At 40.1% G+C, this 57,671-nt stretch carries 51 protein-coding genes (1 of these 51 running past the window's edge); 22 read left to right on the forward strand and 29 right to left on the reverse strand.

The genetic code is table 11. The annotated features are described in order from the left end of the window. The first annotated feature begins 153 nt into the window (after positions 1-153). The 4 genes from ACFO6W_RS05670 to ACFO6W_RS05685 all read left to right on the forward strand — a co-directional run bounded on the left by ACFO6W_RS05670 (position 154) and on the right by ACFO6W_RS05685 (position 5,323). Positions 154-912, forward strand: a complete 759-nt coding sequence (locus ACFO6W_RS05670; RefSeq protein WP_379994408.1) for a glycosyltransferase family 2 protein — start codon at positions 154-156, stop codon at positions 910-912. A gap of 895 nt (positions 913-1,807) precedes the next feature. Beyond that, positions 1,808-3,763 carry a DNA topoisomerase (ATP-hydrolyzing) subunit B gene (gene gyrB / locus ACFO6W_RS05675; RefSeq protein ID WP_379994409.1) on the forward strand — a complete coding sequence of 652 codons (1,956 nt, stop codon included), beginning with the start codon at positions 1,808-1,810 and terminating at the stop codon, positions 3,761-3,763. Between the two features lie 136 nt (positions 3,764-3,899). Then, on the forward strand, positions 3,900-4,892 hold the full coding sequence (locus tag ACFO6W_RS05680) for a M28 family peptidase (protein ID WP_379994410.1): 993 nt from the start codon (positions 3,900-3,902) through the stop codon (positions 4,890-4,892). A gap of 2 nt (positions 4,893-4,894) precedes the next feature. After that, the gene (locus ACFO6W_RS05685; RefSeq protein ID WP_379994411.1) at positions 4,895-5,323 is read left to right on the forward strand and encodes a SufE family protein; all 429 of its coding nucleotides are present in this window, start codon (positions 4,895-4,897) and stop codon (positions 5,321-5,323) included. A gap of 9 nt (positions 5,324-5,332) precedes the next feature. Here ACFO6W_RS05685 and ACFO6W_RS05690 read toward each other — a convergent pair whose 3' ends face one another. Next, a complete protein-coding gene (locus ACFO6W_RS05690) occupies positions 5,333-5,974 on the reverse strand; it encodes a thiamine diphosphokinase (protein ID WP_379994412.1) in 642 nt (213 codons plus the stop codon). 33 nt (positions 5,975-6,007) lie between these two features. Continuing rightward, positions 6,008-6,715, reverse strand: a complete 708-nt coding sequence (locus tag ACFO6W_RS05695; RefSeq protein ID WP_379994413.1) for a hypothetical protein — start codon at positions 6,713-6,715, stop codon at positions 6,008-6,010. A gap of 683 nt (positions 6,716-7,398) precedes the next feature. On the opposite strand from ACFO6W_RS05695, the gene ACFO6W_RS05700 reads away from it, so the two are divergent. Continuing rightward, a complete protein-coding gene (locus ACFO6W_RS05700) occupies positions 7,399-9,711 on the forward strand; it encodes a glycoside hydrolase family 95 protein (protein ID WP_379994414.1) in 2,313 nt (770 codons plus the stop codon). Positions 9,712-9,797: 86 nt separating this feature from the next. Here ACFO6W_RS05700 and ACFO6W_RS05705 read toward each other — a convergent pair whose 3' ends face one another. Both ACFO6W_RS05705 and xrtK read right to left on the reverse strand, forming a co-directional pair. Beyond that, complete coding sequence (locus ACFO6W_RS05705) at positions 9,798-12,653, reverse strand: MSEP-CTERM sorting domain-containing protein (RefSeq protein WP_379994415.1); 2,856 nt, start codon at positions 12,651-12,653, stop codon at positions 9,798-9,800. After that, positions 12,631-13,164 carry an exosortase K gene (gene xrtK, locus ACFO6W_RS05710; protein WP_379994417.1) on the reverse strand — a complete coding sequence of 178 codons (534 nt, stop codon included), beginning with the start codon at positions 13,162-13,164 and terminating at the stop codon, positions 12,631-12,633. Before xrtK ends, ACFO6W_RS05705 begins: the two co-directional genes overlap by 23 nt. Before the next feature lie 180 nt (positions 13,165-13,344). On the opposite strand from xrtK, the gene nspC reads away from it, so the two are divergent. From nspC to ACFO6W_RS05785, 15 genes are all read left to right on the forward strand, one after another. Continuing rightward, on the forward strand, positions 13,345-14,487 hold the full coding sequence (nspC, locus tag ACFO6W_RS05715; RefSeq protein WP_379994418.1) for a carboxynorspermidine decarboxylase: 1,143 nt from the start codon (positions 13,345-13,347) through the stop codon (positions 14,485-14,487). 416 nt (positions 14,488-14,903) lie between these two features. Beyond that, positions 14,904-15,557, forward strand: coding sequence for a ribulose-phosphate 3-epimerase (gene rpe, locus ACFO6W_RS05720; protein WP_379994419.1), 654 nt, complete (start codon positions 14,904-14,906; stop codon positions 15,555-15,557). 38 nt (positions 15,558-15,595) lie between these two features. Beyond that, complete coding sequence (locus ACFO6W_RS05725; protein ID WP_379994420.1) at positions 15,596-17,176, forward strand: ComEC/Rec2 family competence protein; 1,581 nt, start codon at positions 15,596-15,598, stop codon at positions 17,174-17,176. Between the two features lie 157 nt (positions 17,177-17,333). Continuing rightward, positions 17,334-18,365 (forward strand): DHH family phosphoesterase, encoded by a 1,032-nt coding sequence (locus tag ACFO6W_RS05730; protein WP_379994421.1) that lies wholly within the window; start codon positions 17,334-17,336, stop codon positions 18,363-18,365. A gap of 33 nt (positions 18,366-18,398) precedes the next feature. Continuing rightward, a complete protein-coding gene (locus tag ACFO6W_RS05735; RefSeq protein ID WP_379994422.1) occupies positions 18,399-19,007 on the forward strand; it encodes a DUF4827 family protein in 609 nt (202 codons plus the stop codon). An 8-nt stretch (positions 19,008-19,015) separates the two neighbouring features. Beyond that, positions 19,016-20,401 carry a phosphoglucosamine mutase gene (gene glmM / locus ACFO6W_RS05740; protein WP_379994423.1) on the forward strand — a complete coding sequence of 462 codons (1,386 nt, stop codon included), beginning with the start codon at positions 19,016-19,018 and terminating at the stop codon, positions 20,399-20,401. Between the two features lie 177 nt (positions 20,402-20,578). After that, positions 20,579-21,268, forward strand: coding sequence for a DUF2461 domain-containing protein (locus ACFO6W_RS05745; protein WP_379994424.1), 690 nt, complete (start codon positions 20,579-20,581; stop codon positions 21,266-21,268). A gap of 68 nt (positions 21,269-21,336) precedes the next feature. Beyond that, positions 21,337-22,233 carry a diaminopimelate dehydrogenase gene (locus ACFO6W_RS05750; protein ID WP_379994425.1) on the forward strand — a complete coding sequence of 299 codons (897 nt, stop codon included), beginning with the start codon at positions 21,337-21,339 and terminating at the stop codon, positions 22,231-22,233. A 109-nt stretch (positions 22,234-22,342) separates the two neighbouring features. Then, positions 22,343-23,161, forward strand: a complete 819-nt coding sequence (gene ispE / locus ACFO6W_RS05755) for a 4-(cytidine 5'-diphospho)-2-C-methyl-D-erythritol kinase (protein ID WP_379994426.1) — start codon at positions 22,343-22,345, stop codon at positions 23,159-23,161. A gap of 176 nt (positions 23,162-23,337) precedes the next feature. Next, positions 23,338-24,318, forward strand: coding sequence for a lytic transglycosylase domain-containing protein (locus tag ACFO6W_RS05760; protein WP_379994427.1), 981 nt, complete (start codon positions 23,338-23,340; stop codon positions 24,316-24,318). A 105-nt stretch (positions 24,319-24,423) separates the two neighbouring features. Beyond that, positions 24,424-27,258, forward strand: a complete 2,835-nt coding sequence (gene uvrA / locus ACFO6W_RS05765; RefSeq protein WP_379994428.1) for an excinuclease ABC subunit UvrA — start codon at positions 24,424-24,426, stop codon at positions 27,256-27,258. A gap of 560 nt (positions 27,259-27,818) precedes the next feature. Further along, the gene (gene prfA / locus ACFO6W_RS05770) at positions 27,819-28,904 is read left to right on the forward strand and encodes a peptide chain release factor 1 (RefSeq protein WP_379994429.1); all 1,086 of its coding nucleotides are present in this window, start codon (positions 27,819-27,821) and stop codon (positions 28,902-28,904) included. Next, entirely contained in the window at positions 28,901-29,725 is an 825-nt protein-coding gene (gene pyrF / locus ACFO6W_RS05775) for an orotidine-5'-phosphate decarboxylase (protein ID WP_379994431.1), read from the forward strand. Before prfA ends, pyrF begins: the two co-directional genes overlap by 4 nt. A gap of 177 nt (positions 29,726-29,902) precedes the next feature. Beyond that, positions 29,903-30,241, forward strand: coding sequence for a YegP family protein (locus ACFO6W_RS05780; protein WP_379994432.1), 339 nt, complete (start codon positions 29,903-29,905; stop codon positions 30,239-30,241). A gap of 157 nt (positions 30,242-30,398) precedes the next feature. Continuing rightward, the gene (locus ACFO6W_RS05785; RefSeq protein ID WP_379994433.1) at positions 30,399-30,842 is read left to right on the forward strand and encodes a VOC family protein; all 444 of its coding nucleotides are present in this window, start codon (positions 30,399-30,401) and stop codon (positions 30,840-30,842) included. Between the two features lie 87 nt (positions 30,843-30,929). Here the strand turns inward: ACFO6W_RS05785 and ACFO6W_RS05790 are convergent, their stop codons facing one another. The 6 genes from ACFO6W_RS05790 to ACFO6W_RS05815 form a co-directional block, all read right to left on the reverse strand. Then, positions 30,930-32,348, reverse strand: coding sequence for an ammonium transporter (locus ACFO6W_RS05790; protein WP_379994434.1), 1,419 nt, complete (start codon positions 32,346-32,348; stop codon positions 30,930-30,932). A gap of 43 nt (positions 32,349-32,391) precedes the next feature. Then, the gene (locus tag ACFO6W_RS05795; RefSeq protein WP_291112705.1) at positions 32,392-32,748 is read right to left on the reverse strand and encodes a P-II family nitrogen regulator; all 357 of its coding nucleotides are present in this window, start codon (positions 32,746-32,748) and stop codon (positions 32,392-32,394) included. A 29-nt stretch (positions 32,749-32,777) separates the two neighbouring features. After that, positions 32,778-33,506 (reverse strand): TorF family putative porin, encoded by a 729-nt coding sequence (locus ACFO6W_RS05800; protein WP_379994435.1) that lies wholly within the window; start codon positions 33,504-33,506, stop codon positions 32,778-32,780. A 480-nt stretch (positions 33,507-33,986) separates the two neighbouring features. Next, the gene (locus tag ACFO6W_RS05805; protein WP_379994436.1) at positions 33,987-34,691 is read right to left on the reverse strand and encodes an SAM-dependent methyltransferase; all 705 of its coding nucleotides are present in this window, start codon (positions 34,689-34,691) and stop codon (positions 33,987-33,989) included. Positions 34,692-34,699: 8 nt separating this feature from the next. Further along, on the reverse strand, positions 34,700-36,196 hold the full coding sequence (locus ACFO6W_RS05810) for a phospholipid carrier-dependent glycosyltransferase (RefSeq protein ID WP_379994437.1): 1,497 nt from the start codon (positions 36,194-36,196) through the stop codon (positions 34,700-34,702). Positions 36,197-36,209: 13 nt separating this feature from the next. Further along, positions 36,210-37,724, reverse strand: coding sequence for an ArnT family glycosyltransferase (locus ACFO6W_RS05815; protein WP_379994438.1), 1,515 nt, complete (start codon positions 37,722-37,724; stop codon positions 36,210-36,212). A gap of 260 nt (positions 37,725-37,984) precedes the next feature. Here ACFO6W_RS05815 and ACFO6W_RS05820 point away from each other — a divergent pair, with 260 nt between their 5' ends. Both ACFO6W_RS05820 and ACFO6W_RS05825 read left to right on the forward strand, forming a co-directional pair. Beyond that, complete coding sequence (locus ACFO6W_RS05820; RefSeq protein WP_379994439.1) at positions 37,985-38,695, forward strand: transposase; 711 nt, start codon at positions 37,985-37,987, stop codon at positions 38,693-38,695. 249 nt (positions 38,696-38,944) lie between these two features. Next, entirely contained in the window at positions 38,945-40,318 is a 1,374-nt protein-coding gene (locus ACFO6W_RS05825; RefSeq protein ID WP_379994440.1) for a methyltransferase RsmF C-terminal domain-like protein, read from the forward strand. On the opposite strand, the gene ACFO6W_RS05830 is transcribed toward ACFO6W_RS05825, so the two are convergent. The 19 genes from ACFO6W_RS05830 to ACFO6W_RS05920 form a co-directional block, all read right to left on the reverse strand. Continuing rightward, positions 40,315-41,133, reverse strand: coding sequence for a glycosyltransferase family 2 protein (locus ACFO6W_RS05830; protein WP_379994441.1), 819 nt, complete (start codon positions 41,131-41,133; stop codon positions 40,315-40,317). The genes ACFO6W_RS05825 and ACFO6W_RS05830 overlap by 4 nt on opposite strands. Before the next feature lie 2 nt (positions 41,134-41,135). Further along, a complete protein-coding gene (locus ACFO6W_RS05835; protein ID WP_379994443.1) occupies positions 41,136-42,014 on the reverse strand; it encodes a glycosyltransferase in 879 nt (292 codons plus the stop codon). 212 nt (positions 42,015-42,226) lie between these two features. Continuing rightward, positions 42,227-43,180 carry a hypothetical protein gene (locus tag ACFO6W_RS05840; protein WP_379994444.1) on the reverse strand — a complete coding sequence of 318 codons (954 nt, stop codon included), beginning with the start codon at positions 43,178-43,180 and terminating at the stop codon, positions 42,227-42,229. Positions 43,181-43,189: 9 nt separating this feature from the next. Then, on the reverse strand, positions 43,190-43,408 hold the full coding sequence (locus tag ACFO6W_RS05845; RefSeq protein WP_379994445.1) for a YdeI/OmpD-associated family protein: 219 nt from the start codon (positions 43,406-43,408) through the stop codon (positions 43,190-43,192). A 12-nt stretch (positions 43,409-43,420) separates the two neighbouring features. Further along, complete coding sequence (locus tag ACFO6W_RS05850) at positions 43,421-44,119, reverse strand: WbqC family protein (RefSeq protein WP_379994446.1); 699 nt, start codon at positions 44,117-44,119, stop codon at positions 43,421-43,423. A gap of 42 nt (positions 44,120-44,161) precedes the next feature. Then, entirely contained in the window at positions 44,162-45,280 is a 1,119-nt protein-coding gene (locus tag ACFO6W_RS05855; protein ID WP_379994447.1) for a DegT/DnrJ/EryC1/StrS family aminotransferase, read from the reverse strand. A 90-nt stretch (positions 45,281-45,370) separates the two neighbouring features. Beyond that, positions 45,371-46,219, reverse strand: coding sequence for a glycosyltransferase (locus ACFO6W_RS05860; protein WP_379994448.1), 849 nt, complete (start codon positions 46,217-46,219; stop codon positions 45,371-45,373). A 102-nt stretch (positions 46,220-46,321) separates the two neighbouring features. Next, positions 46,322-47,197 carry a glycosyltransferase family 2 protein gene (locus tag ACFO6W_RS05865; RefSeq protein ID WP_379994449.1) on the reverse strand — a complete coding sequence of 292 codons (876 nt, stop codon included), beginning with the start codon at positions 47,195-47,197 and terminating at the stop codon, positions 46,322-46,324. After that, on the reverse strand, positions 47,182-47,970 hold the full coding sequence (locus ACFO6W_RS05870; RefSeq protein ID WP_379994450.1) for a glycosyltransferase family 2 protein: 789 nt from the start codon (positions 47,968-47,970) through the stop codon (positions 47,182-47,184). The genes ACFO6W_RS05865 and ACFO6W_RS05870 overlap by 16 nt, the downstream gene beginning before the upstream one ends. Continuing rightward, positions 47,967-48,983, reverse strand: a complete 1,017-nt coding sequence (locus tag ACFO6W_RS05875) for a glycosyltransferase (protein ID WP_379994452.1) — start codon at positions 48,981-48,983, stop codon at positions 47,967-47,969. The genes ACFO6W_RS05870 and ACFO6W_RS05875 overlap by 4 nt, the downstream gene beginning before the upstream one ends. Continuing rightward, positions 48,950-49,888 (reverse strand): glycosyltransferase family 2 protein, encoded by a 939-nt coding sequence (locus ACFO6W_RS05880; protein ID WP_379994453.1) that lies wholly within the window; start codon positions 49,886-49,888, stop codon positions 48,950-48,952. Before ACFO6W_RS05880 ends, ACFO6W_RS05875 begins: the two co-directional genes overlap by 34 nt. Continuing rightward, on the reverse strand, positions 49,876-50,739 hold the full coding sequence (locus ACFO6W_RS05885) for a glycosyltransferase family 2 protein (RefSeq protein WP_379994454.1): 864 nt from the start codon (positions 50,737-50,739) through the stop codon (positions 49,876-49,878). Before ACFO6W_RS05885 ends, ACFO6W_RS05880 begins: the two co-directional genes overlap by 13 nt. 6 nt (positions 50,740-50,745) lie before the next feature. Beyond that, positions 50,746-51,606, reverse strand: coding sequence for a glycosyltransferase family 2 protein (locus ACFO6W_RS05890; protein ID WP_379994455.1), 861 nt, complete (start codon positions 51,604-51,606; stop codon positions 50,746-50,748). After that, on the reverse strand, positions 51,603-52,733 hold the full coding sequence (locus tag ACFO6W_RS05895; protein WP_379994456.1) for a glycosyltransferase: 1,131 nt from the start codon (positions 52,731-52,733) through the stop codon (positions 51,603-51,605). Before ACFO6W_RS05895 ends, ACFO6W_RS05890 begins: the two co-directional genes overlap by 4 nt. Before the next feature lie 9 nt (positions 52,734-52,742). Further along, the gene (locus ACFO6W_RS05900) at positions 52,743-53,453 is read right to left on the reverse strand and encodes a class I SAM-dependent methyltransferase (protein ID WP_379994457.1); all 711 of its coding nucleotides are present in this window, start codon (positions 53,451-53,453) and stop codon (positions 52,743-52,745) included. Positions 53,454-53,459: 6 nt separating this feature from the next. Beyond that, positions 53,460-54,728, reverse strand: coding sequence for an ABC transporter ATP-binding protein (locus tag ACFO6W_RS05905; protein ID WP_379994458.1), 1,269 nt, complete (start codon positions 54,726-54,728; stop codon positions 53,460-53,462). A 14-nt stretch (positions 54,729-54,742) separates the two neighbouring features. Then, the gene (locus tag ACFO6W_RS05910; protein WP_379994459.1) at positions 54,743-55,606 is read right to left on the reverse strand and encodes an ABC transporter permease; all 864 of its coding nucleotides are present in this window, start codon (positions 55,604-55,606) and stop codon (positions 54,743-54,745) included. 178 nt (positions 55,607-55,784) lie between these two features. Next, entirely contained in the window at positions 55,785-56,012 is a 228-nt protein-coding gene (locus tag ACFO6W_RS05915) for a hypothetical protein (RefSeq protein ID WP_379994460.1), read from the reverse strand. A gap of 174 nt (positions 56,013-56,186) precedes the next feature. Next, positions 56,187-57,671, reverse strand: partial view of an AMP-binding protein gene (locus ACFO6W_RS05920; protein WP_379994461.1) — the 3' portion only. The gene runs 183 nt beyond the window's last position; 1,485 of the gene's 1,668 nt are visible here — the last part of the coding sequence; its start codon lies beyond the right edge, outside the window; it ends in the stop codon at positions 56,187-56,189.

Consider the following 57,671-nt stretch of genomic DNA (forward strand, 5'->3'; position numbering starts at 1 on the left):
GACTTTTTTTTTGTTTGGGATACGGGTTTTCCTATGCATATATGGAAGACTATGAAAGAATCAGAAACTTCTTTAAGTATTATATAGATAAAGATGGTACTGTCTGATAATAAAAAAAGATATTTATCTTTGTGTTTCTTTAAATAAACAAATATGCCAAAGATTTCTATTATAACACCTACTTACAATTCGGAAAATACGATTCATGGAACAATTGACGCCTTACTCAGGCAAACATTTTCTGATTTTGAATACATAATTATAGATGGAGTCTCCAAAGATAATACAGTGGAGAAGATAAAGAGTTATATCCCTGCATTTGAGCAGAAAGGTGTCACTTTGCGAATATTAAGTGAGCCGGATAAGGGTGTCTATGATGCTATGAATAAGGGGATTGCTTTGGCACAAGGTGAGCTTATAGGCATTACGAATTCTGATGACTGGTATGAAGATAACGCTTTGGAAGCGATGTGGGGAAAATTTACTGATGGTAAAGTGAATAAGTCAAACAGCATGATATATGGTATCGAACGGGTTTGGAAGGATGATAAGATATTTAATGTTCAACGACGTGGAGCTTCTTTCATCTCTGAGAGCGTACTGCCGCATTCTACGTTCTTTGTGTCAAAAACCGTCTATGACAAATTCGGGGCTTTCGACTTATCTGTAAAAGTCTTGGCTGACTATGATTTTATTTGCAGATGCGTCAGTCAAGGTGTGGACCTCGAAGAAGTCGATATTGTAATCTCTAATTTCAGATTGGGGGGTATATCCTCTTCATACTTCGATTTTTACTCCGACTATTATAGGATAAAGCATAAGTATGGATTTATTGATGATAAGAAGTATAAAGAATTGAATTTTGTCCTAAATGTAAAAAGTCTGATCAATAGGGTGGTAAAGAGATGGTGATATCTGTATGCCGCTGATGTTTAGTTGTATATAAAATGTGGTCAGGAGGTATCGGCCTGCGATATCTTCCATTTTTTTGCGTTGATTGTCAGTATAAAGAGTGACTTTTTGAAAAATACTTTATCTATACCATAAGCTGATAGTTATTGGCTTATAGTTCTTTGAAGTATTGAAGGAGCCCCCTAAATTGGCTCCGCCGAACGTTGTTTCCCCAAGGGGGACTTACAGAGAGGGAAAAAAGTACAGATAAAAAATAGTGGAAAAAGTGTAACTTTTGTAACTTTTTTGATATAGTTACGAGTTACTTCGCCCTACGGGCAGTTACAAGTTACGAGTAGACAAGATACGAGAAACAAGATACGGGTTGTTAACTGCTGACTGTTTACTGTTAACTGAAATAAGTGTTACCTTTGTTACCTTTTAATAGTTACAAGTTACTGCGCCCTCCGGGCAGTTACGGGTTACAAGTTTTGTCGCTTCGCGCCATTGCCTCGCCTTCGCTTCGGCGATTGTTAATTGGCTCATCGGCATATCAGGCAATTGGTACATTAGTATATCTGTTACCTTTGTTACCTTTTAACGATATGTTGTGAATGTAAGTTAATTTTACCTTTTTTTAATGGTTGCATTGTTAAAAAGTAGGGAATGCCGAATATAAGGATTTTGTTTTTCATAAGGTTGGATCTATAAGGTTCATTTATCCTTTACAAAGAAGGTAAGAAAATCGGAGAATCAAATATTTCCTTATGTCTGATTGATATTTTATACTGTATTTTGAATAATAAAAGGGCTGATGCTTTACTTGTTTTTCCCGATAAAAATTCGTATATTTGTTAGATTTTTGAACGCAAAACAACAGGTGGAAATTCATCTAAAAAAATAGCAAGATATAGATATGACAGAGAAACAAAAAATGGCAGGCGAGTCTTACTCGGCGCAGAATATTCAGGTGCTTGAGGGTCTGGAGGCTGTAAGAAAAAGACCTGCGATGTACATCGGGGATATCAGCGAGAAAGGTTTGCATCATCTGGTGTACGAAGTTGTTGACAACTCTATTGACGAAGCCTTAGCCGGTTATTGTGACGATATTAAAGTTACTATCTACGAAGATAATTCTGTTTCGGTAAAGGATAATGGGCGTGGTATCCCCGTGGATATCATGGAAAAAGAGAAGAAATCGGCTCTGGAAGTTGTGCTAACCGTATTGCATGCCGGAGGTAAATTTGATAAAGGAACATATAAAGTATCGGGCGGTCTTCACGGGGTCGGGGTATCTTGTGTAAATGCCCTTTCTACACATTTGCGGGCCGAAATCCATAAGCAGGGTAATATATATATGCAGGAGTATTCTTGTGGGAAACCATTAACTGCTGTTGAAAGAATAGGCGAGACAAAGGATAATGGTACGACCATCACTTTCAAACCGGATGATACAATATTTACAGTTACCGAATATAAATATGATACACTGGCGTCACGTCTTCGCGAGCTTGCTTTCCTGAATGCGGGAGTCCGTCTTTCGTTGACAGATTTGCGCCAGAAGAAAGAAGACGGGACTTTCCGCACCGATGTATTCTATTCCGAAAGAGGGCTGGAGGAATTCGTACGCTATATCGATGCTTCGAAAGAGGCTCTTATCGATGATGTTATACACATTGTGACAGAGAAGCAAGGCGTTCCTGTAGAAGTAGCGATGACTTATAATACTTCCTACAATGAAAATGTCTATTCCTATGTGAATAACATCCATACTATCGAAGGAGGTACTCACCTCACAGGTTTCCGCCGTGCATTGTCGCGTACTTTGAAGAAGTATGCCGATGATATGAAGATGCTGGAAAAAGTCAAAATAGAAATCAGTGGAGACGATTTCCGCGAGGGCCTTACAGCTGTAGTTTCTATCAAAGTGGCAGAGCCGCAATTTGAAGGACAGACCAAAACGAAACTCGGAAACAATGAAGTTATCGGAGCTGTAGATCAGGCTGTAGGTGAAGCTTTAGGGCATTTCCTCGAAGAACATCCGAAAGAAGCCAAGATCATAGTTGAAAAGGTCATACTTGCCGCTACGGCTCGTGCTGCTGCACGTAAAGCCCGTGAAATGGTACAACGTAAATCTCCGCTTACAGGTGGAGGTCTTCCCGGTAAACTGGCCGACTGTTCCAGTAAAGATGCTTCCAATTGCGAGATATTCCTTGTCGAAGGGGACTCTGCGGGGGGAACTGCAAAGCAGGGTCGTGATCGTGCATTTCAGGCTATTCTGCCTCTACGCGGTAAGATATTGAACGTTGAGAAAGCTATGCCTCATAAAGTTCTGGAGAGCGACGAGATCAAGAATATATATACGGCGCTGGGCGTTTCTATTGGAACCGAAGAAGATTCGAAGGAATTGAACCTGGAAAAGCTGCGTTACCATAAAGTAGTGATAATGACCGATGCGGATGTGGACGGTAGCCATATTGCTACATTGATCCTTACGTTCTTCTTCCGTCATATGAAAGCTTTACTGGAGAAAGGCTATGTGTACATCGCTACTCCGCCGCTTTACTTATGTAAGAAAGGAAAAGTGGAAGAATACTGCTGGGATGACAGGCAACGCCGTACCTTTATCGATAAATATGGCGATGGCGATGAGAATTCAATTCACACACAGCGTTACAAAGGTCTCGGAGAGATGAATGCTATCCAGCTTTGGGATACGACAATGAATCCGGACCATCGTACTTTGCGCCAGGTAACAATTGAGAATGCAGCCGAAGCAGATCATATTTTCTCCATGCTGATGGGTGAAGATGTAGCCCCTCGCCGCGAGTTTATAGAAGAAAACGCGACTTATGCCAAGATTGATGCCTAAGGGATTTTAACGATAAAAAGGAGCCGCAGTAATGCGGCTCCTTTTGTAAAGACCTTAATCAGATAATATTAAAATGGCTTTAAGGATATCATATCATTTCTTATCTTTGCAACTGTATATTTTAACTGTAAATAAAATGACCTTTAAGAATATTATCGCTGTGTGCCTTATGCTGTCGCTGATAGCCTGTGCATGTAATAATAAGACATCTACATCAAGACCAGTGGAAGCATACCAGAAAGTTTCGCCCGATTTCAATGCTGATAGTGCATATCACTTTGTAGATAAGCAAGTCGCTTTCGGCCCTCGTGTACCCAATACCCCTCAGCATATCGCCTGCGGTGATTATCTTGTAAACGAACTGAAGCGTTTCGGGGCAGATGTACAGGAGCAGAAGATGGTGCTGACTGCATATGATGGAACAAAGCTGAATTGCCGTAATATAATAGGCTCATACAGACTGGATAAGAAGACCAGAGTCTTGCTCTTTGCTCATTGGGATACACGCCCTTATTCAGATCAGGACCCTAATCCCGAAAATTACCACAAACCTGTATTAGGTGCAAACGATGCCGCCAGTGGAGTGGGAGTGTTGCTGGAAATAGCCCGTGTAATACAGTCACGATCGCCGGAGATAGGCGTGGATATTATCTTCTTCGATGCGGAGGATTATGGGATACCTCACTTTGCTGAGAAGTCTGTAATAGATGGTGAAACATGGTGTCTGGGATCTCAATATTGGGCTAAGAATCCACATGTGCCGAATTATAAGGCTAAGTTTGGTATCTTACTCGATATGGTAGGAGCTGACGAGGCTACATTCTACAAAGAAGAAGGTTCCCGGATACATGCAAAGAATATTGTAGAGAAGGTATGGAGTACTGCCGGCCAACTAAACTTCGGAGCGTTTTTTAAAGGTGATACTATAGGAGGTATTACCGATGATCATGTACCTGTGAACGAGGTTCGCCGTATACCGAGCATAGATATTATCGATTACAGACCAAATACGGAACACGGGTTCTTCCATTCGTGGCATACCCAGAAAGACGATATGAGCAACATCAGCAAAAAAACACTCGAAGTTGTCGGACAGACAGTCCTGGAGGTTATCTATAAGGAGAAATAAGAATGGCTACAATAAACGAGATACAAGACGAAATAATAGAAGAGTTTTCCATGTTCGACGATTGGATGGATCGTTACGCGCTGCTCATAGAACTGGGTAACTCCCTTGATAAGCTGGATGATAAATCGAAAACCGAAGACAATCTTATAGTAGGCTGCCAGAGCCGTGTATGGCTGCAAGCCGATTATGTCGATGGCAGGGTTGTATTCAAGGCAGAGAGCGATGCTGTTATCGTGAAAGGGATAATTGCTTTGCTAATTAAGGTTTTATCAAACAGGACTCCCGATGAGATCATCAATGCAGACCTTTACTTTATAGAAAAGATCGGTTTAAAAGAAAATCTGAGCCCCACCCGTTCCAATGGATTGGTTTCGATGATAAAGCAGATCCGTTTCTATGCCATGGCGTACAAGGCAAAGGAAATGGGTTGACGTTTTCTGTCAAAATGCCCGGTATACCACGGTCCTGCCTTTTGTCTCTATCGTAAACTCATTGCCTGTACATTCATTCAGTGTTGCCTGCCACCAATTTGTAAATATGTGATTATTTACCGCATATGCAAGATTGTGTGTGGTAATAGGCGTTTTGTCTATAGAGAAAAGTGAAACCTGTTGCTTCTTTTCGCTTTCAAATACAGAGTCAGAGTCAATAGCGACAAATATCCCGTAATCTGTGACCATTTCCACATCGGCATCTTTCATATATTCGCATAGCAGGCTGATATTTGCTATTGTATGGTCTTCTCTTTTGCCAGTGGCTCCCAGAATAGTAATATTTCGCTTTCCCTGTTTTATACAGAATTGTACCGCTTTTGTCAGGTCGTTTGTTTCCTGTTCGGTGATGCGGTGTATAATATCTGCAAATTTTGATAAGCTATCCTCCGATAGCGAATCGCAGTCGCCAACAATAGCATCCGGTATTAAATTAGTCTTTTCCAGATTATTAATAGCGCCGTCGCAGCAAACAAGATATTTGCTATTATTCAATATTGCCAAAGCAATAGGATGTATAGGGAATTCTCCGTTCGCTAATATTACTGTTTCCGTTTCCCTGTAAGGATAGGGCAAGTTGTATCTTTTCATTCTGAGTGTTCTATAGCCTATAGAACAGCAAAGTTAGCGATTAGTTCGGTTTTTTAATCCATCCGTCTCCTCATTTTGTTCGAATGGGCCGACAGATGTGGCCGTATTGGAATTACCGGACAGGTCAAACTCTTTCACTTCCTCTTGCCCTCTGCTGTCGAAGTTAAACATCTTGTATTGCTGTCCGTTTTTATCAACCCTTACACCCCATGTCTTACTTTCAAGAGTGTGCCAGAAGGTACATTTCCATATATTGCCATCGGTTTTGTTGTAAACGCCCTCAAATTCGAGATATTCTAATACATCGTTATATCCGAAAGTATTTCGTCCGCTTTCGTGGTCTATGATTGAACAGCCGCCCCGGGTATCACATTCAATCCATTTACCTACTTTTACCTGCAGTGGCAATAATACCCCCTTTTGCTTTAAATTCCCATTGGGATAAAATTCTTTATAAATAGTGTGGATAGCAGGGTATGCAGGCCTTTCAAATATTTCGATATTGGAATTGCGCTTATATGCTTTTGCCTGTATCTGTGTCCCGTCAGTTTTAGTTTCCGTGTAATCCAATATAGAACCTTTGAATCTGGAACTGTACTGACTGATATTCAGTTTTTCGCTACTAATTGCCACCTTAGTGTTCGGATAAATTTCGGTGTAAGTGGATTGAGCTATAGTTCTGGTGAAAGCCATTAATACGAGAACAGCTAAAATAGCCGGTTTTAATACAGTTGTTTTCATACTTCAATATGTATGTGTTTGTAGTTTCGTTTGTATGTCAAATATACGAAAAAATGATTTTAACGATTAAAAGAAAAGATAAATACATCTTTTTTATTCACATATTTTAACTATGTATAATTAAAAAGTAACAAAGGTAACAGGGATATCAGTAAACAGTAAACAACTCGTATTTTGTATCTCGTATCTTGTCTACACGTAACTCGTAACTGCCCGAAGGGCGCAGTAACTTGTAACTATTAAAAGGTAACAAAGGTAACACTTATTTCAGTTAACAGTAAACAGTCAGCAGTTAACAACCCGTATCTTGTATCTCGTATCTTGTCTACTCGTAACTTGTAACTGCCCGTAGGGCGAAGTAACTCGTAACTATATCAAAAAAGTTACAAAAGTTACACTTTTCCCACTATTTTTTATCTGTTCCTTTTTTCCCTCTCTGTAAGTCCCCCTTGGGGAAATAACGTTCGGCGGAGCCAATTGAGGGGGCTCCTTCAATACTTCAAAGAACTATAAGCTAACAACTATCAGCTTATAGTATAGATAAAGTGTTTTTCAAAAAGTCACTCTTTATCCTGACAATTCTTTCCAAGCAGTTTTGGATAGTGAAAAAAATATATCTTTGTATGTGTCTGCATCCGAGAGATAATGTAATATGATAAAAGAATCCTAATGTTGATAATTAGATGAAGAAAAATGAACGCTTTAGATTGTTTTCAAATAAAATTGTTGCAATGATAGCTTTGTTGCTTTTGTGTACCTGCGGCAGTCATATAAAGGCTGACTCGATTTCCCCCAATGTCGTTCAACCACCCATGCTACTGCATTACGACAGGCCGGCCACTGTGTGGATGACCTCTGCATTACCTATTGGCAACGGAGAATTAGGAGCCATGTTTTTTGGCGGTATCGAACATGAGCATATACAGTTCAACGAAAAAACTTTGTGGAAAGGCAGTACCTCCTCGCGAGGCGCTTATCAGAGCTTTGGCGATCTGTATATAGATTTTCCTGAACATGATGAAGTGACCAATTACCGCCGGGAACTCAGTCTCGATAATGCTATAGGTAAAGTCAGCTATGATATTGACGATGTGCGGTATGTAAGAGAATATTTCGCCAGCAGTCCCGATAGCATGATCATCATACGTATAAGCACTCCAAAGAAAAAAGGCAAGGTAACTCTCTCTGTTTGTATGGAAACTGAGCATAATGTCATTCAGTCAGTCTCTTCTAATTTCATAACATTCAGGGGAAAATTCGATATTCTGTCTTACGAAGCGCAGGCCTGTATATTGAACGAAGGTGGCGTGCTGATATCAGACAACAACAGGATAACTGTTTCTAACGCTGATGCTGTAACTATATTGCTTACGGCAGCTACGAATTACACTATCACTTCCAATGACTATTTAGGGGAATCTCCGCAACAGCTACATGAGAGGTTATCCAAACGTATCTCGAATTTAAGTACAAAGTCATATGCCGAATTGAAACATGCGCATCTGACCGACTATAAACCTCTGTTTGACCGGGTGAAATTTTCTCTTGACGTTCCTATGCCTGATATGACCACAGACAAACTTGTTGGCTTGCATACAGATAATCTGTATCTCGATATGCTTTATTTTCAATATGGCCGTTATCTCATGCTTGCTTCGTCACGGGGTATGAATTTACCCAACAACCTGCAAGGTATCTGGAACAATAACAATATGCCTCCCTGGGAATGCGATATTCATACCAACATCAATATACAGATGAATTACTGGCCTGCCGAAAGTACCAATTTATCGGAATGCCATCTCCCTTTTATTAATTACATAAATACTGAAGCCTTGCGAGAAAACGGCTCTTTCCGCAATCTGGCTGCCAGTGAAGGTAACCGGGGCTGGGCTCTCAAAACCCAATGCAACATTTTTGCATATACGGATTGGAATATCAACCGTCCTGCCAATGCCTGGTATTGCATGCACTTGTGGCAACATTATGCCTATACAAACGATATAATTTATCTCAGCAAAACGGCTTTTCCTATAATGAAAGCCACTTGTGAGTATTGGTTCGACCGCCTGCAAGAAGATCCAAATACAGGTAAGCTTATAGCCCCCGATGAATGGTCGCCGGAACAAGGACCTTGGCAGGACGGTGTGGCTTATGCTCAACAATTGATTTGGGAATTATTCAATCAAACCTTGAAAGCCATAACGGTAGTTGACGCAGATCCAGTATTTACCGCTGAGCTTAAAGACAAATTTGCCCACCTGGATAATGGTCTTGAAATTGGTAGCCGGGGACAAATAAAAGAATGGAAAACGGATACAGAGGGCCTGGATAATCAGAGTAATCAGCACCGGCATCTTTCCCATCTGATTGGTTTATATCCCGGTAATCAAATTTCTTATCATAAGGATAGTTTGTATGCAGATGCCGCAAAAATAACACTGACTTCCAGAGGTGATGAAGGTATGGGATGGAGCCGCGCCTGGAAGATATCCTGTTGGGCTCGTCTTTTTGATGGCGATCACGCTTATAAATTACTGAAATCAGCTCTAAATCTAACAGATATCACCATTGTGAGTATGAATAATCAGGACGGAGGTGTATATGAAAACTTGCTCGATGCACATCCGCCATTCCAGATCGATGGAAATTTTGGAGCTACTGCCGGCATGTCAGAAATGCTTATTCAAAGCAATATGGGTTTTATCCGGTTGTTAGCTGCTTTACCTTCTGCATGGCCTGCCGGAAGTATAGACGGATTGAAAACAGAAGGTAATTTTACACTCCGTCTTGTTTGGAAAAATGCCAAGCCGGTAGAATGTTCTGTCTATTCCGGTTCGGGAAACAGATGCGTCCTGTATTATCCTGATATACACATTGCCAAGGTTATGGATAACGCTGGAAATCGCGTTGATTTCGAGCAAATGGGAAAGAATAAGATTTGTTTCTCAACAGTGAAAGGACAGGAGTATAAAATTATTTTCGATATGAAGTAATCTTTCACCTCTTTCAATATTTCAAAGAACTCGCAGTTGTTTTATTATGCAGATAAAGTTTTTATGAAAAGAAACATATTAAATCTTTATTCAGGTATTTTCGCTTTACGCCTTCGATACCAGAGATAAAATAGTCCGGACAAAACCATTAATATGAATAAATCAGGTTCTGACATCGGCTGTGTCTCGTCATTCAGGTCGAGTGCCCTGTGTCCCGACATTACCTCTTCCTGTTTCTTTTTCAGTATAGCCTTCTGTGCGTCGTTTTCCACAACAATGTAGGATGTGGGCGGACTCATTATCCCCGATTCGAAGCTGTTTTGCAGGAGGCTAAGCCACTCTTTTTCTGCGGTTTCGGGGTGTAATGTCTGAAGCATCCACTGCGCCTGCATCAGCAAACCCGTTTCCCAACTCTTTTTATTTATCGCATCCTGATTGACTGCCAGAGTTTTATCTTTTGTATTTAATATAACAGAGGCTTTGTCGTCATTAGGCAAATATACAAGCGGGTTACTCAGGCTTGGCCATACTTTTACGGTTTTCAGCGGGATGGAGTCGACAATACTCTCTGTTACTTTTATACCTTTCGAAAAAGAATGTCCTTTTATGCTGTCGTTTTGCAACGAATAGAACCTGTCACCTTCCGGATAAGTAAACTCCATGCCGGCAAAATCATTATAAAGAACAGCCTCCTGAATATTATCACTCAGTACAACTATGACGGGGTATGTCGTTTGAGGATGGGTATATGAATCGAAAAGTATTTTCTTTACAGCCCTGTCGAGGAAAAATCCACCTTCGGATTTTTGCTTTTTCAATTCTTCCTGCCATTCATCTTTCAACGAAAAGGTTTTTATATAAGTGTTTGTGAACGATATCTTCGCATTATTTCTGTCAATCAGGTTACGGTCCAGCAATTTGTGTATTTGGTCAATGTACTTTCCTGCTTTTTCACTGTCAGATCTTTTTTCTTCCGGAAGGGATTGTCCCGCTATTTCATAGTTACCCACATTTGCAGACATATCTGCAATGAAATGGTAATAAGGCTTACGCAGTACTGTTTCCAGTTTTTGTTTTTCTTGCCCCGATATATATACTACTCCATTCAAGCCGGTATTCCAATTGCCATGCATCTGCGTTATGGTGTCGCCCAGCGTTATCAGGTTGTTGTCTATATCGATAGTGACAGGCTCTTTGTGTATGAATTCGATCCCTGTATATCTGGTCTCGTCTGTTTGGAATGGAAACACCTTAAACTCCACGCTGTTTCCCGACAGGTAGCGAAGCAGTCCCGGGTCTCTGTTTACGTTCCTTATCTGATTAAATACCCATGTGGCAGCTTTTTTCTCGGCCAGTATTCCGGGTTCCTTTACATCTCCTATATAGAGATAATAATCGCTGATCCAGCATCCTGCAGGTAAATCGATTTTTGTTATATATTCGGCATTCCAAAGAGGGGCGCTTTTGTTGTGAATGGACAAATCTATCCAGCTTACCCAGGCTTTTTGAGCACTGTCATATTTACTGCTATGCCTGATATCTGTTATTTTTATTTCGGTAGTATCCCGTGTAGTATTGCTCCTTGCGTTCCTGTCTCTGTAATTATTTATTTTTGAACCGTTAAATAAATTATAGATAAGCTTCCTTTTACTTTCCGGAAGAGTTAGATTGTCCAGCACAAGCCATTTGTAATAGCCGGACAGATATGGTGTAGAAGAGTAGAATATGGTGCTGCCCCTTCGGTCGTGAGTATCCGTAGCTTCCAGTATCCGTTCTACTGATTTTCCGTTTAGTTTATATTCTTTTGTGTAGTCGGGACTATATAGATATTCAAGTGTGGTATGTAGGACAGACCTGTCATATTTATAAGTGACTGTTATTGCTATTGGCAGAGTGGAAATACTTATGATTGTAATGGTATATAACAATGGTTTCTTATAGCTTCGTTTCAGATTATTAAAATCCTTTACAATATCATTCAGATGTATTGGGAATAGGATAAGAGGAGTGAGCATTAGGAATCCTCCTCCGAATATGATAATGGCAAAAACCGATAACGGCAGGAACGGGAGCATGACAAGGAAGAAGTAAAGCGTATACATAAATGTGATACAGCGTCCGGTATAGAGCCATAATCTTGGCTGCCTGTTCTCCGGTGCCGGTATGCAGATAAGCAAACCGTTTGTGACTGCGGTAATATAAAACCACGGATCGGAGAAATTCCCGAAAAGGTTATCGAATTCCTTGTTGATATACAAACCCAATATCGGAAAAATAATAGCAACCGGAATTTTCCATGCCAGTTCATATTCTTTAAAGATATTCCGGCGGGATATAAGTATATATATGAAACGAATGATAAAGAACAGAAAAACGGTAGTTGCCAGAATTGCAGACACAAGGTAGAGGTGTTCACTCCCGAATCTCATTCCGTCCCACAGTGGCAATACCATTGTAGCAAAAACATAAGTAAAAAATGGAATGCTTATGGCCACTACAATATTTATCGATGCTTTTTGTTTTCTTGCATGCGGAGTAAGTAAAAGAGCCAAAGCAAATAAGGCATGAATAAGTGTAGGCATAAGGAAAGCTCCTGCATACATAGGCAGGTTCCCCGATATCATCCAGTCGGGAATACCGGACGGCACCAGATCATCGTAATTGTAATAATATATGTATATGAAACAGAGAAAAGCAACGAATGATACAATGCAGTAGACCATATCTATCCGTTTTTTGCGTACCGTCTGTACGATAGCATAGGCAGCATTCAGTAATGCAAGTATAAGGAGTACAAGCGCAAATGTTTTCCAGCGAGCGAGCGCCGGATATTCCAGCAGGCTTTTTATTATCTGGAATTCGCCCCATTCCAGAAATAGTATCAGGGCGACAGGTAAAGTGTTGATAAGGAATATCCATTTAGGATTGAGCAGCTTTCTCATGATTGTGTTGTATTTTGTTTATTATGTGGTTAAGTAGTAAATAAGCGAATATGAGGAAGGAGAGGTAGACAAAAATACCTTCTACCTGATGCAGTAATTTATCCGGAAAGCCGGAAGAGGAATAAGTCCCGATATTCATTATCAGCATATATCCTGTTATCCGGGATATATTGGCTATAAGTGTAATCGTATAGGCTAAAAGAAAAGATACGGGAATGACAAGCCATTTTTTTACAATCCCGGTTTTTACAAATAAAAAGGAAATCATAAGGAAGCTTATCAACAGAAAGTTATATCCCGAACATGACTTATTGATTACCATATTTATCTGTGGATGAAAATATCCCGAAACGCTATCATAAATGGCATCCGATCCGGATATCAGTTCTATGGCTTTATTTGTGGGGCCAAGCAGGAACAGTATGTTGCCGGTATCCATTCGCGGATATGCCAGTTTTAAACCTGCAAATATGCAGAAGCACAGTATTGAAACTATTATCTTGTTTTTCATAAAAAGAACTTTGAATTGCAAAGTAATTATTTAGAAATTAATTTTCCAAATATTTAGGAAAGAAATTCCAGAAGAAAATAAGAGTTGGTATGACTTATACATAATTTATGACCGTCCCCCCTCCACTATTCAATAAAAATAGCGACCTTTGCAAGCGAAAAAATATAGATCAATAATTACATGATAGAAATACATAAAGTCCCATCTCCATGTTTTGTCATGGAAGAAGAATTGCTCAGGAAGAACCTTTCGCTTATCAAATCGGTAAAAGAACGGGCGGGAGTAAATATAATACTGGCATTCAAGGCGTTTGCCATGTGGAAATCTTTTCCCATCATCCGCGAATATGTTCCTTATTCAACGGCGAGTTCGGTATTTGAAGCACAATTGGCATATGAGGAAATGGGTAGTCTTGCCCATACATTCTCTCCGGCCTATACCCCGGACAACTTTCCTGTATTCATGCGGTACAGCAGCCACATTACATTCAATTCTTTGTCTCAGTACGAACGTTTCTATCCGGAAACACTGAAGCATAGAAAGAAAGTTTCGTGTGGTATCCGCATCAACCCCGAATATTCGGTAGTGGAAACAGACCTGTACAATCCGGCGACTCCGGATTCTCGCCTTGGAGTGCCTGCCGGTCATTTTGGAAATGAATTACCCGAAGGGGTGGAAGGCCTGCATTTTCATACGTTGTGTGAATCGTCTTCCTACGATTTGGAAAAAACGCTGGAACAGGTAGAGAAGAAATTCGGACACTTTCTCCCAAAAATAAAATGGCTCAATATGGGCGGAGGTCATCTGATGACCCGTGAAGACTACAATGTGGAACACCTTATAAATTTGTTACTGTCTTTTAAAGCAAAATATCCGAACCTTGAAATTACGATGGAGCCCGGAAGCGCTTTTGTGTGGCAGACAGGGATATTGGTCTCCACAGTGGTGGATATTGTAGATAATGGAGGGATTAAAACAGCCATACTCGATGTGTCTTTTGCATGCCACATGCCCGACTGTCTCGAAATGCCGTATAAGCCGTATATCAGGGGGGCGTATCATGAGCCGGTGAAGGGTCTGCCTACTTACCGTATGGGAGGGAGCAGCTGTCTTAGCGGTGATTTTGTGGGGGAATGGTCATTTGATGAACCACTTTTGGTCGGTGACAGGATTATTTTTGAAGATATGATACATTATACTACTGTGAAAACAACGATGTTTAACGGTATCTCACATCCGGCTATCGCGCTTTGGAATAAGTATAACCAACTGGAAATCTATCGCGAGTTCGGTTATGAGGACTACAAAAACAGGATGAGCTGATTAATCGTAAAATGTTAAAAATGAGATTGCAGGCAATAAGAGTATTGGATGGGCGTTTCAATAATAGAACTCTAAAAACGGAAATCGCCTATGAAGAAAATCTTTACACCTGAACAATGTCAACGTTTTGATAAAAATGAAGAGAAGGTTGTCGCACCTTCTGAAAAAACACTGGACTTTCTTAAACAGTTTGCACGGGTCCACTATATAGACAAATCATTACCGGATACTATAAACGGACTTTGTATTAATTGAAAACAGATAAAATAAATAAAGTACAGGCTATTAACGGTTTGTGCTTTTTTATTAAAAAAGCATGATGTAAGGCTGAATCTCAAATTCGGCCTTTTCTATACCGTCCCGTCCCTTTTTTTACTATATTTACACTCATAATTCATAACTTATAATTCGTAGACATGTCTCATAAGATAGCACCCTCTCTTCTTTCCGCTAATTTCCTGAATCTTCAGGCAGATGTGGAGATGATAAACAATAGCGAAGCCGATTGGTTTCATTGCGATGTAATGGATGGAAGCTTCGTGCCTAATATCTCGTTCGGTTTCCCGGTAATAAAGCAAATCAGTACAATTGCAAAGAAACCGCTGGATGTTCATCTGATGATTGTCAATCCCGATAAATACATCTCTCAGGTAAAAGATGCCGGGGCATATATGATGAATGTCCATTACGAGGCTTGTACCCATCTGCATCGCACGGTTGCGGCTATACACGAAGCAGGTATGAAAGCCGGAGTGACATTGAATCCGCACACACCCGTTTCTCTGCTCGAAGATATATTACAGGATGTGGATATGATACTTCTTATGACAGTGAATCCGGGATTCGGCGGACAAAAATTTATTGAGCATTCCCTGACTAAAGTTTCCCGTTTGAAAGAAATGATATTAAAGCGAAATTTGCAGATATTGATCGAGGTCGATGGTGGGGTGAATTTGCAAACAGGAAAACAGTTAATAGATGCCGGAGCCGATGTGCTCGTGGCAGGTAACGCAGTATTTGCAGATTCTGATCCTGTGGAAATGATACATAAACTGAAAAGTATTAAATAATAATAAATAGGTCTGAGGCCTTGTTTTGACTGGCGGAAATGAAGAATCCGTTCTCCAAAATACCATTTCTTTTCTTTCTTATTCCGCTAATAGTTGGAATTTTATTACAGTATTATTTAAAGATAGAATATTCAGGCATAGCTTTCTCCTTGACAGGGTTGATGGCTATGCTTTTTTCATACCTTATACGCGAAGACAGGCAATTTCGCTGGCGTTGGTTATTTGGTGCGGGAGTTTGTTTATTCCTGATAAGTATTGGTATTGTATCCACAACTTTACGTCAGCAAAAATCTGAGTTTGAATATCTGGATAAAATACAGGTATATACCGGTGTTGTTACCGATACGCCGCAGGAGAAGAAAAAAACGACAGCGTACAGAGTCTATTTGTCCCGCGAAGATAAACTGATAGTCTGTTATTTTCAAAGAGATACGTTGGATAACAACAGGCTGCAACCGGGAGATATCTTTTCTTTTCAGGGAAAGATACAACCATTTCAGGATATCGGGGATTTCGATTACACGCGTTATATGTACAATCAGGGCTTTGTCGGTTCTGCTTATGTTTCACGGCATTTGTGGCAAACAACAGGCGAAACTTCTTTATCGCTGAAATATACGGCATTGCGCTGTCGTCAACATATTATGGACTTTTATAAGTCGTTAGGATTTAATGATACTGAATATAGTATTCTGTCGGCTTTGACCCTTGGCTATCAGGAAGGCCTGACAGATGATATAAAACAGGGATTCAGGACTACGGGTACGGTACATGTACTTTCGGTCAGCGGGCTGCATGTCGGCATCATCTACCTGATGATAAGTTTTCTACTCGGGTTTATTCGCAAAGGTACAGGATATTATTGGCTGAAACCCTTATTGATTATTGTTCTGCTATGGGTATATGCTTTTATTACCGGCTTGCCGCCTTCAGTAATAAGGGCAAGTGCGATGCTCACGGTATTCTGTGCTTCGGAGATTTTCGGACGGAAAAGCTTTTCACTGCATGCTCTATATATAGCAGGGTTCTTTATTCTGCTGATAAATCCTTTTTCATTATTTGATATAGGTTTCCAGCTGAGTTTTATGTCAGTTCTCTCCATATTATATTTATTGCCTAAAATATCAGGACTGTGGAGGATAGAGAATAAATATTTGCGGCATATATGGCAGATGTCCGCATTGTCTGTTGTGGCGCAGTTGGCGACGTTTCCTCTTTGTTTGTATTACTTCGGTACATTTCCTACTTATTTCTTTGTAACCAATTTGCTGATTGTACCGTTAGTGACATTGATAATCTATGCTGTGGGAGGGATTGGCCTGGCTAAATTGCTGAGTCTGATAATGCCGGATTTAAGTGCTTATTTTTACTGCTTGCCTGTAAAAATATTAGGGGGTTTAGTCGGGTTTATGACAGGTATCATCCGTTTCTTTGAGAATTTACCATTCGCTTTGGTCAACGATGCGAAAATATCATTTCCCGATATGGTTTTAATATATACACTGATAACAGGTGCCCTTGCCTTCTTTATTTACAAAAAACCTATAGGATTGATTCTCGGCTTGCTCTCCATACTCTTGTTTTTTATAGTCCGGATCTATCATAATGTTAGTATATAGGTGCTTCATTTTCAGGGGATATACAATCTGAATTATCTAAAGAATGTCAAAAACGGAACTTTCCTTATAACGATATGGTTCAAAAAGGTGTATTTAGTTTGTTTTTTTAGTATTTTTGTGGCTGCATAATGCAGATTAGAGGAAAAAGTATAAGTGGATGATTTCAAAGATAATAGCGAGTCAGAAAATAACAGAGGTAGAGGAGTTACTCAATAAGTATGATAAAATAGTGATTGTGACACATGTGTCGCCTGATGGTGATGCTATTGGATCATCTTTGGGATTATATCATTATCTGAACGATTTGGGAAACAGCGTGAATGTAATTGTTCCTAATTCTTTCCCTGATTTTCTGAAATGGATACCCGGCGCAAAGGATATTCTCGAATATGAGAGATATCCCGAATTTGCGCAAAAACTGATTGCTGAGGCTGAACTGATATTCTGTCTCGATTTTAATGTGCCGAAACGCTCTTATCATTTAGGGCCTTTTATCGAAGCGGCAAAAGGGAAAAAAGTTCTGATAGACCATCATCCGGAACCTTCGGATTTCTGCGATGTAATGATCTCATATCCAGAAATATCATCGACCAGCGAACTTATTTTCCGCCTTATCTGCCGTATGGGTGATTTTGAGGTGATGAGCCATGAGAGTGCTACTGCGATCTATACCGGAATGATGACTGATACGGGGGCGTTTACCTATAATTCCAATAGTGCCGAGATCTATTATATCATAGGCGAGTTGTTGAAAAAAGGCATAAACAAAGACCAGATATATTCGAACGTTTATCATAACTACTCGGAAGACCGTTACCGGATGCTGGGCTTTACCCTTTCTGAAAAGATGAGGATATATCCCGAATACAACACGGCGCTGATATGGCTCACAAACGAAGAACAAAAAAGATATAAAGTAAAGAAAGGCGATACAGAGGGTTTTGCCAATCTGCCTTTAAATATTAAAGGAATTATTTTCTCTGTTTTTATCCGTGAGGACAATGAAATGATAAAAATTTCGTTTCGTTCTCAGAAGGACTTTCCCAGCAATAAGTTTGCGGCCCAATGTTATAATGGCGGAGGCCACCTTAATGCTTCAGGAGGGGAATTTTACGGGACAATGGATGAGGCAATAGCCATATTCGAAAAAGCATTGCCGGAATATGCTGATTTACTAAATAAGAAATGAGTAATTACTAAATACTAAATACGAATAAGATACATGAGAAAGATTATTGGCGCAATATTTACTTTTATGAGTTTAGCGATTGTTTTTTCTGCTTGTGGCGGAGAAACATATGCTGATAAACTGAAAAAAGAAAAGAAAGGCATCGACCGCTTTATAAGTGATAATAAGATTACGACCAGAGGAACCTATCCTACCGATCATAAATTTGCTGAAAATGAGTATTATCTGGATCAAAATACCGGCATTTATTTCCGCGTAATCGATCCCGGTAACGACGATAAGCCGGTAAAAGGAAAGACTGATGTGTATCTCAGATATGAGAATATTCTAAACTTGCTGAACGAAAATGATACTATAGCAACAAATAATTTTCAAGGCTCATTTATGACTTTCCGTTACGGCAATTCGTCTACTTATATGGGTAGCAGTACCTCTACAACTTATCAACTCCAGATGTATTATTTCCTGTCTCAGGCATGTGTATTACCGTTGGAACAGGGATTGGGGAATGGTGCTGAAGTTAGCCTGATTGTTCCGTTTGCAAACGGTTCTACTTATCAGCAGGCAAATTACATTCCGATGTTTTATGGACGTTTGAGATACCAGTTTACATTGGATGAAACCGAAGAAACTAAAGAATAAATAGGAAGATGGCCTTAATAAAATCTATATCAGGAATACGGGGAACTATCGGCGGAAGAGTCGGAGATGGCCTCAATCCGCTTGATACGGTGAAATTCGTATCGGCATACGCTTCTTTTATAAGAGAAAATGTGAAAAATGGCTCTAATGCTATTGTTGTTGGTCGCGATGCCCGCATTTCGGGTAAGATGATGGAACAGATAGTTGTGGGTACGCTAATGGGTATGGGATTCGATGTGATAAATATCGGCTTGGCGACAACTCCTACTACCGAACTGGCCGTAGCTATGGAGCATGCCTGCGGTGGTATCATCCTGACGGCTAGTCATAACCCGAAGCAGTGGAATGCCCTGAAACTACTCAATGAAAATGGGGAATTTCTCAATGCCAGGGAAGGTGAAGAGGTTCTTCGGATAGCCGAAAGCGAAGATTTCCATTATGCGCATATCGACCATATTGGCAGTGTAAAAGAGAAAGATTATACGGAAAAACATATACAGGCTGTTCTCGACCTTGCTTTGGTAGATGTTGAGGCCATTAAAGCGGCTGACTTTGAAGTTTCCATCGACTGTGTCAATTCTGTTGGCGGAATCGTTATTCCCAAGCTGTTAAAGGCGTTGGGAGTGAATAAAATAAATGAATTGTATTGTACGCCCAACGGTGAATTTCCGCACAATCCGGAACCTCTGCCTGAACACTTGAAAGACATATCGATAATGATGAGAACCACATCGTCCGATGTCGGTTTTGTTGTCGATCCCGATGTAGACCGTCTGGCAATTATCTGTGAGAACGGAGAAATGTTCGGTGAAGAATATACGCTGGTCGCAGTAGCCGACTATGTATTGAAGCATACACCGGGTAATACCGTATCCAATCTTAGTTCGAGCCGCGCATTACGTGATGTGACCCGTAAATACGGTTGTGAATACAATCCCGCGGCAGTAGGAGAAGTGAATGTCACTACCAAAATGAAAGCTACCGATGCCGTAATAGGCGGAGAAGGAAATGGTGGGGTTATCTATCCGGCAAGCCATTACGGACGCGATTCGCTGGTGGGTATTGCTTTATTTCTTTCGCATCTGGCACACGAAAAAAAGAAAGTAAGCGAGATACGGGCATCTTATCCTCAATACTATATAGCAAAACAGAAAGTAGAGCTAACGCCCGGACTCGATGTGGATGGCATACTAAAAACCGTTAAAGAAAAATTCAGCCAATACGATGTAACGGATATTGATGGTGTAAAAATAGATTTTCCCGATAAATGGGTACACCTTCGCAAGTCGAATACCGAGCCTATTATCCGTGTATATTCCGAAGCCCATACGATGAAAGAGGCAGAAGAAATAGGCGGCGAGATAATGAATGTAATCAGGCAGTTGGCAAAATAAATAAGGCTGATGCTTAAAAAATATAGGATAACAATCTTTTTCTTTATAGATTTGTTATCCTTTTTTTATGTAAGGTCGCAGATTGATTTATTAGTTTTGTGTCTGCAACAACAATAGCTGGTTACTATTAGATAATGTTGCATAAAATACTATCTTTTGCTTATTCAGTAAAATAATATGGCTAAAATAGAAACATTTAAAGGTTTTACTCCGGAGACGTTCAGGTTCTTTAACGACCTGAAAGAGAATAATTATAAAGAATGGTTCGACGAACATAAGCATATCTATGAGAAGGAGGTACTGAACCCGTTGAAAGCATTGGTTACCACATTATCGCCTGTTATGCATAATATAGACCCGTCATTCGAACTGAGGCCGCATCGCTGCCTGTCGAGAATATACCGGGATATCCGCTTTTCGAAAAACAAAGATCCGTATAAAGATTTTATGTGGATGGCATTCCAGATTCCGGTGACAAATGATGTCTGGAAAGATTATCCAGGCTACTATCTGGAAATATCAGGGGAGGGATATGCCCTTGGATTAGGCCTTTTCCAACCCAAGAAGAAAGTAATGGACGCATTCAGGGAGGAGATAAGCTATGATGCAGAAGAATTCCGGCGAGTGACACAAAAGGCTGTATTGGACAGGGGGTATGTTATAAATGGTGAGGAGTATAAACGCCCTATACCGAATAATTTACCTGAATATTTTCAGCCGTGGATACATCGCAAAGGCATATGGGTGAGCAAGCACAAGCCGGTAGGAGAAGAGTTGTTCTCAGCCGATTTTGCTAACCTGATGAAAGAAGACTTTGTAGCTATGGAATGGCTCTATAACTTTATGAAGGAAGTAACGATGGACTAATTCGCATATATTTCTGGCTTTTAACTTACAACTTACAACTCATAACTCATAAATTAAAATACATTTAGATGAAAAAAATCAGAGCAGCAATTGTCGGATATGGAAATATCGGGCAATATGTATTGGATGCAATACTATCATCGCCGGATTTCGAAGTAGCTGGTATCGTACGCCGCGACCCGAATAATATCCCGGATGAACTGAAAAAATATCCTGTAGTAAAAACTGTAAAGGAACTGAAAGATGTAGACGTGGCGATACTTTGTACTCCTACACGCAGCGTAGAGGATTATGCAAAAGAGTGTCTTGCCGCCGGAATCAATACTGTGGACAGTTACGATATACACGGAGGGATTGTCGCTTTACGCAGGTCGCTGGATGCAGTAGCCAAGGCTAACAACACAGTGTCTATTATTTCTGCAGGATGGGACCCGGGTACGGATTCTATGGTCCGTTCCATGTTTGAATTTATGGCGCCTAAAGGAATTACCTATACCAACTTTGGTCCGGGTATGAGCATGGGGCATACGGTTGCCGTGAAAGCCATAAAAGGAGTAAAAGCGGCATTGTCCATGACTATTCCTGTGGGTACCGGGATTCATCGTCGGATGGTCTACATCGAAGTGGAAGACGAACATAATTTTGCTGATGTTGCGGCAGCAATAAAGGCTGACGACTATTTTGCACATGACGAAACACATGTGATGCAGGTAGAATGTGTAGATAACCTTAAAGATATGGGGCATGGGGTGAATATGGTGCGTAAGGGCGTTTCAGGAGATACGCAGAACCAGCTTCTGGACTTCAATATGAAGATAAATAACCCTGCGCTGACTGCTCAGGTACTAGTGGCTTCGGCGCGTGCAACCCTGAAACAAAAGCCGGGAGCATATACCATGATCGAGGTGCCGGTAATAGATTATATATATGGTGACAAAGAAGCCTTAATAAAGAAATTGGTATAAAAAATTAATGAAGAATTAAAAATGAAGAATTAAGAATAGGGTATTGCATGTTACAACACTCCCTATTTTTCGTTCTTCATTCTTCATTCTTCGTTCTTCATTCAAAAACATGATTTGTTTCCCCAACGCGAAAATAAACTTAGGGCTGAATATCGTTTCCAGGCGGACAGATGGATATCATAATCTGGAAACCATCTTTTATCCCATTGGCATAAAAGATGCTCTCGAGGTAATGATCCGTGAAGAACAGCCTTGCGATACCTTTGTCGAAGCTGGAATAAAAATAGACTCTTTGCCTGATAATAATCTGGTAATGAGGGCTCTGCAGTTGATGCGGGTCAAGTATATATTTCCCCCGGTCGAAGTACATCTTTTGAAAAATATTCCTTTCGGTGCCGGACTAGGAGGGGGGTCGGCAGATGCTTCATTTGTATTGAAGTTGCTCAATCAAATATTTGACTTGGGAGCTTCCGATGAGGAGCTGGCAACAATAGCTGTACAGTTGGGGGCCGATTGTCCCTTCTTTATTTATAACCGGCCGGTATTTGCACGTGGAATAGGGGAAGTGTTTGAGGAGATAGATTTATCCCTCAAAGGATATTATTTTGTATTGGTTAAGCCGGATATTCATGTGCCAACCAAAGATGCTTTTGCCGGAATAAAACCACAACAGCCTCAAATGTCATTAAAAGAAATTGTAAAACTACCCGTTTCCGATTGGGGAGGGTTAATGGCGAATGATTTCGAAAAAAGTGTATTTGTCAAATATCCTGTGATTGGAGGTTTGAAAGAGGATTTGTATAAGAAAGGCGCATTGTATGCATCCATGACAGGCTCGGGTTCTTCTGTTTTTGGAATTTTTAAGGAAGAGCGATCTGATATTCAAAACTCTTATCAGGACTGCGTTGTGTGGCAGGGGCCCGCATAATAGGGATGTATATGTAATTTCATTTCTGAAAATAAAATCGTACCTTTGATAGTTATTATCTATTCAAAAAGAATAAGGGGCTGACCGTATTTAATAAAATATTGTTTAGCTCCTGCTTATTGGATATTTTAAACATAAAATATTAATAAAAAGGTCTGCGGCCTGAGTTTTCTCCGATGAAAAAATATATAATATATTCCCTTTCCGTTCTCATCTTATGCTTTCTTGCATTTTTTTTACTTTCCAATAATAGCGGGGACGAGATACAATCCAAAGTTCCCTATGTATTGTCAATGACCAAGTCGGTTGAAGTTCCCCATAAGGTAGAGTTTGCCGGCGAAGAACTTGTTTTGGACAGGTACGACCTGCATGAGCGTTACGACCGTGAGATAAACGGATTTACTTATCTTCATTCTACAACTTTACTCCTGATAAAGAAAGCCAACCGTTATTTCCCTATTATAGAACCTATACTGAAAGAAAATAGTGTTCCCGAAGATTTCAAATATCTCGCCGTGATAGAGAGTAGCCTCGACCACCGTGCCGTATCGTCTGCCGGAGCAGCCGGATTATGGCAGTTTATGCCTAAAACCGGTCCTAATTATGGATTGGAAGTATCATCGGAGGTAGATGAACGGTATTCGATAGAAAAATCGACAGAGGCCGCCTGCCGTTATCTGAAAGAGGCCTATGCCAAGTATGGAAGTTGGGCGAGTGTAGCTTTATCCTACAATGCAGGCCAAGGACGCATCAGTACAGAAATGGATAAGCAGCAGGCCGAAGACAGCCTTGATCTTTGGCTGGTAAGCGAAACTACCCGCTATTATTACCGCATGCTGGCTATTAAGCAGATATTCGAAGACCCGGCTAAATACGGATTTGTCCTTACCGAAAACGATTTATACAAACCTATTGAGTTTACAAAAGTAGAGGTGACACAGTCTATCCCTGATTTGGCAAGCTTTGCCAAAGAGAAAGGACTTACTTATGCTCAGTTGAAAGATTTCAATTCATGGCTCAGAGATAGAAAATTAACTATTACTTCCAAAAGCCGTAGTTCATATACAATTCTTTTACCTACACAGGAATCGCTCTATTACAAAAAGGGTGAGAAAATAAAAGTACACGATAAGGCCTGGATTTACAGAGACAGATAAGTGTTTATAAAGAAACGTTTTAAGTCGCTGTAGCAGAATCAAAGTCTACTTTGTATTATGCAGGGCCGCGTAAAACGACTAATGTAATTGAACATTTTTTATTTAATGGAAACAAATACACAGGAAGCAAAAGAAACAATAAGCGTGTATGGGGCACGCGTACATAATCTCAAAAATATAGACGTAGAAATACCCCGCGATTCGCTTGTGGTCATTACAGGCCTCAGCGGCAGCGGGAAATCATCACTGGCATTCGATACTATCTTTGCAGAAGGGCAACGCCGTTATATTGAAACATTTTCGGCATATGCCCGTAACTTTCTGGGAGGTATGGAGCGTCCTGATGTGGATAAGATAACGGGGCTTAGTCCGGTTATCTCTATTGAGCAGAAAACAACCAACCGTAATCCCCGTTCCACGGTAGGCACAACCACCGAGATATATGACTTCCTCCGTTTGCTGTATGCACGTGCAGGAGATGCCTATTCTTACCTTACCGGGGAGAAAATGGTAAAATATACCGAAGAGCAGATTCTGGAACTCATCATGGAACGCTATATCGGGAAAAGGATATACTTGCTTGCCCCTGTAGTCAGGAACCGTAAAGGACATTATAAAGAGCTGTTCGAGCAAATCAGCAAGAAAGGTTACCTCACAGTGCGTGTCGATGGTGTGATACGGGAAATACTCCCGGGTATGCGTGTCGACAGGTATAAAATGCACAGTATAGAAGTGCTGATAGATAAGTTGCAGGTATCCAATAAGTTTGCAGATAACCTGAAGGCCAGTCTACGCACCGCGATGAAACAGGGGGACGGGCTTATAATGATTCAGGATGTAGAGAGCGGAGACGTACGCCATTTCAGCCGTCAGCTGATGTGTCCTACAACCGGATTGTCGTATAGCGAACCCGCGCCTCATACATTTTCATTCAATTCGCCGCATGGAGCATGTCCCCGCTGTAAAGGGCTGGGGGTAGTCAATCAGGTAGATATGGGGAAGATAGTACCTAAACCGCAACTGAGTATTTATGCAGGAGGTATCGCGCCATTGGGGAAATACAAAAATTCACTGTTTTTCTGGCAATTAGAAGCCATTTGTGAAAAGCATGGTGTTTCTATCAAGACTCCGATAAAGGATATACCGCAGGAGGCTATGGATGATATCATGTTTGGTACTGACGAGCGTTTACAGATAAAGAACGAATCGTTGGGGACATCGAATTATGTAGTGGCGTTCGAAGGTGTTACAAAGTATATTGAGATGCAGCAGGATAGCGATTCGTCAGCATCTGCTCAGAAATGGGCGGAGCAATTTATTAAAACGGATGTCTGTCCCGATTGTAACGGCCAACGCCTGAATAAAGAAGCACTCCATTACAAGATAAATGAAAAGAATATAGCCGAACTGGCGGAAATGGATATTCAACGGCTTTATGACTGGATACAGGATATGGACGTACATATCTCGGAGCGTCAGCAAGTAATAGCGCAGGAGATAAAGAAGGAAATTGTATCCCGTCTTTCGTTCCTGCTCGATGTGGGACTGAATTATCTTTCGCTGAACAGGGCTTCGGTAACGCTGTCCGGTGGCGAAAGCCAGCGAATCAGGCTTGCCACGCAGATAGGTTCCCAATTGGTAAACGTCCTTTATATATTGGATGAGCCTAGTATCGGTCTGCATCAGCGGGACAATAACAGGCTCATAGATTCATTGAAAAAATTGCGTGATTCCGGTAACTCTGTTATAGTAGTAGAGCACGATAAAGATATTATGCTGGATGCCGATTATGTCGTGGATTTAGGACCATATGCAGGGCGTCGCGGAGGTAAGGTCGTTTTTGCCGGGACTCCGCAGGAGATGCTTAGTGCAAGTACTATGACCGCTGATTACCTGAATGGTAAGCTCAAAATAGAGATCCCGAAGAAAAGGCGGAAAGGTAACGGTAAGAAAATAACAATAAAAGGCGCGACCGGACATAATCTGAAAGATGTGTCAGTCACATTCCCTCTCAATACATTCATTTGTGTGACGGGGGTGTCGGGTAGCGGTAAATCGAGCCTTATAAACGGAACGCTGCAACCGATACTGAGCCAGCACTTATACAAGTCTTTAACCGACCCGTTGCCATATAAAACTTTAGACGGAATTGACAATGTGGATAAAGTTATCAGTGTCGACCAGTCGCCTATCGGACGTACTCCGCGTTCCAATCCTGCTACCTACACGGGTGTGTTTTCCGATATTCGGAACCTTTTCGTCGGGCTTCCCGAATCGAAGATCAGGGGTTATAAACCCGGACGCTTTTCTTTTAATGTGAAAGGCGGGCGGTGTGAAGTCTGCGGAGGAAACGGCTATAAGACTATCGGTATGAATTTCCTTCCGGACGTTTATGTGCAATGCGAAGAATGTCATGGGAAACGTTACAACAGGGAGACGCTGGAAGTCCGGTTTAAAGGTAAATCCATAGCCGATGTGCTGGATATGACAATCAATATGGCTGTCGAGTTTTTTGAGAATGTACCTGTTATATTACATAAAGTAAGAGTGTTACAGGAAGTCGGCCTGGGATACCTGAAACTCGGTCAGCCTTCCACTACTTTGTCCGGCGGGGAATCGCAACGCATCAAACTTGCATCCGAACTGGCAAGAATAGATACGGGGAATACTATATATATATTGGATGAACCTACTACAGGGCTTCATTTCGAAGATATAAGGGTATTGCTCGGGGTACTCAATAAACTGGTAGACAGAGGGAATACCATCATTGTGATCGAACATAATCAGGATATAATCAAGAGTGCGGATTATATCATAGATATGGGTCCGGACGGCGGTATCGGAGGGGGTACGGTTGTTGCTGTAGGAAAACCGGAGGAGGTCATAAATGAGAAAAACAGTTTTACGGCCGAGTATCTGAGAAATGAGTTAAGTTAATTTATGAGAAAAGATAATTTTTTCAAAAAAATAGATATTGTCTATTGCCAATGTGTAAAATTTACTATCTTTGTCAGGTGATAATAGAGAAACGTCAACTATAACATCTGAAGGTTGAAATATAAATAAAAATGAGGACTTCTCAGAGTAAATTTATTAACTTCACTTACTGTTTTTTAAGGAATATTATTTCCTATTTATAGTTTCCGGTATCTGTTTTTAAAAGGAAAGCATTGAAATATAAGATGTGGATAGCATGTTTCTGAATGAGTATGCGTTGTCTTTATCTTAAAAGATATATAATCGAACACAGAGTTGGTTCCTGAAATTACGAATGAACCAAATTATCAGGCTGCAATCAGCTCTATTGTGTAGTTTTGTAAAGTTTGTGTTAAGGTTGGGAAGTCTGCGAAGGTGATTTCGCGGGCTTTCTGTTTTTATATAGTCGCTTTCACCTAATTATTATCGGGCTGTTGAAAATACTTATAATATATAATTTCATAACTTACAACTTATTTTTACCTTTGTCCCCGAATTTAAAAGAAAAGGAATAAATTACTATGAGTCAGCTATCTTTATTGGAAAAACTTGATACTTTGGTTATTCGCTTCGAGGAAATAGGGAAGCTTATAACCGATCCGGCAGTTATTGCCGATATGAAGCGATATGTCAAGTTGAATAAAGAATACCGCGATTTGGAGAAAATAAGTGTGGCCCGCGATGAGTATAAACAATTGCTGACTACCGTAGAAGAGGCAAAGGATATTCTGGATTCGGAAAATGACGCTGAATTACGGGAGATGGCCAAAGATGAACTTGAAACAGCTAACGCGCGTTTACCTGAATTGGAAGAGGAAATAAAACTCCTGTTAGTTCCGGCAGATCCCGAAGACAGTAAAAATGCTATTATGGAAATCCGTGGGGGAACGGGAGGTGATGAAGCCGCTATTTTTGCCGGGGACCTTTACCGTATGTATATCAAATATTGTGAACTGAAAGGCTGGAGAACAGAAGTAAGCAGCCTGACAGAAGGATCTTCGGGCGGGTATAAAGAAGTGATATTCACCGTTACAGGCGAAGGTGTTTACGGAATATTGAAGTACGAATCGGGAGTGCACCGTGTACAGCGTGTACCTGCTACAGAGACGCAGGGGCGGGTGCATACATCGGCTGCTACAGTTGCCGTGCTACCCGAAGCAGAGGAAGTAGATGTGGAAATAAACCCGGCCGATATAGAGATGCAAACTGCAAGATCGAGCGGCGCGGGAGGCCAGAATGTAAATAAAGTGGAAACAAAAGTGCAATTGACTCACAAGCCTTCGGGTTTGGTAGTTGTCTGCCAGCAGGCTCGCTCCCAGTTAGCAAACAGGGAATTGGCAATGCAGATGCTGAGGACAAAATTGTACGATATAGAATTGTCCAGATATCAGTCGGAAATAGCGTCGAAGCGTAAGACAATGGTTTCTACCGGCGACCGTTCAGCGAAAATCAGGACATATAACTATCCGCAGGGAAGGGTGACGGACCACCGTATCAACCTTACGCTGTATAACTTGTCGGGAGTGATGGATGGCGAAATACAGCCGATAATAGATCAGTTGATTATAGCAGAGAATACAGAAAGATTAAAAGAGAGTGAATTATGACGAAGCAAGAATTATTTGAAAATATTAAAAAGAAAAAATCCTTCCTGTGTGTAGGATTGGATACTGACATAAAAAAGATACCTACCCACCTTTTGGAAGAGGAGGACCCTACATATGCTTTTAACAAGGCGATTATAGATGCCACAGCCAAATATTGCGTGGCATATAAGCCTAATACTGCTTTTTATGAGAGCCAGGGTGTGAAAGGTATTATTGCTTTGGAAAAAACGATAGAATATATCCGGATTAAATATCCTGACCAGTTTATCATACTGGATGCCAAGCGGGGTGATATAGGCAATACATCCGAAATGTATGCAGTGTCGGCATTCGAGCACCTGAAAGCAAGTGCCGTGACTGTAGCTCCTTATATGGGAGAAGACAGTGTGAAGCCGTTTGTGAAGTATCCGAAGAAGTGGGTTATCCTTTTGGCGCTTACCTCCAATAAGGGTTCGGCAGACTTTCAGTTAACGGAAGATAAAGCGGGAGAACGCTTGTTTGAGAAAGTATTGAAGAAATCTCAGGAGTGGGCTACTGACGAACAACTCATGTATGTTGTCGGGGCTACACAGGGTGAAATGTTTGCCGGAATTCGCAAGATCGTTCCGGATCATTTTCTGCTGGTACCCGGAGTAGGGGCGCAAGGAGGCAGTTTGTCCGAAGTGGTGCGATACGGGATGAATTCACAATGCGGACTATTGGTTAATTCATCGCGCGCGATTATTTATGCTGATAATACTCGCGAGTTTGCTTTTGCAGCGACAGCAGAAGCTAAGAAAGTACAGGCGGAGATGGCCGGTTATCTGGAAAAGATCATTTGATAGCGTATATCCCTGAAGATATGAAGCCTCGTAAAATTTATTTTACGAGGCTTATTTTGTTTAGAGTATGTCTCTCTGAAAATTGTAAAATGATATATTGTGTGAAAAAATATGAAAACTGAACTTTTTGTTGTAAACTTGCGTTATCCTAATTATAAACTTTTAAAACAAAACAAAATGGGAAAATTTGAAATCAAGAAGAGAAAAAGCGGTGAATACCAGTTTGATCTTAAGGCCGGTAACGGACAAGTAATACTGACAAGCGAAGGCTATACAACCAAGGAAAATTGTAAAAACGGAATTGAATCTGTAAAGAAAAACAGCCAGGTAGATGCCCGCTTTGACAAGCTGGAAGCAAAGAACGGCAAACCGTATTTTAACCTGAAAGCTACTAACGGACAAATTATCGGTACAAGTGAAATGTATGAAAGTATAGCCAGCCGTGACAATGGTATTGCTTCTGTTAAGAAAAACGCTCCTGATGCAGAGGTGGCAGACCTGACGGTGGAAAAATAAAGACCGGACATTTATTATATGTGAACGAAGATCCGATGAGGGGTCTTCGTTTTTTATTTTCATTTCCTATCTTTAAAAAACGGTGCCGCTTTTTTACACAAAAAAATTGTAGCTTGTGGCTACTTTTGCATATGCTACTAACAATAAAATGAAAACTATGAAACTAAATGGTATCAGACTATTGGTAAAAGATTTTGACGAGTGCTTCAGGTTCTATTCCGAGATGCTTGGACTGGAAGTAACCTGGGGTGAAATTGGCGGACAGTATGCCAGCTTTAGAGTAAGCGATAGTGAAGGCCTCTCAATTTTCCCTTCCGACCTAATGGCTCCGGCTGTAGGCAATACAGACTTGCCGTTACCGGAAAATAGCAGGGAGAAGATTGCTATAATTCTTGAAGTGGATGATGTGGATAAAGCATACAAAGAACTTTTGTCGCGTGGCGTGAAGTTTATTAATGAGCCGACCGATATGACAGGCTGGGGTTGTCGTACCGTACATTTGAGGGATACAGAGGGTAATTTGATAGAATTATATGCAAGCTTGCCTTTAGATAAATGGGACCAGGATTTGTTGGATGATATGAAAAAGTTTGAAAATTAATTTCAGATTGCAGGATATAAAATGAAAAGCGGGAATAGACAAGAATCTATCCTCGCTTTTCTCTTCGTGTTTTTATAGTATAATGTTCTATTCGTTTTCGCTGTAAGCATACTCTCCATGCTGGGAGATATCGAGACCAACAGCCTCTTCTTCTTTGGATACCCTAAGCCCGATTGTTTTGTTAACGATGAAGAACAGGATGAATGTAAGTGCCGCGCTGTAAACAACCGATGCGCCTGTCGCTACCACTTGTATCCAGAGTTGGTTCCAATCACCGTATAAAGCACCCTGTACACCTTCGGGCCCGGTAATTGCCTGTGTGGCAAATACACCTGTAAGGATTGATCCTACGATACCTCCTACACCATGTACGCCGAATGCATCCAGGGAATCATCATATTTCAGTTTTGGCTTCACATAAGCGACCATGAAGAAGCACACCAGCGCGGAGATACCTCCGATGGCAAATGCACCCGGCACGTCGGCTGTTCCTGCTGCCGGAGTTATTGCTACCAGTCCGGCTACTGCTCCGGTACAGAAGCCTACGATAGTAGGTTTTTTATACAGGAACCATTCCAGTGACATCCATGCTACTGCTGCCACGCAGGTAGCCAGATGCGTTACAAGGAATGCATTAGCGGCAAGTCCGTCGGCTGCCAGCCCGCTACCGGCATTGAATCCGAACCATCCCAGCCATAATAGTGCCGTACCGATGAATACGAATGGAATATTGTGCGGTGTGAACGGATGGCCTATTGTTCTGTACCCCTTGCGGCGTCCCAGCATAAGGGCCATTACTAAAGCCGAGATACCGGCATTGATGTGTACAACAGTACCTCCGGCAAAGTCGATGGCGCCCATCTCCTGGAGCCATCCGCCTCCCCATACCCAGTGAGCCATAGGGTTGTAGACAATGATAGACCAAAGGATGATGAACACGACATATCCCGAAAATTTGATTCTTTCGGCAAAGGCGCCAATGATAAGCGCGGGAGTGATGACTGCAAACATACACTGAAACAAGGCAAACAGTATTTCGGGGATATTTCCGGCTGTGAGGGTGTCGAGGGTGAGGCTGCACAGGAATACTTTATCCCATCCTCCGATTATTGCCCCTAAGGCGCTATCAGACTCCATAAAACTTGTGCCGAATACCCAACTGTATCCGAAAGCTATCCATAATATACTGATAACGCCTGTTATAAAGAGACATTGCATAATAATACTCAAAACGTTTTTCTGACGTACCAGACCTCCATAGAACAGGGCTAGTCCGGGTACTGTCATCATCAGTACCAGTACGGTGGCGACTATCATCCATGCCGTATTTCCTGAATCCAGTGTTGCAGGGGCTTCTTCTGCGGCTACTTTTTCTACAACGGCGGTTGCTGCCACCTGTAAAGAATCTGTACTTGTAGCCAGGGAATCTTGTGCTATTACGGCTGTGGGGAGAGTCAGCGAAGCGAACAGCAATATAGTTATATACTTAAATAATCTTCGTTTCATATTTTCTTGTTTTTACCTTAACCAAATTCTTATAACCAAATCTTTATTTATCTTCATCTTTATCGTACAACGACTCGTCGCCGTGGTCGCCTGTACGTATGCGTATCGACTGTTCGATACTGGAAACGAAAATTCGCCCGTCACCGCTTTCTCCCGTATATGCCGCTTTTAAAATTGCATCTATTGATTTTTCCACATTGATATTTCTCACTACAAACGAAATATATATGCGGTCTATAGCATTTACATCATATGCTATTCCTCTGAATATTAACCCTTGGCGGGCACTGCCCTGCCCTTTTACATCCCACCACGACAGAAAGTCTATGTCTGCTTCGTGCAGGGCGGCTCGAACCTCATTGAATTTTGATTTGCGGATAATAGCTTCGATTTTTTTCATATTAAATAATAATTATAGAGTGTTTTTATTTACTTGATGGAGATTCCGAATACGAAATGGATGTCTTCTACAGCCGGATTAGCTATTATATTAGCAAATACGGGTAAAGAGAATGAATCGTTAATCTTGATGCTTTTGGCTGCACTTAATGCTATGGATGTAAACTTAAATCCGGAAGTTGGATATACAGAACTTTCCCAAGGGGTGAACCCGGCGGAAATGCCCATATCTACACCTTTCACCGAAAACGGGTAGGCTAATTCTATATAAGTAGAGTAGGAATTGTCTCCATTTTCTTTTTTATTACCTTTTCCCAGTAAGAATGTATTCCATGTGAGGCTCAGCGGGAATGCTTCAGGTAATGTATATCCTAATGTAGCTTCCAGATAATGTCCGGCAAATCCTTCGTTAGGACTGCTGAAATAGCGGTTGGCACTTTCCCCGTCCCACCAGTAGTCGGTAACCGCTACTTTAAATCCGCTTTTCTCATAAGCAGCGGTGAAGTCAACTTCCTTTTTCCCTTCACCGGCCAGGTCTGTAGAGCCCCATGCACTTAGGCTGAATTCGGCTACACTGGCACTGATTCCGGGTTGTACACTTGCGCCGGCCTGTTTAAATCCCCTCCATGCATAAGAACTGACCAAGTCTGCCCCAAAATCGACTTCAATTCCCGATTGGGCTTTGATTTGGACTGTTGATAATAAACTGGATAGAATGATGACCAAACAAACTTTTTTCTTTAAAGTTGAAATTTTCATAATCAAAAATATTTAAAGATGTTAAAAATGTCTTTTTATTCTCTTTTTGATTAGAAAAATGGTATTGGAGTATCCTTTTTGATATTTATATTGGCAAAAGTATGTCAAAATATTTTAATGCGCAAATTTAATGCGTGCAAATTTGAAAAAAAAGTTTCCGATGGTCATTTTGTGTGTTATATTGTTTGTGAAACAGTGGTATTTGTGTCTGTTGGATATATTTTATCTTTTTTTGCCGGTCAAAATGATTATTGTGTTTTTTTGAATTTTTTTTATCTATATAGTGAAATAATTGTGCAGGCTTATTCCTTTTTTTTGAAAAGGTGGAAGAGGTGTTCGGAACAGGTGGTAAAGTAACACGTGCGAAAAGTGAGAAAATTGTCACCATTGTTACCTTTTTTTGAATGGATGGTTGGTGATGGACTGTCGAAGTTGTTGGGTGGCCGGCCCGGATGGCGTTTTACCGTTAACTGTATTGGATTACTTATATAAAAGAAAAATGCAAAGTTGTCTGGCCATATCCGGCAGTTGTTTAGTCCACTCCTTTACGGGCAATGTTTTTATATACTCGCCTTCACAGGTAATATTCATTGCTATGCAAAGCTTTGTCGAAGGCGCGCAGTGTTTGATAATGTCCTCTGCCAGCTTTTGATTACGGTAAGGAGTCTCTATGAATATTTGGGTTTGATGGTCGTATTGAATAAAGTGTTCCAGTTGTTTGATTTTCTTGATGCGTTCCGCACCATCTACGGGCAGATATCCCTGAAAAGCAAAGCTCTGGCCGTTGAAGCCCGACGCCATCAGTGACAGAAGGATAGATGACGGGCCTACCAATGGCACCACTTTATAGCCTTTTCGCTGGGCGATGGCGACAATATCACTCCCCGGATCGGCTACGGCTGGACAACCGGCTTCGGATATGATGCCGATATGAAAGCCATTGGTTATCGGTTGCAGGTAATTATCTATATGCCCGGGTTTAGTATGCTTATTCAGTTCATAGAATGTGAGTTCGTCTATATTGATATTGCTATCTACCTTCTTTAAGAAACGGCGTGCCGAACGGATATTTTCAACAATGAAATATTTTATTTGCAGTATTATTTCCTTATTATGGGGTGGCAATACTTGTTCTATGCTGGTTTCTCCCAATGTAACGGGGATAAGATATAAGGATGGTTGCATGCTTCTTGTTATTTTAGTTTATAGAGGTAATATTTGTCGCCTGTATTGCCGATGGTAGATACTACTTCGTAGTTTTCGTGCAGGGCAGAAAGCTGATCGAAGTAAGAATAATTGAGGGCGATTTCGGCAAGAATGATAAACTGTACCTTTTGTTGCTCTATATATTTAGTTTGTTCATCCCGCATCACAGGATATATGTCGTATTCGAGGTTAGGGGATATGAAATATTTGACGTTCGGGATAACATTGGCCTGTGTAAAGACAGAGTTGCCAAGATCGAGGCCCAGATTCATCAATGTCGGGCTCTTTTCCTGTTTCACTATTTGTGAAAACCTGGACATATCGAAGCTGTATTCTTTTTTACCGGAAAGCTCGCTAAAATCCATACCGAAGAATTTTCGCTGCTGAATACCCATGTACAGGGCAAGGATAATGAAAAGAGCGTAATACTTCCACGATGGAGCAGGAACTTTTATATAGCGGCAAATAACGATAGATCCCAATAGTACGAAGGGGTACAGGGGAACAGAGTAATAGTCGATATAATAGGACGAAATGAAAATGACTGTATATGTGGCTGCGAAGGACAATGTGACAGATACTTTACCTAGACGGGTTTTAATATATTTCAACGGAAACCATATAGCTCCGATGAGAATAATTAGAAACTCGAAGTTGCCATATCGTATCTGTTGGTAAAGGTAAGAGAATAACCTTTCTAATATTTCGCCTATGCTGCCGGGATTCGAGTAACTCTTATTCAGGACAATATAGGTACTCCATGCATCTTGCAAAGCGTTGTTGAAGATGAAGTAAAGAAGAATAGGCAAGGCGATGCCGGAGAGCCCGAGCAGAAACGCCACGGCGTTTTCCAACAGGTTACGATATTTCTTTTGCAGTATTATGTTGATGAATATGAATAGTATAGGGAAAGCCCAGAATGCAATCAGGTTGATCTTGATAAAGAGTGTCATTGAGCATAGCAGGCCGTGTATAAGCATGTGGACGGGCTTATGATCTGCCGCTGATCTATCTTTGAAGTAAAGGATAAAGAGATAAAGGCTTATGACTTCAAATACGGTAATGAACTCATCGGCCGATCCTCCGTTCAATGTATGTGAGAGCATCAGAGCCGGGAGGAGCATAGCTGCAAAAAGGGCATATATTTTATCGAGATACAGTTTTGCTGTGAGGTAGGCGGCGGATACCATCAATATCCACAGCAGGCACTGAATAAAGTACATTCCCAGAAAAGAGGTGTTTGAGAGCAAATATCCGATTCCGTAGATAAAGAAGATAAGCGGGCCTTTGTGGTCGAATACATCCACATAAGGCACTTGCCCGTGAAATATTGCCTTTCCTATATTGAAGTATAGGTTTACATCTGCCCATTCGTTGATAGGATAAAGGGGGGACATCTTTGAGCAGAAGAACAGGAGAATGATGGCATACAAAATAAGTATGACGAAACTTTTCTTCTCTTCTTGTATTTGTTTCTTTATCATTTGTCTGTGCGGTTTAGTCTTTTCGTTTGTATAGGAAGTAAGTAGACTTTCCGTTCTCTTCAAAGGTACTTACAAGCATGTAATTTTCCAGAAGGGCAGGCAAAGACATATAGTAATCGTAGTTGAACGAAGCTCCCGACAATATGATGAACTGTACTTTCTTTTCTTCTATGTATCCTGTCTGTTCGTCCCTCATTTCGGGGTAAATATTGTAAGGCAGATTGGGCGAGATAAAGTATTTTACGGTCGGCATTATATTGGCTTTGGTAAAGATACCTGTTGTGGCATCAAGTCCCATGCACATGAGAGTAGGGTTCTTTTCTTCCGATATTATGCCGTAGAACTTATGGAAAACGCCGTTGTCTTCTTCCTGTTGTCTGAAAATGACTTCTTTTGGCTTGCCGAAAAAGCCTTTGGTCATGATTCCGCATGCAAGAGCTACGAGAGCAAAAAGCAGGTAGGAATACCATAGGGCAGGTATCTTAATGTACTTGCGCAGTATATCGAGGATAGCGATTATGCCTGTTATACAGAAAACGTAATAGGGTATGGAATAGTAGAAAACATAATTGGCGGGCATGAATATGACTGTGTACAATGATACAAATGATAGTATCAGTCCCATCTTACCCCATATATTTCCTATATACCTGACAGGGAAGTACAGCGCACCGATGAGTATGATTGCAAATTCGTAGTTATCATATTTCAGGCGTTGGTAGAAGCGTATAATCAGGTTCTCCATGATGCGGGCGAAATCGCCGAGCTGCGCATATGTCCTGTTCAGTGTAATATAAGTATCCCAGGCATAGGAGAGCGCTCCGTTTATCAGGAAATAGATAACGATAGGCAAGGTTACAATCAGTACCCCGGCCAGGAATGCAGCTATATTCCGGAGCAGGTTCTTATATTCTTTTTTCAGCAGTATATTGGTAAATACGGCCAGCAGGGGAAAGAACCAGAAGACGACCAGATTGAGCTTTATAAATAGCACAATGGCGCACATAATGCCATGTACAAGCATATGTGAGGGTTTGTGCAGAGCAGCGTCTTTATTCTTAAAGTATCTGATGAACAGGTAGAGACTAATGACGATAAATAACGTGATAAATTCTTCGGCCGAACCTCCTTCCGATGAATGCGAAAGCATCAGGACAGGGAAAAAGAGCGCGGTAATGAAGGCATATATTTTATCGAGGTATAATTTTCCTATAAGGTAGGCGGTAAATGTCATGCCCACCCATGCAAGGGATTCGATGAAGTACATGCCTATAAAAGAGTCTTCCGAAAAAAGGGAGCCGATACCATAGATGACAAAGATAAGCGGACCTTTGTGATCGAATATATCAGTATATAGTGTTTGTCCGTGAAACATCGCTTTACCTATATTGAAATAGAGGTTTATATCCGACCAGTCATTGAACGGATACAATGGCGACATCAGCGAGCAGAAAAAGACAAGAAGGAAAGCGTATATGAACAGAACAATAAATATGCCCCTGTCATCAGATATCGTTTTCTTTATCATTATATATAAATTGAAATCAGAGGCAAAAATAGGAAAAATATTACTGATAGTGAATTGTTTTGCTTATTCAATCCGGAATTAAATTTATAGAATTGAAGTATACGTAAATTTAAATGTTCTATTTTTTAATCATATAAGCGTTCTTTGCAAAAACTTTTATCATCCGGTTCAAGCCGGCCGGCGCGTTAGAAAAACAGAACGATTTTATATTTCGAATCATTATAAAATCCAAAGTCATTTATCTATACCATAAAAACCTTATGGCAAAGTATAGTGAAGAATCAGTAGAAAAAATCGTATCCCTGATAGAGGATGATTTTTGTTCGGTGGCTGAAATATGCAGGGTAATGGGTATCAGCCGTAAAACATTTTACAGTTGGAAAGACACGAAGCCCGAACTGGCGCGGGAAATAGCAAAAGCTGAGGATCAGCGGGAGGAAAGAACTCGTCAGATGTTGTATTCGTCCCTGAAAAAACGGCTCGACGGCTATATTATGGTTGAAGAAAAAGAAATTTACCTGCCTGATGCCCGTAATCCCGAAGGAGTATCGTTGCAATCGAAAACGATAAAACGGAAGAACTGCCTGCCCGATCTGCGTACCATAAAATTGCTGTTGGACAGGCAGGATAAGAAAAGCTCCTCCCGGACTCACCAAGAGATGGAGAAAGCTGGGAAAGAATATATGACGGAGATTGAGCCCGAATCCCTTTATATGCCGGAGGAGCCGGAGATTGATCCTGTGTGTATCACAGCGGAGGCGCCACATGTGGAAGATGATATGGAACAGGCCACAGCAGAGAATGACGATGAAGGTACTGGCGAGATCGATGAAGCAGAAATGAATGAATATTTTGAGCGAATGGACAAGGCGTTCGCAGCCCGTCAGGAAATAAAGCGGAAACTAACCGCTAATAATAACCGGAAGACTGTGAGTCAACAGAATAAAAGGAAAAAGAAACGTAGAAAATGAAAGATGTAACAGGTGAAAAAAAGTGGAAAAAGTGTTACCTTTGTTACCTTTTTGAAATAGTTACAAGTTACTTCGCCCTTCGGGCAGTTACAAGTTACGAGTAGACAAGATACGAGATACAAGATACGGGAATTCAAGTTGATGACTGCTAACTGTTGACTGATATCTTCTCAGGGGGAGGCTGCAGGGAGGTTATAAGTAATATCTGATGTTCCCTCTTTGTGGGCCGGGGAACCAATAACTGAAAAAATGAATTTACCTGATGATTTTATAATACGGACCAAACCGCTCTTGAGAGAAGAATGGGACGAGTTTGTCGCAGCATTAAGCAGTGATTCGCCAACAAGTATCCGTTTGAATAAAAAGAAACGGAAAAAAATGTCCGGAGCTAAAGTCCCCTGGTGTGATACAGGTTACTATCTCGGCAAACGGCCGCAATTTACGTTCGATCCGTTGTTTCATGCGGGATGTTATTATGTGCAGGAAGCGTCTTCTATGTTTGTAGGGCAGGCGTTGAGTCAGTATGTTGAGGGAGATGCAAGAGTTTTGGACTTGTGCGCGGCTCCCGGTGGCAAATCTACTCTGATAGCCGATTTATTAAGTGGGGATAGTTTGCTGGTATCGAACGAAGTAATCCGTTCACGGGCAAATATCCTGGCTGAAAATATGACTAAATGGGGTAATCCGAATGTTGTGGTAATAAATAATGACCCCGCCCATATAGGCAAGCTGAAAGGTTTCTTCGATATTATACTTGTCGATGCCCCCTGTTCGGGTGAGGGTATGTTCCGGAAAGATGAGGGAGCAATATCCGAATGGTCTGTTGATAATGTAAACTTATGCAAAGAACGCCAGCAGCGGATTTTAGCGGATATATGGCCTGCATTAAAACCTGACGGGTTATTATTATACAGTACATGTACCTATAACCCGGAAGAGAATGAAGAAAATGTAGAGTGGATACGCGATGAATTAGGAGCAGAAGTATTGCCGGTGGATATACCGGAAGAGTGGGGGATAAGCCCGTCTTTTGCGGAGGGTATCCCTGCCTGCCGTTTTTTTCCTCATAAGACGGCGGGGGAAGGTTTCTTCTTCGCTTTATTGCGGAAGCAGCGGGAAGAGGGTGTCCGTACCGACTTCAGAAGGAAAAGGAATGAGAAAAAGAACAGGGTGGAATTGCCTGACCGGTATAAAGATTATATTTTGGATAAGGAGCAATTTGTGTTTTATCCGAAGGGGGATTCCTGGTATGCCTTTAAGGAAGAACTGTATAATGATGTCTGTATCTTAAATTCCGGTTTGAATATTGTATCGGAAGGTATCTGTTTGGGAGAGTTTAAAGGAAAGGATTTTATCCCCGCGCAATCATTGGCTTTGAGTAATAATCTGAATATAGAAGCTTTCGATACTTACGACGCGGATTGGAAAACCGCGGTAAGCTATCTGAGAAAGGAAGCCCTGATATTACAGGATATGCCGAAAGGCTATATTCTTTTGACATATAAGGATATGCCATTCGGATTTGTAAAAAATATAGGGAACCGTGCCAATAACCTTTATCCGCAGGAATGGCGCATACGTTCAGCAAATATACCCGAAAGCGAAGTGAATGTGGTGGATTAGCCCTTTATGAAACCGAAGATACGCCCGATTTTGCAGAATGCACGGAACCCGTTGTATATCCAACGCTTAGACTTCATTATATCGGTGACAAAGCCGTTTTGTTCGAGGTAATAGAGCCGTTCCAGTTTCCTGACTGCATTTTCGTTGAGGAATTCACGGCAGACTTTCAGTTTTTCAGGATATATGACACTGCCGCCAATCCGGGTACTGAATCCTTCCATATTGTAGATGACGATAAATGTGTCTACATATTTTACCGGTAGCTGGTCGATCCCTATTCCCTGAAAGAATAGTTTCCAGTCGGCGACTACCCGCAGGCTTTCGTCGTACAGTCCATATTTTTCGAAATTGCTGCGATGGATAAAGAATGCCTGATGGCAAAGGAATCCGGAAAACAGTTCGTAGATGGCCATATGCCAGTCACGTTCTTTGTATGAGGCGTCTGCTTCCAGTTTGCCTTTTTGCTCCATATAGAAGCTGCCGCAGATGAAAGGGTCGTGCGGGTCACCGGAAAAGACTTTTTCCAGTGTGTCTTTTTCATATAAGGCATCGCCGGAGTTCAGAAAGTACAGATATTCGCCTTCGGCTTGCTTTATGCCTTTGTTTTGAGCGTTGTATATGCCGCTGTCCTTTTCACTTACCCAGTATGATATCTTATCTTCATATTTGCGGATAAGGTCTATACTGCCGTCAGTGGACTTGCCGTCGATGATGATAAACTCATAGTCGGTAAATGTTTGTGAAACAACACTGTCGATAGTCTTTTGCAGACCAGCTTTGTCATTCAGGTTTATGGTTATAATGGACAGTTTCATATTTATTTACGTTGCGATTCTATAAGGAACGGATTGATAAAGGATAATTTCTGAAACAAAGTGAGAACAGCAGCGGCTTTTCTCAGGCTGTAGCCCCTGGCATAGTATATCTGTATACGGTATATCCTTTTTATGCGATCTTTGACAGTCTTTTTATACATATGACAGGTGTATTTATCGAATTCATGCAATAAATATACCATCCATGCGGTTTGGTTTAAGGGTTTCAATGTGGATGACATCCCGCCCAGATGCTGCCGGTACACTGCCATATATTCAGGCAGGAACTTGATTTTGCCCGACAGGGATACAATGAGTTGCAGGGCATAGTCACCGTTCTTTACGGTGTAATACCAATCGGGAGCTTTATGTGCGTCTTTGCGGAAAAGGATAGAGGCGGTGAGCAATCCCCAATCCTTGCTGATGAGATCTTCCGTTGTCAATACATCCCGCTCCATTTCTATATTTTCGTCCAGGACGCCGCACAGCAGTGTATAGGTCTTATGCGAACACAAGGTGAAACCGGGATTGGCTTCCATAAAGTCTACCTGCTTCTGTAGTTTATATGGATCGGTCCAGTAGTCGTCACCATCGCAAAGAGCAATGTATTTGCCTTGTCCGGAGTTTATATTGTTTATCCAGTTAAGCATCATGCCCTGATTGGTTTCGGCTAACCTAAGGCGGATAATGTCGGGGTATTTCTTCTGATATTCAATGCATATGGCCCGTGTGTTATCTGTGCTGCAATCTTCGCCGATAACCAGTTCGAAGGGAAAGGTTGTTTTTTGCATCACTATTCCTTCAATAGCTTCAGCTATAAACTTCTCATGATTGTAGGTAATCATGGAAACGGAGACCAATATATCTTTTTTACTGTCCATTTTTTACAGAATTATTTACTAAAGGAATGTTAGATTACAGTCTTATTGCTTCTTTTATATCATTATTTTTTTAGCATATTTGGGAATGAGAAAGAAAGACAAAGATACAAGGTCAAAAAATCTGCAATTTACAGCTCTGGTCACTGCTGCATTTGCGGCAGCTTTGATTGTACTGCTAATACTCATCTGGGCTCTTGTCCTGTAATCCTTTTTTAAGAACGAATCACTTTTACGATTCTTCTCATATCCTCCTCATCGTACCGATGATCACAAGGTAAAGGTAAAAGATAATTTACAATCCTGTATTCGGCCGAATCTTTCTCTACCAAGTCCAGTGTCGCTTTCCAGTATGTCGAAACAAAGATCTTATTATCTATCAGCTTTTTTCTCAGGTCCGGATCTTCCGAATAGAACATATAGCTGAGTGGACAGGTATCTTCGGGGAAGTTGTCGAACTTATATATATTATCTTTACCTAAGACAGAATGCAGGTACTTAAAGTTGCTTATCTGCCTTTGTTTCAGATTTTCGTAATCTATATTCGCCAGCAAGGCATTTGCCAGATTAGACATCCTCTTTACCGGCTGATTGATAAGGCTGGCGCAATAGTCCAGATAATCCTGATAGGCTGCGCCTGCATTCCCATATTCGATACGCTTCATCAGGTGCGTCATATGCGGAATGGCCATATCCTGCTCGAATACTTCATCCAGTAACGTATCTGTATAAAGGTACGCGCCGTCGGGCAGTCCGAAAAACTTGCGTGGAGAGTAGATTGTATCTATCCCTTCGTATGGCCTGGAATAGAATGCATGGGTATTATCCACAATGAGTTGTTTGCCGAACTTCCGGACCAGTTTTTCGACAGTATTGCATTTGATCCCATATATGTCTGAATAAAGGAATACTTCATCATCAGCCAGTTCCTTTCCGAAAACCGGATCTATATTGAAATCAACAGAGTAGAATTCAGATTCGAGGCCTAATTTCTTTATAGGCTCCCATATTACCTCCGAATTGAGATATGGAATATATATCTTTTTATACTTCTTTGCTTTCAAAATATATTCGAGGCAATTACGGGCAGTATTCAGCTGCACCGCTCCTTTGTGATAATGCTCACCTTTACGGAGCTGAAGTTCGAAGTATCCGCCTATTTCTTTCATCCGATACAGTTATGTTTTGAGCGTTTTCTGTTTGTTTTTCAACATAATTAAAGCCTTTCCGGCTCTTACTTCCCGTGTTGCCTGTTGTTTGGCTCCGCCTACCCAATCACAATATCCCCGTTTATATCCATCTGTAAGACTCTCAAAGAACTCCTTTTCTTCATTATTATCATTAAGAAGTTTAACGAGTTCTTCCGGTACAATGATTTCACCTTTACTCCTTTCCATATATAAGTTGGATTATATTAATTTATAATTATCTAATATTGCAGGTATATCCTCTAAAGAATTGAACATCATTACATCCAATACGGAAAGCCAAGGTACAAATTCATTTGCAAATTGCTTGTATTCAATCGGATTGGAAGAAATAAAATGCAGGTTTATATTTTCTTTCTTAAATTCTTCGGGAGAATACAATTCCTGCCCCCCGGTTGCATTATAATAATCCGTAGCTTTCAACTTCTTACAGATTGCAATCACTTTATCCTGTCCTTTTAGTGAATGATCAATGTTGAGAGAGGAGGATATAATTATCTCTGTATTAATTCCCAAATATCTGCATATTTCCCGAACAGAATTATCTATATAGTGAAACAGATTGGTATCGTTGTAATTGACGATTCTCTCGATTAAAGACATTACCGATTCAAAATAAGGAGCTTTCCGGTAAGATTCTCTTATTTGATTTAATAATTTCTTTTTATCGAAACCAACTGATAAACATCGATCTTTGACATCCAGATAATCCGAATCTTTTTCCAGCGGAATAGTAATCATCAAATCTTTGCCGTTTTGCAGAATTCTGTTTCTGTTAATCCAGCCTTTCTTAGTATATTGGATATTATCGTAAATTACATATTTGTCGACAGCATTCAATAATTGGAAATATCCGATATACGGCAGAAAATACGGCTGCATTATTCCCAGTTTCATCATTTAGTTACAAGTTACGAGTTACAACGGTGTGCACTCAGTATTTTATCTGGTTGCAAATTGTTTTATTAAATCACAGATTTTTCGTACTTCATCAAATTCCAGGTTGGCATATATCGGAAGGCACACAATTTCTTTCGAAACCTGTCCGGCTACCGGAAGATTTCCTACGCTTGCGGATGGTAACCCTTTGTATGTAGGGAAATCACTGATAAGCGGATAGAAGTACCGTCGTCCGAAAATATCATATTCCTGTAATTTGAAATAGAGGTCATCACGGCTCATACCATATTCTGCCGTATTGATCCGCACAGGATAATACGGGTAGGTGTGTTGTACACCTTTGGCAACTTCCATGTAAGATACTCCGGGAATATCTTTCAACAGACTATCATATAGTTTTGCCAGTTCCAGGCGTTTGGCTATATAGCCGTCTACGTATTTGAGCTGGAGGGAACCATAAGCGGCCTGCAGTTCATTCATCTTCGCATTGATGCCCGGTTCGATGACGGTGGTTTCGTTACGGAATCCAAAGTTCTTGAGTAAGTCGATACGTTGCTTGGTCTTTTCATCCTGGCAAACGATCGCACCGCCTTCAATTGTGTTATATACTTTTGTGGCATGGAAACTCAGTATTGAAAGGTCGCCCCAGTTCATCACCGATTGCCCGTCTTTTTTTACAGAAAAAGCATGGGCCGCATCATAGATTACCCGCAGACCGTATATATCGGCAATACGTTGTATTTCCTCTACATTGCAAGGATTGCCATATACATGCACAGGCATGATCGCTGTAGTTTGCGGGGTTATGGCTGCTTCTATCTTTGCCGGGTCTATATTGTAATATTTATCGTCGATGTCCACAAATACAGGCTTGATATTATTCCACCAGAGGGAATGGGTGGTTGCTACAAAGCTGAATGGCGTGGTTATTACTTCTCCCGTTATACGCAGAGCCTGTAATGCCGTAATGAGTGCCAGTGTACCGTTAGAAAATACCGAGATATATTTCACCCCGAGGTAATCGGCCAGTTCCTGTTCGAATTGTTGGTGAAAAGGCCCGTTATTAGTCAATATCTTATTGTCCCATATCTGTTGCAGATAAGGGATGAATTCATCCAATGGCGGCAGAGCCGGTTGTGTTACAAATATTTGTTTGCTCATAATTTTACAGTTACGAGTTACGAGTTACGAGTTACAAGTCTTGGCGGACAGGTTACAAATAAACAAGTTACTCAATTTATAATTTATAACTCATAATTTACGAATTATTTTTCGGATAAATTCCGGGGTAATACTTTTTATACGTCCACGTAGCGATTTGTCTCCATAGAGTAGTATTTCCAGCCTTCGTTTATGTTTTGTAAAAGCCTCTGTATATTTATAATTGAAGTATCTGTCGTATTCGTTTATAAATTCTATGATTCGCAGATACTGTGTTTTATTATCCATTTTCGACCATTGTCCGTTGTCGTGTATGCGGTAAGCGGAAGTAACATCTTTAAGGTAGAGTAAAGGCCCGAATTGTCCCATATACATACCCAGCATCCAGTCGGCAATCTCCATATCGAACAGCTTGGGATCAAGATTTCGCACATATTTACCTCTGAAAACACAGCATGACAGGTTACCTATCTTATTTCCCAGGGCGAGTTGTTCGATTGTAATAAGCTCGTAATCATTGTTACCTGTCCAGTCGAATATTTCTTCTCTATCTTGATCTATAAACAGTCGTAAATGCCTGTTGTAACTCATCGAAGATTCTGCGTGAGCATCGAGATGGTCTATATGATTTTGTATGTGATCTGGTTTCAGCCAATAATCATCTCCTTCCATGATAGCGACATAATCACCCGTACAGGCGGCAAAGGCTTGCCGGTAATTTTTATTATAGCCTACATTATGGGGTTTTTGAAGGTATGTGAATTTGAACCCGGTTTTATTTTCGTATTCTTTTATGATATCTACCGTGTTGTCGGAAGAACAATCGTCAGCCACAATGATCTCCACATCATGCACAGTCTCCTGCATCAGTATGCTTTCGAGCGTCTGAGGCATATATGCAGCCTGATTATATGTTATGAGTATGACGTTTATCTTCATTATAGGTAAAATAACGTGTTTAATGATGCATTCTTATAACATAACTACCTGTTGTGGTTATATATATCAAAGTAATAAACAGGTCTGTAACCTTAGTTTGTATTAGTCCTTTTCCCCGGAAAAAATCCTTCGGAATACTTTCCTTATGTATTTGACGGGAGATAAAAAAAAGTCTCCTATCTTATATTCTATCGAGTTCTTATATAAATTGGCTTCCCATTTATAGTAGGTTGCTTCAATATGGTCTCTTATCGGATTGAAATATTCAAGATACAAAGGTAGGTGATTCCTGAAGATTTGAAGTAATAGTTTTTCATTTTTTATACTATCTATCAATGTGGAACGAGAAATGTCCTTGATTCGGTATAGGTAGTGGAAATCATCTAGCTTCACAACTTTGTCCTCCGGTTTTATCAATGATAGATAAAAATCCCAATCTTCCAGCCCTTCAACCATGTTTATGTTGTAACCATCTGTCTCCTGGAAAGCACTCTTTCTGAATATTGCTGAATTATGTATCTGGTTCTCTTTCAGCATTTGGGGAAAAGAGAATGCTGGTTTTATTAGCTCCTTTTCTATATTTCCGAACAAAAGAGTATTACTATATACCAACTTGGTCTCAGGCATCGCGGAGAACACTTCCATCGCCCTAGAAAAGTAATGGGGACCTATCTTATCATCAGCATCCAAAGGAATGATGAATTCTCCTGTGGAGTGAGCTATGCCAAAGTTGCGGGTATCAGACACTCCGCCATTTTTCTTCCGGAAATAGATGAATCGCTGATCTTTCCTGAGCCACTCATTTGCAACGTCCTCTGTATTGTCCGGAGATCCGTCATCAATAATAATACATTCCCAATGCGGGTATGTCTGGCCGATCAGAGATTGCAGGGCTTCGGATAGATATTGTGCCTGGTTATAACAAGGGACTATCACCGAAATAAGCGGATTGTGTATCGTATTTATAGTTTCAGCCATTTTAATAATCCTATCTTTTTAAGAAATTGAACACTGACTGACTTTTTTAGTTTATATAGTTCCTGCTTTTTTTCCATCCAGTCTTTGTAGATGGTATTGTATAAGGGATAAGTCAGGGCTATATGCATGTCCCGTTCTTTTTCCAGGAGTTTCCTGTTTTGAAAGTCGGAACTAATCCCGTCTATATAAAATGTGGAAAAACACTGATTTATATGTTTATACTTACAGTTGAGCGAACAAATGGCATCGATAAAGAAGGCCCAATCGGACGCTATCTTTTTTTCTTCAGAATAATAGCCATAATCGATCAGTCTCTTTCTTTTGATAAAAGAGGCTGTATGGGGTAAAGTATCTTCAGCAAAATATTTGAAATCCGGATTGTCCGGATAGGTTTTAATATAGGCGTTGCCGTTTGTTTCGGCGATTTCGAGGTTGTAATAGATTATATCCTCTCCAGATGCGAGCTTCTCTATTATAGAACTCAAATCAGTATTTCCCATGATTGTATCGCCGCTATTTACAAATAAGAGATATTCCCCTGTGGCTTTCCGTATTCCTTTATTCATGGCATTATAAATTCCTGTATCGGGTTCGCTGACCCAATATGTTATCCGGTCTGCCTGCTTTTTTATAATATCTACACTGCTGTCGGTAGAACTACCATCAATAACAATATATTCAAAGCCGGCGTTTCTTTGACATACAATGCTTTCGATTGTCTTTTGCAATCCGGCAGCATTATTGAAGTTGATTGTTATGATGGATAGTTTCATTTTATTGCAAAGTTTTCACGACCATATTTCAAATAAAATTGAAATATAGCACGAGAATTTGCATCTGTAAGAAATTTGGCATTACCAAAGAAAAATGCTTTTTCCCAAGACAACTGTGATTCAATAGCTTTTCTGTTTCTGGAAAGAACTATCCACAAGATATTTTTCACACTTAACTTAAATATACTACTCAAAAGTTTAGTCTTTGAAACATGTAGATACTGATTGGCTATCATATAATTGTTTAATACGTAAGTCCCTGAATACGTAAATCCTTCAAACAGCTTCTTTTTATATTTCCATGTCAGTCTGTTATGGGGAATGAAATGCTTAAAACGTAATTCCTGGCTGTAGAATAGATGGTATCCCATTAACAATATACGTTGGGATATTTCCGAATCATCACCTGAGGTCAATTTCTCCTCACTTCTGCCACTCAATAACATCGGATATGTCACATCAAATATTTTGATTAATAAACTTAATCGAGTTACCATTCCTGCTCCCCATAGATATCCTTTTTGCGAAATATCGCCACTATCTTTGTCTTGCTTTCCTACAGCATATCCGTCACTAAAATCTTCAAACCAATCAGGGAAATTAACATCACTAACTGCTTCTCCTTGTCCGCCTAATGCCCCTATTTGAGGATTGGTCTCCATGATACGAAAAGCATTTTGCAAGTAATCGTGGTGCAGCCAGTTATCGTCGTCGCAGAACAGGACATATTCATATTGAGCCATAGAAACGCCTTTTCTTCTTGCATATGTTTGCCCTTGTTGCACTTCCTCAACAATGGAAAAACCCGCCTTTGTATTTTTGTATTTTTCCCATTCGGAATAAGCTACAGTTTCCAAATTATCTGTTGAGGCATTATTTATGATTATCAATTCCCACGAAATATTATCATCTACTTCTTGCAAAGCAATGTGTCGGATAGTCTCTGGCAGTCTGGCCGTACTGTTATAGCAACAAATAATTATCGAAATGCCCTTATTATCTTGTTTTTGCATGAGTATAAAACATTTTTTATTTTTAAACACACGAATTTATTATTTTTTACATGCCGGATATCAATATAGTTGCTAAATTTCTGATCTATTTCGGCAATTTTGTCGCTTGGCAAATTCACTCTTTTTAATGTAAAATTATCATATTTCGCATGTAATGCATTTTTTAATTCACTCTTTTCGATATATCCATTCTCATAAAAGGATTGTAAAACATCAAATTCCTCCAAATAATTAAGACCAGAGGAGTAGGCTCCGCCACTTACATCGGCAACATGTTTTCTGAAGAAATTCAAAATCTTACCACTGATGAAAACTTTTCCCTGTGCTGCCATTAATCCCCAAAACAGCCAGTCACCGCAAAACTTGTAATTCGTATAAATATGGTTGTTTATTGCATCAAAATACTTTTTTTTAAAGATCGCCATACTGGCGTTAAATACTGCATTTCTATACAATAAATGGCTTTTTATAAACATTCGCCCTTCAACCGAATTCTCTAAATAATCTTCTTTCGAAATCCATTTAATCTCGTTTTCAACTATATAATAGGATTGAACAAATCCAAAAGTAATTTGCTCGTCAGCATCTAAGGGCGGTATTAGTGTTTCAACGAGTGTTGATTCACACCAATCATCACTTTCAGCAATCCAGATATATTCTCCTTTTGCCAAATCAATACCTTTACGCCATTGTTTGAATGGAGAACCGGAATTGGTTTCATTATAAATAATATGACTTATATGCGGATTTTTCCTGTATACTTCGATTATATCCCGGCTATTATCTGTTGAACAATCATCCAGTATTATCAGTTCGAAGTCTTGAAAAGTTTGATTCAAAATACTGTCAATGCGTTGCTTTAAGAAAGGCGCATGATTGTAGTTGGGGAGGATTATTGAAACCATTTTTTATCAAATATGCGTTTGAACGAAGAATGCAATACTTTTAGAATCTTGATAGGCATAAAATTTTCGTATCGATAAACCTTATGTGATAAGGCATTATTGCATGATATTAACCAATCATTTACACTTAGTACCTCTTGATATGTACCAAATTCCTTTATATAAATATCTAAATGCTTTTTTTGTACATACACATTGATTTTTTGTCGTTTATTATTATCTTTTTTGAGGAACTCTATCATTGAATTTTCTTTTATTCTGTAATAGAACCCGATATACGGAAGTTTCAGGACTTCTTTTTGTGTTGTACTAAGTAAATGTATCCAGAATTCCCAGTCTTCCCAACCATGAATCAAATTGATATCATAACCTCCGATTATAGTCCAATCTTCTTTTTTATAAAATGCAGAACAGTATATCATATTTGACTTCAAAATATCTCTATAATTATACTCTGGTAGATTCCATTTGCCTTCCTTTTCTCCAAATAAGAACGCATCTGCATATATAATTCCAATATCAGGACTGTATTTTATAGCGTCAAGAGCTAATGATATATATTCTTTACCAATTTTGTCGTCTGCATCGAGGGGGAGTATCCATTCTCCTTCAGCCATATTTATTCCTGCATTTCTGGCAGAACTTAATCCTCCATTTTCTTTTTTCAAATATTTAAACCGGCAGTCTTTATCACACCATTCATGAGCGACAGCTTCGGTATTATCTGGTGAGCCATCATTTACTATTATGCATTCCCAATCGGGAAAAGACTGATCTAATACGGATTGTAATGCTTCCGGTAAATATTGTGCCTGATTATAGCAGGGGACTATGACGGAGATTTGTGGCATAATAATTTATTCTACTTCTTTACGACTTTTGAAAATACTATTTATTTTATGTAAAAGTTCATTCAGTTTTTTATATTTTTTCAATCTCCAGTATTCTTTGAAAAGGGAGTCATAGTCCATCTTTGAAACAAATGAGTCTAAAAAAAGGTTCTCGATATTTATATTTCGCCTTTTGGCTGTATTTATATTGACGACCCATCTCCAATAGTATGCTTTATCTATATTGTTGGTTGTAGATATTCCGTTTTCATGTATCCTATATAAATATAGAGATTTATCCCAATAGAATGTTCTCCCCGCATCATATAGTTTTAAATATAAGTCCTGATCTACAGCCCTTCTCTGATAAGGATCTATACCATCTGTGTTATCATATATTTCTTTTTTAAATGTGCAAAAGTGAGAAATTTCCCCTTCAAGATTAAAAAACATTGGTTGGAAAGGAATGACGTTCCGACCATGTGTGTATTCGCTCTTAATATTCAAATTCTCATCACAATAAAATAATTTTGAATGAATTATAGAATAATCTGGCATTTTGGAGTGGAGGCTTACCATATCCATTATGGCATCAGGAGTTAAAGCGTCGTCAGGGTCAAGGAAACCGCATATTTCTCCGGCAGCCATTTCCACGCATTTTCTTTTGGTAAATCCGGCTCCCTGATTTTCACTATTGTAGTATATTTTTATACGCTCATCATTTTTTAATTGATTGTATATCGTAAATGAATTGTCATCTGAATGATCATCCACGATTATAACTTCCCAATTGCTATATGATTGCCTGTAAACACTCTCCAGGGCTTCTGCAAGGAAGCGGCCGTTGTTGTAATTGGCTATTAAGATTGAGAATAGAGGCGGATTCATGCGTTGCAATTTTTATTACAGACTTGTTCTATTAGTGTATTCAACTTCTTTAAATGCATATTCATACTGAAGTTTTCCATGATGTTTTTTCTTCCAGTCTCACCCATTTTAACGGCTTGCTGAGGATTTTCCAATATCCATATCATTTTTTCTGCCATCTCTTCCACATCATGTTCTTTTACCAGTAAACCTGTTTCACCATCGATAATCACATCTGGAATTCCGGCATGTATGGTCGATACAACAGGGAGTGCAGCGGCAGAGGCTTCCAAAATAGCTACAGGAGTACCTTCCATATCTCCGTTCGAAGCAGTTACCGAATGTTGTACATATCCCTTTACTTTAGCATAATAAGGCATTAAGTCTTCATGTTTGCATTTACCAAGAAAGCGGACGTTTGAATGTATCTTTAGATAATGTGATAAGTTGATGCATGCATTGAATAATGGGCCTTCTCCCGCGATATATAGTTTCGCATCAGGATATTTCTCTACTACCTTTTTGAATGCCAGAATGGTATAATATGGCGCTTTTTTATCTACAAATCTGCCTACTGCAAGGAATGCATTCTCTGTATATGCAGGAGTCTGATCGAAAAAAATGTCCTCAGGCCCATATGTTATGTATTCTAATTTTTCGGGAGGACACCCAAGAGATAACAACCGGCTATACATATATTTGGATACTGCTATTATCTTTGACGCATATTGGAACATCTCTGGATACAGGTCTTTGTATTCTTTAAGAATATCCGTCACAGATGCATCATATCCATGAAAATTTACGATTAAAGGTAATTCCAATTTTTTGCAGACTTTCATAACAGCAACACCCGAAGGTCCGTATTCGGCGTAAACGATATTTATTTCGTGTTTTCTGAAAGAATTAATTAACGCTTTTTCTTTCTCTGTATATTCCGGTTTTTTTCTGAGGATTTTTTCTTTTATATAGCGGATTATTCTCTCTTTTTTATTTAGTCCCAGCAAAGCTTCTTCTTCCAGAAAGACAGGAAGATATCCTCCATAATAAAACTTGACATTAGCATCAAAATATTTTTTATGATTCTGAATAAATGTTTCAGAATATGCGTTCTGGTTCGGAGATATGAGAGCTAAATTTATTTTCATTTTGCATACTTATTTTTGCGCTGATACAAATAGGTTTGTAATCATCAAACTTTCACGAAAATGAGAAGAAGGAGTGTCCTTTTTCAATAAATACTTAATTACAGGTTTTAACAAAATTGATAAAATATTCCTTTTTTTCGGAGACAATCCACTTCTTCTGACCCATAAGCCCAACATTTGAGCAAGACTTGCATGCCAGCCACCTCCTGCATAAATTTTAATGTCATTGAATCCGGCGTCTTTTAGAAGTCGGTTTAATGCGAAAGGAGTATATCTGTATTCATCATGCGGCGTCTCATGTAGAGGCCATAGAAATGGTGTCGTAAGAAATAGAAAGCCATCTTTTTTTAGTACTCTTTTCATTTCTTGTAATATAAGCTCTGGTTCGGGGCAGTGTTCCAAAACTTCAGTAGCCATAAGAGTGCTGTAACTTTCATCATCGAAAGGCATAGCCTTGCCATCCCATGTATAATCGGGTTTAACAGCCTCGTTATACACTATGGCCGTTTCAATATCTAATCCGATATATTTATTGATTTTGCTATTTTCAAGAATATATTTGCGATAAGGCATTTGCCCACAACCTACATCCAGTAATTCTCCTTTGAAATAAGGTAAACTGGATTTTAGTGCGTTGAAGATAGATGAGCGGATAAAATACCTGTCTAAATTGTCAGTAGTGAAAGGTATTTTTATAAAATTATCATATTTCTCAACCATATATCTTTAATTTATCTTTTCTATCTCCCAATAGGCGTCTTCTACATAAATAGCATTTCGTTTTCCCCAATAGTAGTCTCGAACCTCTTCAAAAATTTTGACTTCAAATGGGACAACATTTTCAAGAGTTTCGAATTTTTCTCTGGAGATTCTGTCAGAGTAATGAATAATTAAACTATAAGTATCTGGATATAGATGACTAAAGGGAATAACCGAGCTTAATCTATATGTTCCTTTTTCATCTCCAAAAGGAATCTCTTCATGCATATTTAATATATGAGTAACTGGGATTCCTTGTGAATTAATTATCTGATATGAAACAGCTGCTGATGGTATCTTATGGGGAGTGTATACGTCAATAACAATTTTCATAGGTTTCCCAAATTGCTGTATGTTACTTGGATGAGACGTAATGCATTCAACCTTAACAATATTTGGTTTATCTATTTTAGGATTTGCTGTATATACAAGTTCTCCAGAATTATTTAATGATAAATATTCTTGAATTATATTTTTTGTATTATCGATTCTATGTATTTTTCCGTTCACTAATAATACACAGTTGTTCGTTAAAGTAGATACCGATTGCATATTATGGCTCACAAACAACACCGTCCTCCCTTCTCCTCTCGATACATCCTGCATTTTTCCGATAGCTTTCTTCTGAAATTCGGCATCCCCAACAGCCAGTACCTCGTCAACTACCAGTATTTCAGGCTCAAGATGCGCAGCGATAGCAAAGCCCAAACGCACCATCATACCCGACGAATACCTTTTTGCCGGAGTATCAATATACCTTTCCACCCCCGCAAAAGCAATGATCTCATCGAGTTTTTCCGTTATTTCATGTTTGGTCATACCCATGATGGTGCCATTCATGTAGATATTTTCACGTCCGGTTAGTTCGGGATGAAAACCTGTTCCTACTTCCAATAATGAAGCGATCCTCCCTTTTGCTTTTATGCATCCGGTAGAGGGTGTCGTTACGCGCGATAATAATTTCAAGAGGGTGGATTTTCCGGCTCCGTTTCGTCCTATAATACCAACTACATCCCCTTGTTGCACCTCAAAATTTATATCCCTCAGCGCCCATACATATTGTCCTGTAGCTTTGGAACTTCTGTCATTGGCCTCACCTATTTTCAGGTATGGGTCTTCTTTGCCCCTTACAAGATGCCACCAGCGGTTGAGGTCGTGGCTGATAGTTCCCGTACCGACCACCCCAAGACGATATTGTTTCGATACGTTTTCAAATTTTATTGCTATATCTGACATTTTTCGTTTTTTTATTATACGACATCTATAAAGTTCCTCTCAACTTTATTAAAGACTCCCATTCCGGCGATCATCACTACCACCGTAACACCGAAACTGTAACTGAGTGAAGCCCACGAAAATTCACCCGTTCCCATAGTGGCAAACCTGAATGTTTCAACAATAGGGGACAACGGATTCAATGCTATAATCCACTTATATTCGCTGTATCTCTCCGACATGACCGATAAAGGATACACTATGGGGGTTATAAACATCCACAGAGATACCAGAAAACCAATAAGAATACCCACATCCCGGTACTTCGTGGTCATTGAAGAAATGATAATCCCAGTACCGATGGCAAAGCATGCAATCATCAGTATTAAAAGTGGAACCAGCAATATATATATATTAGGTGCGATACTTACGTCTTTAATGTATATATAATATAAATACATCACAATGAATGTTGCTATCTGAATGGCCAGTTTCAGCATCGTAGAGATTGCACCCGAAATGGGTACGACCATCCGGGGAAAATATACTTTGCTGAAAACACCCGCATTGCTAAGGAATGTGCCCTGAGCCCTGCCTAAGCACTCAGCGAAATAGTTCCAAAGCAATATCCCCGACATGTAGAATAGGGGTTGAGGCAAACCGTCTGTCGGGATATTTGCTATACCTCCGAACAAAAACATATATGTGATGGTCGTAAACAACGGTTGGATGATGTACCATAAGGGTCCTAGCACTGTTTGTTTGTATGCAGTTACGATGTCCCGGTGTATATACCTCTTTATGAGGTCTCTATACTTCCATATCTCACCGATATTCAGGGAAAAATTGTTTTCGCGAGGCTTTATTACAATATCCCAATACCCTTTCTCCGATTTCATTTAATATGATTTTTGTTTGTGTTCTACTGCTCAGCATGCAAAGGTAACTATTTTTGATGAATTATTCATTAAAACAATAGTTTAGATTGTGAATAATCTTGATTAATAGTTAATAAAAAAAACCTATATGAGTATCACTCATACAGGCTTCTGTAATCTTTAGCTGTTATAGCTCAGATTATTTCTTTGGTGCAGTAGCAGCAGCGATTGAATCTTCAATAGCTTTTGCAGCAGTAGCGATTGAATCTTCAATAGCTTTTGCTTTAGCAGCAGCTTCTTCAGCAGCTTGAACTGCAGCGATTGAGTCAGCAGTAGCTTTAGCTTTAGCTTCTTCAGCAGCTTTATTACTACATGATGCGAAAGAGATTGCAATAACAGCAACAGCAAATAATACTAATTTTTTCATTTTTCTTTTCTATTAAAACTTAAACGGTAAATGTATTTGAGTTATTTCTGATAACACGATGCAAAGATATATATATTTCTTTACATGTTGTATAGCATAATTATGTTTTTTTTAGTGTTTTTCTTATTTTTCTCCAAAATTATGTGTTTTTATATGTTCGCCGGAAATAACTGTTTAGTTTTCATAGAGATATCTTTTTATGCTTTTTTTAGGAGTTTTCTCAAACTCACTCGGGTATATCTGTATTGCCGTTATGTTTTCATAGCTTGCCAGCTGTTTATTCAGGTTTTGCCTGTTTTCTTCCATGATAGCCGGAAGCATTTCCTGCTCAACGTGTGCGGCATCCATTGTTTCGTAGTCGGGGTGAGTTAATGCGACCAGCTTTCCGTTCCGCTCAACTACAAGGCTTTCAAGTACAAACGGCATATTGTTTAAACGGGCTTCTATCTCTTCCGGGAATATGTTTTGTCCGCTTGGGCCTAACAACATTGTTTTGCTGCGTCCTCTGATAAATATCCTGTTGTTGCTGTCTATTGTCCCCAGGTCGCCTGTCCGCAGCCATCCGTCTTCGGTAAATGTAGCTTTGGTTGCCTCTTCATTTTTATAATATCCCATCATTACATTCTCACCTCTGACCTGAATTTCGCCTACGGTATTGTACGGATCGTCAGAGTCTATTCTGACTTCCATTATATTATCCAATATCTTACCGCATGATGTCGGGATGAAATCGTAGTTATGGTCGTATGAAATAAGGGGCGCGCATTCGGTCATTCCATAACCTACAGTAAACGGGAATTTTATTTTGTGCAGAAAAGCTTCCACTTCTTTGTTTAAAGCGGCACCGCCGATAATAACCTCATGGAAGTTGCCACCCAGTCCTTCCATCATGCCTTTTCGTATTTTTGAATATATCTGGTCTCTTACAATTGGTATTTTCAGGGCCATTTTAATGGCGGGCTTTTCTATTTTAGGGAGTATGGATTTCTTGTATATTTTTTCTATAACTAATGGTACGGAAATAATCAGATGAGGCTTTATCTCGGCAAAGGCTTCTGCCAGTATCTTCGGTGAAGGTGCTTTTCCCAATAAGGTCGTGTGCGAACCTTCGGTTAGGGAATAAAGAAACTCAAACGCACAGCCATAGGCATGTGCCAACGGTAGGAACGATACAATATTTTGTCCTCTGAACAAGAGCTTCAGGTAATGGGCATGTGTAATATTACCGGCCAGATTGTTGGCCGAAAGCATAACGCCTTTGCTGAACCCGGTTGTTCCTGAGGTGTAATTAATGAGCACAAGTTCCGAATTATCTACTTTGGTATAGTTGATGTTATCCTTTTTATATCCGTCGGGATATCTTTTTTTCATCTTTTCGTCCAATGAGTCGACAATAAAAGATAGCTTCTCTCCTTTTTGTTCATGCAGGCATTTGTACTTATTGTCATTTACGGAGAAGACGCCTCTTACTTTAGGCAGATAATCTTCGTCCAGGGAATCCCAAATCTGACTGCTGGAAAATAAAAGTACGGCTTCGGAGTGATTTATGATATGCTGTACACTGTCGGCATGAAAATCCTGTAATATAGGTACTATGACGCCCCCGTAGGTAATCACAGCCAGATAGGTTACACACCATGGTATATTGTTTTTGCCGAT

The organism is Dysgonomonas termitidis, from assembly GCF_042654545.1.
GTDB lineage: Bacteria > Bacteroidota > Bacteroidia > Bacteroidales > Dysgonomonadaceae > Dysgonomonas > Dysgonomonas termitidis.

Excerpts from the sequence above, each read along its gene's own strand:
- ACFO6W_RS05670 (WP_379994408.1), top strand. The coding sequence starts at position 154 with ATGCCAAAGATTTCTATTATAACACCTACTTACAATTCGGAAAATACG.
- gyrB (WP_379994409.1), top strand. The coding sequence starts at position 1,808 with ATGACAGAGAAACAAAAAATGGCAGGCGAGTCTTACTCGGCGCAGAAT.
- ACFO6W_RS05680 (WP_379994410.1), top strand. The coding sequence starts at position 3,900 with ATGACCTTTAAGAATATTATCGCTGTGTGCCTTATGCTGTCGCTGATA.
- ACFO6W_RS05685 (WP_379994411.1), top strand. The coding sequence starts at position 4,895 with ATGGCTACAATAAACGAGATACAAGACGAAATAATAGAAGAGTTTTCC.
- ACFO6W_RS05690 (WP_379994412.1), bottom strand. The coding sequence starts at position 5,974 with ATGAAAAGATACAACTTGCCCTATCCTTACAGGGAAACGGAAACAGTA.
- ACFO6W_RS05695 (WP_379994413.1), bottom strand. The coding sequence starts at position 6,715 with ATGAAAACAACTGTATTAAAACCGGCTATTTTAGCTGTTCTCGTATTA.
- ACFO6W_RS05700 (WP_379994414.1), top strand. The coding sequence starts at position 7,399 with ATGAAGAAAAATGAACGCTTTAGATTGTTTTCAAATAAAATTGTTGCA.
- ACFO6W_RS05705 (WP_379994415.1), bottom strand. The coding sequence starts at position 12,653 with ATGAGAAAGCTGCTCAATCCTAAATGGATATTCCTTATCAACACTTTA.
- xrtK (WP_379994417.1), bottom strand. The coding sequence starts at position 13,164 with ATGAAAAACAAGATAATAGTTTCAATACTGTGCTTCTGCATATTTGCA.
- nspC (WP_379994418.1), top strand. The coding sequence starts at position 13,345 with ATGATAGAAATACATAAAGTCCCATCTCCATGTTTTGTCATGGAAGAA.
- rpe (WP_379994419.1), top strand. The coding sequence starts at position 14,904 with ATGTCTCATAAGATAGCACCCTCTCTTCTTTCCGCTAATTTCCTGAAT.
- ACFO6W_RS05725 (WP_379994420.1), top strand. The coding sequence starts at position 15,596 with ATGAAGAATCCGTTCTCCAAAATACCATTTCTTTTCTTTCTTATTCCG.
- ACFO6W_RS05730 (WP_379994421.1), top strand. The coding sequence starts at position 17,334 with ATGATTTCAAAGATAATAGCGAGTCAGAAAATAACAGAGGTAGAGGAG.
- ACFO6W_RS05735 (WP_379994422.1), top strand. The coding sequence starts at position 18,399 with ATGAGAAAGATTATTGGCGCAATATTTACTTTTATGAGTTTAGCGATT.
- glmM (WP_379994423.1), top strand. The coding sequence starts at position 19,016 with ATGGCCTTAATAAAATCTATATCAGGAATACGGGGAACTATCGGCGGA.
- ACFO6W_RS05745 (WP_379994424.1), top strand. The coding sequence starts at position 20,579 with ATGGCTAAAATAGAAACATTTAAAGGTTTTACTCCGGAGACGTTCAGG.
- ACFO6W_RS05750 (WP_379994425.1), top strand. The coding sequence starts at position 21,337 with ATGAAAAAAATCAGAGCAGCAATTGTCGGATATGGAAATATCGGGCAA.
- ispE (WP_379994426.1), top strand. The coding sequence starts at position 22,343 with ATGATTTGTTTCCCCAACGCGAAAATAAACTTAGGGCTGAATATCGTT.
- ACFO6W_RS05760 (WP_379994427.1), top strand. The coding sequence starts at position 23,338 with ATGAAAAAATATATAATATATTCCCTTTCCGTTCTCATCTTATGCTTT.
- uvrA (WP_379994428.1), top strand. The coding sequence starts at position 24,424 with ATGGAAACAAATACACAGGAAGCAAAAGAAACAATAAGCGTGTATGGG.
- prfA (WP_379994429.1), top strand. The coding sequence starts at position 27,819 with ATGAGTCAGCTATCTTTATTGGAAAAACTTGATACTTTGGTTATTCGC.
- pyrF (WP_379994431.1), top strand. The coding sequence starts at position 28,901 with ATGACGAAGCAAGAATTATTTGAAAATATTAAAAAGAAAAAATCCTTC.
- ACFO6W_RS05780 (WP_379994432.1), top strand. The coding sequence starts at position 29,903 with ATGGGAAAATTTGAAATCAAGAAGAGAAAAAGCGGTGAATACCAGTTT.
- ACFO6W_RS05785 (WP_379994433.1), top strand. The coding sequence starts at position 30,399 with ATGAAACTAAATGGTATCAGACTATTGGTAAAAGATTTTGACGAGTGC.
- ACFO6W_RS05790 (WP_379994434.1), bottom strand. The coding sequence starts at position 32,348 with ATGAAACGAAGATTATTTAAGTATATAACTATATTGCTGTTCGCTTCG.
- ACFO6W_RS05795 (WP_291112705.1), bottom strand. The coding sequence starts at position 32,748 with ATGAAAAAAATCGAAGCTATTATCCGCAAATCAAAATTCAATGAGGTT.
- ACFO6W_RS05800 (WP_379994435.1), bottom strand. The coding sequence starts at position 33,506 with ATGAAAATTTCAACTTTAAAGAAAAAAGTTTGTTTGGTCATCATTCTA.
- ACFO6W_RS05805 (WP_379994436.1), bottom strand. The coding sequence starts at position 34,691 with ATGCAACCATCCTTATATCTTATCCCCGTTACATTGGGAGAAACCAGC.
- ACFO6W_RS05810 (WP_379994437.1), bottom strand. The coding sequence starts at position 36,196 with ATGATAAAGAAACAAATACAAGAAGAGAAGAAAAGTTTCGTCATACTT.
- ACFO6W_RS05815 (WP_379994438.1), bottom strand. The coding sequence starts at position 37,724 with ATGATAAAGAAAACGATATCTGATGACAGGGGCATATTTATTGTTCTG.
- ACFO6W_RS05820 (WP_379994439.1), top strand. The coding sequence starts at position 37,985 with ATGGCAAAGTATAGTGAAGAATCAGTAGAAAAAATCGTATCCCTGATA.
- ACFO6W_RS05825 (WP_379994440.1), top strand. The coding sequence starts at position 38,945 with ATGAATTTACCTGATGATTTTATAATACGGACCAAACCGCTCTTGAGA.
- ACFO6W_RS05830 (WP_379994441.1), bottom strand. The coding sequence starts at position 41,133 with ATGAAACTGTCCATTATAACCATAAACCTGAATGACAAAGCTGGTCTG.
- ACFO6W_RS05835 (WP_379994443.1), bottom strand. The coding sequence starts at position 42,014 with ATGGACAGTAAAAAAGATATATTGGTCTCCGTTTCCATGATTACCTAC.
- ACFO6W_RS05840 (WP_379994444.1), bottom strand. The coding sequence starts at position 43,180 with ATGAAAGAAATAGGCGGATACTTCGAACTTCAGCTCCGTAAAGGTGAG.
- ACFO6W_RS05845 (WP_379994445.1), bottom strand. The coding sequence starts at position 43,408 with ATGGAAAGGAGTAAAGGTGAAATCATTGTACCGGAAGAACTCGTTAAA.
- ACFO6W_RS05850 (WP_379994446.1), bottom strand. The coding sequence starts at position 44,119 with ATGATGAAACTGGGAATAATGCAGCCGTATTTTCTGCCGTATATCGGA.
- ACFO6W_RS05855 (WP_379994447.1), bottom strand. The coding sequence starts at position 45,280 with ATGAGCAAACAAATATTTGTAACACAACCGGCTCTGCCGCCATTGGAT.
- ACFO6W_RS05860 (WP_379994448.1), bottom strand. The coding sequence starts at position 46,219 with ATGAAGATAAACGTCATACTCATAACATATAATCAGGCTGCATATATG.
- ACFO6W_RS05865 (WP_379994449.1), bottom strand. The coding sequence starts at position 47,197 with ATGGCTGAAACTATAAATACGATACACAATCCGCTTATTTCGGTGATA.
- ACFO6W_RS05870 (WP_379994450.1), bottom strand. The coding sequence starts at position 47,970 with ATGAAACTATCCATCATAACAATCAACTTCAATAATGCTGCCGGATTG.
- ACFO6W_RS05875 (WP_379994452.1), bottom strand. The coding sequence starts at position 48,983 with ATGCAAAAACAAGATAATAAGGGCATTTCGATAATTATTTGTTGCTAT.
- ACFO6W_RS05880 (WP_379994453.1), bottom strand. The coding sequence starts at position 49,888 with ATGGTTTCAATAATCCTCCCCAACTACAATCATGCGCCTTTCTTAAAG.
- ACFO6W_RS05885 (WP_379994454.1), bottom strand. The coding sequence starts at position 50,739 with ATGCCACAAATCTCCGTCATAGTCCCCTGCTATAATCAGGCACAATAT.
- ACFO6W_RS05890 (WP_379994455.1), bottom strand. The coding sequence starts at position 51,606 with ATGAATCCGCCTCTATTCTCAATCTTAATAGCCAATTACAACAACGGC.
- ACFO6W_RS05895 (WP_379994456.1), bottom strand. The coding sequence starts at position 52,733 with ATGAAAATAAATTTAGCTCTCATATCTCCGAACCAGAACGCATATTCT.
- ACFO6W_RS05900 (WP_379994457.1), bottom strand. The coding sequence starts at position 53,453 with ATGGTTGAGAAATATGATAATTTTATAAAAATACCTTTCACTACTGAC.
- ACFO6W_RS05905 (WP_379994458.1), bottom strand. The coding sequence starts at position 54,728 with ATGTCAGATATAGCAATAAAATTTGAAAACGTATCGAAACAATATCGT.
- ACFO6W_RS05910 (WP_379994459.1), bottom strand. The coding sequence starts at position 55,606 with ATGAAATCGGAGAAAGGGTATTGGGATATTGTAATAAAGCCTCGCGAA.
- ACFO6W_RS05915 (WP_379994460.1), bottom strand. The coding sequence starts at position 56,012 with ATGAAAAAATTAGTATTATTTGCTGTTGCTGTTATTGCAATCTCTTTC.